Below are 55,794 nucleotides of genomic sequence, written 5' to 3' on the forward strand. Positions count from 1 at the left end.
GCAGCTATCTCGATGCGCGCACGCAGGGCGGCGAGTGGCTGCTGCGCATCGAGGATGTCGACACGCCGCGCAATGTGCCGGGAGCTGCCGAAAACATCATCGCGACGCTGGCCGCCTTCGGGTTCGAATGGGATGGCCCAGTCCTCTGGCAGAGCCGGCGCCGCGAGGCCTATGCCGCGGCACTGGCGCAACTGCAGGCGACCGGGCTGGCTTATGGCTGCACCTGCTCGCGCAAGGAAATTGCCGACTCGGCCAGCCGGCCGGCGATTGATGGCGGTCTGGCCTATCCGGGTACCTGTCGTCATGGTCTGCCGGCGGGGCGTTCGGCGCGCGCCTGGCGGCTGCGTGTCGGGGCCGCTGAAATCGCCTTCGACGACCGCCTGCAAGGCCATGTCGCGCAGCAACTGGAACGCGATGTCGGCGACTTCGTGCTGTTGCGCGCCGACGGTTTGTTCGCCTACCAGTTGGCGGTTGCGGTCGACGATCAATTTCAGGGCATTTCCGACATTGTGCGCGGGGCTGATCTGCTCGCTTCAACGCCGCGCCAGATCTGGCTGCAACAGTGCATGGGCTGGCCGACGCCGCGTTATGCCCATTTGCCGGTGGCGAGCAATGCGGCGGGGGAGAAGCTCTCCAAGCAGACGCTGGCTCCGGCGCTGCAGGTCGGGCAGGCGGCAGCGGCACTGGTCGGTGCCCTGCGTTTTCTCGGTCAGGCGGTGCCGGCCGAACTGGCCCGGGCCAGCGTTGCCGAAGTTTGGGCTTGGGCGCATGTCCACTGGTCGTTTGCCGCCATTCCGCGGCAAGCGGCTATTCCGTTGGCGACTCTGCCGTAAGGCCGGGGGTTTCCTCGTCGGCCTGCCAGTGCTTGGGGCCGTATCCGGTCAGGCCGACCAGGGCGCGAACCAGCCCGTAGCTGAGCCAGCGTAGCAGGCGGGAGTGGATGGGCTGGCGGGTGAAGGTTTCGGCGTGCATTTCGCGGGCGCCGTCGGCCATCGCGGTGTAGATGCTCTGGCGCAATTCGCCGGCAAAGGCGGTATCGCGGACGACGATGTTGGCCTCCTTGGCGAGCAGCAGGCTGAACGGATCGATGTTGGAGGAGCCGACCGTGGCCCACTCGCCGTCGATGACCGCCACCTTGGCGTGCATGAAGCTCTTTTCGTACTCGAAAATCCGGATCTTGCTTTCCAGCGCCGCCAGATAGAGGGCCTGGGTCGCGAAACGGAGCAGGGGGTGGTCGGTCTTGCCCTGCAGCATGACGGTGATCCTGACACCGCGCCGGGCCGCCGCCTGCAGCGCCCGGCCGAAGCGGACGCCGGGCAGGAAGTAGGCGTTGGCAATGAGGATTTCCTCCTGCGCCGCGTTGATCGCGGCGATGTAGGCGTGCAGGATGTCATTGCGGTGGCGGATGTTGTCGCGAATCAGGAAGGCTGCCGTCTGGGCGCCGGCCAGCGCGCAATGGGGGGCGACGACCGGGGCGTGGCGGAAACGGCGCTTGAAATTGACCCAGGCGACGATTTCCCAGATCCGCCGCACGGCGTGATGCACCTGCTGCAGGGCCGGGCCTTCGACGCGGACGGCGTAGTCGTAGCGCGGCCGCATGTCGTCCGGCGCATTGTTGTCGTCGATGATGTTGATGCCGCCGATAAAGGCGACGCGGGCGTCGATCACCACCAGCTTGCGGTGCAGGCGGCGCAGGCGATGGCGCTTGAAGTGAAAACGGCCGATTTCCGGGCGGTACTGCATGGCCTGCACCCCGGCGGCGGTGAGCAGCGGCATGAACTCGTTGCTGAAATTGCGGCTGCCGAAGCCGTCCACCGTGACATTGACTTGAACGCCGCGCCGGGCAGCCCGGCACAGCGCGCCGGTGACGGCGTGGCCGACTTCATCGTCGGCGAAAATGTAGCTTTCGAGATAGATTTCGCTTTGCGCCGCCTCGATCTCGGCGAGCAGGGCCGGGAAGTAATCCTGGCCGGAGTTGAGCAGGGTGAGCCGGTTACCCGGCAGGAATTCAGCGGCCATACCGGGCGAGATAGGCCGATAGCGCGGCGTGATCGGAAATCTTCGACCACGGCTGGCCGTGGTGCACCTCGGTGCGCTCGACGCGGAAGCCGCGGACGTAAATGCGGTCGAGCCGGAACATCGGCATCGCCGCCGGGAAGCTGCGCACCGGTACGCCCCTGCTGTTGCTGAACACTTCAAGCAGGCCGAGGCGTTTGGCGAGATGCTCGCCGGCCCGGTTGCGCCAGTCGTTGAAGTCGCCGGCAATGATCAGGGGCGCCTCCGGATCGGCCAGGCGGTCGAGATAATCGGCCAGGGCGCTCATCTGCCGGCGGCGCGAATGGCCGAATAGCGACAGGTGCACACAGACGCAATGGGCGGCCGGGCCTTCCGGTAATTCGATACGGCAATGCAGCAGGCCGCGCTTTTCGAACTGCATATGGGTGACGTCCTGGTTGTGTGCATGCAGGATCGGAAAGCGCGACAGGATGGCGTTGCCATGGTGGCCATGGTCGTAAATCATGTTGTGGCCGTAGGCCGACTGCCAGAAATCCTCGGCCAGAAACTCGTGCTGCGGTGAACTCGGCCAGTTGTCGTGGTTTTCGGCATGGCCGAGGTGGAGGCCCTGCACTTCCTGCAGGAAGACGATGTCCGGGTTGAGGTGGCGCAGGCGGTCGCGCAGTTCATGCACCATCATCTGGCGGTTGAACTGCGAAAACCCCTTGTGGATGTTGTAGGTGGTGATGTGTAGGCTGGGCGTGCTCACGGCGAGTGACTCCGGGACTGCGCTGGCCGCACCGGGGAGGGCGGCACCACCCGCTAAGCTTACCGCGCCTTGCCGGTTCCTGCTGCAGCAAGGTCTTGTCGTTCACCGGCTGGACGCTGAGTACGTTCGCCGTCCAGCCGGCGCCTGCATCTGCTTCAGGAAATCGCCAGCATGCGTTCCAGGGCCAGTTTGGCCAGCTTGGCTTCGTGCTCCGGCACCTTGATCTGATTGACGATCTTGCCGTCGACCAGGTTTTCCAGCGTCCATGCCAAGTGCTGCGGGTCGATGCGCTGCATCGTCGAACACATGCAGATGGTGGTCGCCATGAACTGGACGATCTTGTTCTGCGGCAGAACTTCTTTTGCCAGCCGGTCGACCAGGTTCAGTTCGGTGCCGACCAGCCAGCGCGTCCCTTCCGGCGCTTCCTTGATGGTCTTGACGATGTGCTCGGTCGAGCCGACATAGTCGGCCGCGGCGCAGACTTCGAAATTGCATTCCGGGTGGGCGATCACCTTGCCCTCGGGGTATTTGGCGCGGAAGGCATCGATCTGCGACTTCTGGAACATCTGGTGTACCGAGCAGTGGCCCTTCCAGAGCAGGATCCTGGCGTGCTTGATCTGGGCCGGCGTCAGACCGCCGAGTTCGAGATCCGGGTCCCAGACGACCATCTCGTCCATGGCAAAACCCAACTGGTGGCCGGTCCACCGGCCGAGATGCTGGTCCGGGAAGAACAGCACCTTGGGGCGACGCTCGAAGGCCCACTTGGCGATGGTGCCGGCGTTGGACGAGGTACAGACGATGCCGCCATGCTCGCCGCAGAAAGCTTTCAGGTCGGCCGCCGAGTTGATGTAGGTGACCGGCGTCACTTCTTCCTCAGCGTTCAGGACTTCATTCAGCTCGCGCCAGCAGCGCTCGACCTTGGCCAGATTGGCCATGTCGGCCATCGAACAGCCGGCCGCGAGGTCGGGCAGGATGGCGATCTGGTGCGGTGCGGTCATGATGTCGGCGACTTCGGCCATGAAATGCACGCCGCAGAAGATGACGTATTCGGAATCGGTCTGCGCCGCGAGTTTCGACAGCTTCAGCGAATCGCCGGTCAGATCGGCATGCTGATAGACGTCGGCGCGCTGGTAATGGTGGCCGAGAATGACCGCCTTCTTGCCGAGCTTGGCGCGAGCGACGCGAATGCGTTCCTGGCAGGCTTCATCGGACAGGTTGTTGAACGGGTCAAAGGAGATGGTTGCTGTTTGCATGCTGTTCTCTGAAAAATCGGCTTTTTCGATGGTCGACCGCAGGGGTCAGCCCTGGCTCCACGGCAGGCCGGCCTTGCGCCAGCCGCCGATATGGTTACGCTGGCCGTTGGCATCCTTGTCGCCCTCGAAGCCTTCGAGGATGTTGTAGCAGTTGTTGTAGCCGGCTTCGCTGGCCGCTGCGGCGGCAGCGATCGAGCGGGCGCCGCTGCGACAGAGGAACATGACCAGCGCTTCGGGATCGACCTGGCGCTTCAGTTCGGCCAGGAAGTTCGGGTTGCGGACGCCGCCCGGGTACTGGTTCCATTCGATTTCGACCGCGCCGGGAACGCGCCCGACCCAGTCCCACTCGGCCCGTGTCCGGACATCGACAATTTTCGCGCCGGGCGCCAGATGCAGCAGATCGCAGGCTTCCTGCGGCGTCAGCTCACCCTGGTAGGGGCGTTCCAGCGACTGGCCGCGCTGGCGGGCCAGATTGAGTATCTCGGTTAACTTTCCCATAATCTTTGGCTGCTAAAATCCAAGGTCGATAGTATAGGGCAGACCTCATGGGACAAGAGCAACAGCCGGTCGTTCCGACCGCGCTAACGGCCGCCGAGCGTGCCGAGCAGACGCAGCACGCCACCTGGGTCAGCGTCGTGATCAATCTGGTACTGACAGTGGTGCAGATTGTCGTCGGCTGGCTGGCTCATTCCCAGTCGCTGGTCGCGCACGGCCTGCATTCGTTTTCCGACCTGCTCTCCGACTTTCTGGTCATCTATGCCAGCCGGCAGAGCGCCCATCCGGCCGACCAGGCCCACCCCTACGGCCACGCCCGGGTCGAGACAGCGGCAACGCTGATCCTCGGCGCGTCGCTGACCCTGATTGGCGGCGGCATCCTGTGGGAATCCGGGATGCGCCTGCAGCACATCGAAAACCTGCCGAGCGTCGAAATGTCCGCCTTCTGGGTGGCTGTCGCCACCGTGATCACCAAGGAAGGTCTGTACCGCTACCTGATCCGGGTCGCCGAGCGCCTGCGCTCGCAACTGATGATCGCCAATGCCCTGCACACCCGGGCCGACGCCGCTTCGGCGCTGGTTGTCGTGGTCGGTATCGGCGGCGCCCTGCTCGGCTGGTCCTTCCTCGATCTGCTGGCAGCGGCCTTGATGGGTTTCATGATCCTGCGCATGGGCGCCGGCCTGGCCTGGGGGGCGCTCAAGGAGCTGATCGATACCGGTCTCGAGGAAACTCAGGTCGCCTCCATTCGCCAGACACTGGCGGCGACGCCCGGCGTGCTCGGCGTGCACAACCTACGGACGCGGCGCATGGCGCATCAGGCGCTGGTCGATGTGCATGTCCAGGTCGATTCGCGGATCAGCGTTTCCGAAGGCCACCGTATCGCCGAGTCGGCACGGGCCCGGGTGCTGCGCGAACATGCCGAGGTGCTCGATGTGCTGGTTCATATCGACCCCGAAGACGATCTGGACCCCGATATCGCCATCCGTCTGCCGGCCCGCGAAACCCTGCTGCAGGAATTGCTGCCGCTGCTTGCCGATCTACCCGAGCCGGAGAAGGTCGTGCTGCATTATCTCGGCGGCCGCATCGAGGCCGAGATTTTCTTCAGCCACGCCTTTTTCGAAAACGGCGACGCCATGCGCAAACTATCCCAGCAGCTGGCTGAGCGCCTGACAGCAACTTCGACCATCCGGCGCCTATCGGTGAATTGCATGGTTGCACCAAAATAGTGCGTTAATTAGCTGGTTTTGCACAGTTGTGGTGCGCAAAATCTTTGCTTAATCCGTGCATCTCATTGTGGCAAAATGCAAAGCTTAGCTGCGGTCCTTTGGCACACTTTCTGCTAAATCCTCCGCGTTGCGAATTTTTGATTGTCGCCGGATAAGCCGGCAACTTGTTTTCTAGGAGACTGACGTTTATGGCAACCCCGCAAGACGTGATCAAGCTGATTAAGGAAAATGACGCCAAGTTCGTCGATTTTCGTTTCACCGATACCCGTGGCAAAGAACAGCACGTAACCGTGCCGGTTTCCGCTTTTGACGAAGACAAGTTCGAAAACGGCCACGCTTTCGACGGCTCCTCGATCGCCGGCTGGAAGGGTATTCAGGCTTCCGACATGCTGCTGATGCCGGATCCGGACACCGCCTACGTCGACCCGTTCTTCGACGAAACCACCGTTGTCCTGTCCTGTGACGTCGTCGACCCGGCCGATGGCCGTGGCTACGACCGCGATCCGCGCTCCATCGCCAAGCGCGCTGAAGCCTACCTGAAGTCCTCCGGCATTGGCGACACCGCCTACTTCGGTCCGGAACCCGAATTCTTCATCTTCGACGGCGTCGAGTGGAATGTCGACATGTCCGGTTGCAACCTGAAGATCCATTCCGCCGAAGCGGCCTGGGGTTCGGGTGAAAAGAACGACGGCAATGGCGCCACCGGCCACCGTCCGACCGTCAAGGGCGGCTACTTCCCGGTTCCGCCGGTCGACAGCCTGCACGACATCCGTTCGGCCATGGTGCTGACCCTGGAAGCCCTCGGCTGCCCGGTTGAAGTTCACCACCACGAAGTCGCCACTGCCGGTCAGTGCGAAATCGGTACCGTCTTCAACACCCTGGTCAAGCGTGCCGACCAGACCCAGATCCTGAAGTACGTGGTGCACAACGTTGCTCACCAGTACGGCAAGACCGCTACCTTCATGCCGAAGCCCATCGTTGGCGACAACGGTTCCGGCATGCACGTTCACCAGTCGATCTGGAAGGATGGCAAGAACCTGTTCGCCGGCGACGGTTATGCCGGTCTGTCCGAACTGGCCCTGTTCTACATCGGCGGCATCATCAAGCACGCCAAGGCCCTGAACGCGATCACCAACCCGGGTACCAACTCCTACAAGCGTCTGGTCCCGCACTACGAAGCACCGGTCAAGCTGGCTTACTCGGCCAAGAACCGTTCCGCTTCGATCCGTATCCCGTTCGTTGCCTCGACCAAGGCCCGTCGTATCGAAACCCGCTTCCCGGATCCGATCGCCAATCCGTACCTGGCCTTCGCCGCGCTGCTGATGGCCGGTCTGGACGGTATCCAGAACAAGATCCACCCGGGCGATCCGGCTGACAAGAACCTGTACGATCTGCCGCCGGAAGAAGACGCGCTGATCCCGACCGTCTGCGCTTCCCTCGAAGAAGCCCTGCAGAACCTAGACAAGGACCGCGAGTTCCTGACCCGTGGCGGTGTGTTCTCCAACGACTGGATCGACGCCTTCATCTCCCTGAAGATGGACGAAGTCAATCGCGTTCGCATGACGACCCACCCGGTGGAATTCGATCTGTACTACTCCTGCTAAGCCAGCGAGCCGGTATGCAAAAAGGGCGGGTTTTCCCGCCCTTTTTTTGTCCACCGTTCGGCGGGATCAACGTTAAGTCCGCTACACTTGAGCGCTAACCTGGAATGATGACGATGACACGTAGCACGCTTGCAACCCTGCTCGCCATACTGGCGCTGCCGGCAACGGCCCAGACGATTTACAAATGCACCGACGCCAGTGGCGGCACGCTGATTTCCAATACCCGTATCGAGAAGAACTGCAAGGCCATCGTCAGCGGACCGGAGTCGACGCTGCCGGCGCCCAAGTCGCGCCCGGCCACTTCTGGAGCGGCGGCCAATCCGTCACCGGCGGGTTTTCCCAAGGTGCAGGAAGATACGCAGAAAGCGCGCGATGGCGACCGCCGTCACATCCTCGAGCAGGAACTGGCCGGCGAACAGCGCAACCTTGAGCAGGCGCGCAAGGAACTGGCCGAGCAGGAAGCCCTGCGCACCGCCGGCGACAATCGCCAGGATCGTATCCTGCCGTACAAGGATCGCGTCGGGCAGCACGAGCGCAACATCCAGGCGATCCAGAAAGAGCTCTCGAATCTGCGCTGATCAGGCAGTCGGCGATTTGACCTTGTACCAGGCGGCGTAAAGCGCCGGCAGGAAGAGCAGGGTGAGGGCGGTGGCGACGATCAGGCCACCCATGATGGCCACGGCCATCGGCCCGAAGAAGTCGTTGCGCGACAGCGGGATCATCGCAAGCACGGCGGCGGCCGCGGTCAGCACAATCGGCCGGAAGCGGCGCACCGTCGATTCGACGATCGCTTCCCAGCGCGCCTTGCCGGCGGCCAGATCCTGTTCGATCTGATCGACCAGGATCACCGAATTGCGCATGATCATGCCGAACAGCGCGATGGTGCCGAGCAGCGCCATGAAGCCGAACGGCTGGCGGAAAACGAGCAGGAACAGGGCGATGCCGATAATGCCGAGCGGCGCCGTGAGCAGCACCATGACGACGCGCGAGACGCTCTGCAACTGGATCATCAGGATGGTGACGACGGCCAGGATGAAGAGCGGGATGCCGGCCATCACCGAGGTTGAGCCCTTGGCCGACTCTTCGACCGAGCCGCCGGTGACGATGCTGTAGCCGGCCGGCAGGGCGGCGCGCAGGGCGTTGATTTCCGGATTGATGCGGTCGACGACCGTCGCCGGCTGCGTTTTGCCATAGAGGTTGGCGCGGACGGTGATGGTCGGCAGACGGTCGCGACGCCAGATCAGGCCCGGCTCGAAGCTGTGCTTGAGATGACCGATCTGGCTCAGCGGCACGCTCTTGCCGCTGCGGGTCGGTACAGAGAGGTCGGGCAGCACAGCAAGGTGGGTGCGTTCCTCGCGGTCGCCGCGCAGCACGACATCGATGGTCTTCTCGCCTTCGCGGTAGCTGGTCACCGTGTAGCCGTTCAGCGACATATTGAGCAAGGCGGCCAGATCCTGGCTGGAGACACCGAGCAGGCGGGCTTTGTCCTGGTCGATTTCGATCTCGATGGCCTTCGACAGTTCGCTCCAGTCGAAATTGACGTTCGACAGTTCCGGATTCTGGCGCATCACGTCGGCCACCTGGCCGGCCACTTTGCGCAGTGTCGCCATGTCCTCGCCGGAAACCCGGTACTGCACGGGATAGCCGACCGGCGGCCCATTTTCGATGCGGCTGATATTGCCCCGGGCGTTGAAGCCGTCCCGTTCGAACAGTTCGATCAGGCGCCCGCGCAAGGCTTCGCGGGCCTCGACGTTACGCGTGACGATGACGAACTGGCTGACGTTGCTGGCCGGCAATTGCTGGTCGAGACCAAGGTAATAGCGCGGCGACCCTGAGCCGACGTAGGTGATGTAGTGCTCGAACTGGTCAAATTTGGCCTTGTCCTGGTTGAGCCAATCTTCCAGGTGCTTGGCTTCGGCGTCGCTGGCGGCGATCGAAGCACCTTCCGGCAGGCGGAGTTCGACATTCAGTTCCAGGCGGGTCGAGTTCGGGAAAAACTGCTTCTGCACTTTGCCCATGCCGACGATGGCCAGGGCGAACAGGCCGACGGTGATGGCGATGACCAGCCAGCGCCGCTGGACGCACCAGGTAACCAGTTTCCGGAAGCGGCTGTAGAACGGCGTGCCGTACACATCGTGCTCGTCGCCGTGAGCCGGGCCGCTCAGGCCGAGGCGGGTGAGTAGGCGGGCCAGGGCCGGCAGCCGGCGTTCGATCAGGCTGGGTGGGCGCGGCGCATGCGGGTTGGGCAGCAGCTTGTAGCCGAGCCAGGGAATGGCGACGACCGCAGCCAGCCAGGAGATGAGCAGGGCGACGGCATTGATCTGAAAGAAGGCGAAGGCATATTCGCCGGTCGACGATTTGGCCAGCGCAATCGGGATGAAGCCAGCGACGGTGACCAGCGTGCCGGAGAGCATCGGCCCGGCCGTGCTGCTGTAGGCGAAAGAGGCGGCGCGGGTGCGTTCCCAGCCCTGTTCCATCTTCACCCACATCATCTCGACGGCGATGATCGCATCGTCCACGAGCAGGCCGAGGGCGAGGACGAGGGCGCCGAGCGAGACCTTGTGCAGGCCGACATTGAACCACTGCATGGTGAGGAAGGTGGCGGCGAGGACGAGCGGGATCGAAATGGCGACAACCAGGCCGGTGCGGATGCCGAGGCTGATGAAGGTAACCAGCAGGACAACGATCACCGCTTCGGCCAGCGATTGGACGAAAGCCTGCACCGAGCGCTTGACGGCATCCGGCTGGCTGGCCGATGGCGCGATCTCGACGCCGAGCGGCAGGGCTTGGTTGATTTTGGCGATGTGGGCGTCGAGTTCCTTGCCGAGGACGATGATGTCGCCGCCCTTGGCCATGGCAACGCCAATGGCCAGCGCCCGCTTGCCGCCAAAGCGGACCTGGGTGGCCGCCGGGTCGATGGTGCCGCGCTTGATGCTGGCGATGTCGCCGAGCCGGAAACTGCGGCTGCCGGCGCGGATTAGCGTGTCGGCCACGGCCTGCACGGTGTCGAAGGCGCCGCCCGGACGAATCTGGATGCGTTCGCTCTGCGTTTCGAAAAAGCCGGCCCCGGCGACGGCGTTCTGCTGGTTCAAGGCCTGGACGATGGTGGTTTGATCGATGCCGAGCGTCGCCAACTTGGCGTTCGACAGTTCGACAAAGATCTTTTCGTCCTGGATGCCGAAGATTTCGACCTTGCCGACGGTCGGCACGCGCAACAACTCGTCGCGAATGCGCTCGGCGGTGTCCTTCAGTTGCGGGTAGTCGAGGCCGTCTGCGGTCAACGCATAAATATTGCCAAAAACGTCGCCGAATTCGTCATTGAAGAACGGCCCCTGGATGCCGGCCGGCAGCGTGTGGCGGATATCGCCGATCTTCTTGCGGACCTGGTAATAGACATCAGGCACCATGGCCGGCGGCGTGCTGTCCTTGGCGAAGAACATCACCGTCGATTCGCCGGGGCGCGAGTAGCTCGATACCCGGTCGATGAACGGCGTTTCCTGCAGTTTCTTTTCGATCTTGTCGGTCAGCTGCTGTTCGACCTGGCGCGCCGTGGCGCCCGGCCACTGGGTGCGGATCACCATCAGCTTGAAGGTGAAGGGCGGATCTTCGGCCTGGCTCAGCTTGCCATAGGCGAACACCCCCATCAGGGCGAGGGCGAACAGGAAATAGCCGACCAGCGTCCGGTGATGCAGCGTCCAGTCGGAAAGGTTGAAGCGCTGGCTCACGATTCAGCGCTGCCCACTGGGCGGCGTCACCGGCTTGGCCTGGACGCTCTGGCCGGGCACCAGCTTGGCGGTGCCGGCGACGACGACCACTTCGCCGGCCTGCAGGCCGCCGCTGATCATCGCACCATCCTCGCGGAACTGTGCCACCTGGACCGGGCGCGGCGTTGCCTTGCCGTCGCTGACGACCCAGACCAGCGGCCCTTGCCCCTGGTCAATCACCGCATTGAGCGGCACGAGCAGCGGTGCGGCGCCGGCGCTGCCGACGACGACCCGGGCCGTCATGCCGAGGCGGACTTCGGCTGGCGGCTCGATCAGGCGGATGCGCGCGGCGTAGGTCCGGGTCGCCGGGTCGGCGGCCGGTGCCAGTTCGCGCAATTCGCCGCGGACAGTGATTTTGGGCTCGGCCCACAGGTTGACCGCCAGACTCTGTGCCGTCTTGATCTCGGCCAGCCGGTTTTCCGGGATGGCGATGGCGACTTCCTTTTCTTCCGGGCGGGCCAGCCGGAGGACGGCCTGGCCGGCGCCGACGACCTGGCCGGCCTCGGCCAGCACGGCGGTGACGACGGCCGGGTATTCGCTGCTCAGCGTGCTGTAGCTGGCCTGGTTGCCGCTGATCTGGTTTTGCGAGCGGGCCTGCTCGAGGCGGGCCTGGGCGCTGTTGAAGGCATTGTCCTTGGCGTCGAAGGCGGCCTGGCTGACAAATTTTTTGCCGAGCAGACCGGCGTAGCGTTCGCGCTCGGCCTTGGCGGTGGTCAATTCGCTTTCCGCCGCGCCAAGCTGGGCCCGGGCGGTAGCGGCAGCCAGTTGCAGGTCGGCCGGATCGAGCCGGGCCAATGGCTGGCCGGCCTTGATCTCGGCGCCGGCATCGACCAACCGGGCAGCCAGCTTGCCGCCGACGCGAAAGGCGAGGTCGATTTCATGTCGGGCGCGAATTTCGCCGGTGTAGATACTCATGCCGCTATCCGCCTGGGCCACCGTCTGGACGAGGACCGTGCGTACTGCGGCCGGTGGCGCATCGCCGGCCGAGCAGCCGGCCAGCAGAAGCAGGGCGGCCAAGATGGGCGCAACTCGGGGCGGATAGAAGGTGGCCATTGGCGGTGCGGGAAAAGGAGGTCTGCGAATGATAATGAACCATCGGTCAGTAACGCAAGATATGATTTTTTGCTGGCGCAGGGCAGCCGGCCGAGCGGCTACAATGACGCCATGAACTCATCCTTTGCTTCCTTCGCCGGCCTTGATCTGCTGGCTTCGGCGGTTCTGTTGATCGACGAGGATCTGCGTGTCCGCTACGTCAATCCGGCCGGTGAAAATCTGTTGGCGGTGAGCAGTCGCTCGGTCGAGAGCAAGCCGCTGCTGACCATTTGTACCTGTCCGCCCAGTCTGCAGTCGGCCTTCGATAACGGCCTGCACAACAACTGGGGCTATACCGGCCAGAACCTCGAACTCAAGCGTCACGACGGCGAGCTGCTGCACCTGAACTGTACGGTGACGCCGCTGCGTCCCGACATGGCGCCCGGGGTCCGCCTGCTGCTCGAATTGCAGCCGATTGAGCAGCAACTGGCGGCCACCCGCGAGGAGCAACTGATCCAGCAGCAGCAGGCCAATCGCGAACTGATCCGCAATCTGGCGCACGAAATCAAGAATCCGCTCGGCGGCATTCGCGGCGCGGCGCAATTGCTGGAACACGAACTGGCCAATCCGTCGCTCAAGGAATACACCCAGGTCATCATCAAGGAAGCGGACCGCTTGCAGGACCTGATGCAGCGCCTGCTGACGCCGCACCGGGCGATGCTGCCGACGACCGTCAATATCCACGAAATCCTCGAACGGGTGCGCAGCCTGCTGACTGCGGAGTTTCCCGGTTCGCTGGCGATGCGGCGCGATTACGACACCAGCCTGCCGGAACTGGTCGGCGACCGCGAGCAACTGATCCAGGCGGTGCTCAATATTGCCCGCAACGCCGCGCAGGCGATGGAGGGCGAGGGCGAGATCGTGCTTCGCACGCGCTCGCTGCGGCAGGTGACGCTGGCCAAGAAGCGCTATCGGCTGGCGATGGAGATCAAGGTCATCGACAACGGCCCGGGCATTCCGGAAGTCATCCGCGAACGCATGTTCTATCCGCTGGTTTCCGGGCGCGAGGGCGGCAGCGGCCTGGGGCTGACCATTGCCCAGAACTTCGTGCAGCATCATGGCGGCACGATCGATTGCTCCAGTCATCCGGGCAACACGGTGTTCACGCTGCGCCTGCCGGTCGAGCTTGCATGACGATGGCAAAATGGCCGGCCTGACTCTTGCTTGAAAGATATCTATTCTAATGAGCAGATGAGCCAAACATCTATGAAACCGGTCTGGATCGTTGACGACGATCGCTCCATTCGCTGGGTCCTGGAAAAGACCCTGTCCCGCGAGGGCATCCCTTTCAAGAGCTACGCCTCGGCGACCGAGGCCATTTCCCAGTTGGAACAGGGCATCGAGCCGCCGCAGGTGCTGATGTCCGATATCCGCATGCCAGGCCAGTCCGGGCTGGATTTGCTGCAGGAAGTGAAAACCCGATTCCCGTCGGTGCCGGTCATCATCATGACCGCCTACTCCGATCTGGAAAGCGCAGTCGCCGCCTTCCAGGGCGGGGCCTTCGAATACCTGCCCAAGCCGTTCGATGTCGATCAGGCGGTTGAACTGATTCGGCGCGCCATCGACGAGTCGATGCACCAAAGCGGTGCGGCTGAGGAAGAGGGGCTGGTTCCCGAGATTCTCGGCCAAGCCCCGGCCATGCAGGAAGTCTTCCGTGCCATCGGCCGTTTGGCCCTGTCGCATGCCACGGTTTTGATCACCGGCGAATCCGGTTCCGGCAAGGAGCTGGTGGCGCGGGCGCTGCATCGGCACAGCCCGCGCGCCGACAAGCCCTTCATCGCGATCAATACGGCAGCCATTCCGAAGGATCTGCTGGAGTCCGAACTGTTTGGCCACGAGCGCGGCGCCTTCACCGGCGCCCAGGCCCAACGCCGCGGCCGTTTCGAGCAGGCCGAGGCCGGCACGCTGTTCCTCGACGAAATCGGCGACATGCCGTCCGAACTGCAGACCCGCCTGCTGCGCGTGCTGTCGGACGGGCATTTCTACCGGGTCGGCGGTCACTCGCCGATCAAGGCCAATGTTCGGGTCATTGCCGCGACCCACCAGAATCTGGAAACCCGGGTCAAGGACGGCTTGTTCCGCGAAGACTTGTTCCATCGCCTGAACGTCATCCGGATTCGCCTGCCGTCGCTGCGCGAGCGGCGCGAGGACATTCCGCTGCTGACCCGCCACTTCCTGCAGAAAAGTGCGCGCGAACTCGGCGTCGAGACCAAGCGGCTGTCCGATCCGGCCCTGAAGTACCTGAGCGGCCTCGATTTTCAGGGCAACGTCCGCCAGCTGGAGAATCTCTGCCACTGGCTGACCGTGATGGCCCCCGGTCAACAGGTGGAAATCAGCGATTTGCCCGGCGAGTTGCGCGAGGCGATACCGATGGCCATTGCCACCGACTGGGAAAGTGCCCTCGAAGGCGAAGTCGACCGCATGCTGGCCCGTGGTCTGGGCGATGTGCATGGGGTGCTGGCCCAGACCTTCGAGCGCATCCTGATTTCGCGAGCGCTGGCCCATACCGGCGGCCGGCGGATCGAGGCGGCGCTGGCCCTTGGTATCGGCCGCAATACCATCACCCGGAAAATTGCCGAACTGGGTATCGACGGCGGCAAGGAAGCACTGGCCGAATAGGCTGCCGGAGCCGGGCGGGCGCTGCTTTTCGTCGGTGTTGCCCGGCAGCGAACTGGCATACAATCGGCCGCATGACGCTGATTGATCCTGTTTTGCTCAAATCCAGGCTCGGCTTGCTGGCCGGCCGTTTCGACGTTGATGCGCTGGCCGAGTGCGACTCCAGCAGCAGCGAGTTGATGCGTCGTGCCGATCGCGGTGCCCCGGCCGGCACGGTCGTCGTCACCGACCGGCAAAGTGCCGGGCGCGGGCGACGTGGCCGCAGCTGGTCGTCGGCACCCGAGGCCAGCCTGACCTTTTCTGTGCTGTGGCGGTTTTCCGGACCGCCCGGCCGTCTGGCCGGCCTCTCGCTGGTGGTTGGCGTCGCCCTGGCCGAAGCCCTGGAAATGTTGGGCGCCCAGGGCGTCTGCCTGAAATGGCCGAATGACGTTCTGTTGCGCCGGGACAACGCCTACGCCAAGCTGGCCGGCATTCTCGTCGAGCTTTCCACCGACCGGCGCGGCACCCAGGCCGTGATCGGCATCGGTCTCAATCTGCAGGCGCCGCCCGAGAGTCTGCCGCAGCCGGTGGCCGGTCTCGATCAGGCCTTGGCGGCGACGCCGGATCGTCATGTCGTACTGGCGGCCATTCTCGGTCATCTGGCCGCGGTGCTGGACCGCTTTGCGGTCGACGGCTTTGCTGGGCTGAAAATGGACTGGCAGCAGCGTCACGCCTGGCAAGGCGAGGCGGTGCAACTGCTCGGCGAAGCGGCCGAGCCCTTGCCCGGGCGCTGCCTCGGGGTCGATGACGACGGTGCCTTGCTGCTCGAAACGGCAAGCGGCGTGCAGCGTATCTTTTCAGGCGACGTCAGCTTGCGCCCGATAGGAAGTGCCCTTGGGGTACGCCGGGCATGATCGTCTGCCTCGACAGCGGCAATAGCCGCATCAAGTGGGGCGTCCATGACGGCAACGCCTGGCTGGCGCAAGGGGCGGTGGCGCACGCCGAGGTCGGTCAATTGGCGAGCTTGCCGGCGCGCTGGGGTCGCCCGGGGCGCGTCATGCTGGCCAATGTCGCCGGGGCCGAGGCGGCGCAGCGGATCCGCCAGCAACTGCAGGCCTGGGCGCCGCTTTTTTGCGACGTCCAGCCGGTGGCCGAGCGGGCCGGCGTCACCAACCTTTACCAGAACCCGGCGCGGCTCGGCGTTGACCGCTGGTGTGCGCTGATCGGCGCACGTGGCCTGTTTCAGCAGGCCAGCATCGTGGTCATGGCGGGCACCGCAACGACGATCGACAGTCTCGATGCGGCGGGTGTCTTTCTCGGTGGCATGATCCTGCCCGGCCTCGATCTGATGCGGCGGGCGCTGGTCCGCGAGACGGCCGGGCTGCCTTTCGCCGACGGCCAGTATGCCGAACAACCGCGCTGTACCGATGATGCCATTGTCACTGGTTGCATCGAGGCTCAGGCTGGCGCCATCGAGCGGGCCTGGACCCGGCTGAATGCTGGTGATGCCCTCTGCGTCATGTCCGGCGGCAATGCTGAGGTGATCAGCAAGCACCTCAGCATTGCACATGTACTGACGCCGAATCTGCCGCTTGAGGGTTTGCGCCTGCTCGCCGTCGAGCCCTAGTCCGAGCCGGGCGATACTTCCCGGCAAAAATGCCGTTTTGTCGAGGTCGACCGCAGCCATCAGTTGCTCGGCTCTATCTTCGGCAAAACAGTTTTATTGTCTGCTATCGGGCCTGCCGCACTTGAGTTAACCGCAGCCAGCGGGGACAATCCTCCGCTGTCGTTTCATGCCCGGGGGGTTCCATGTTCGATCCGGTAATCAGCAATCTGCTGGCCTTTGCCAGCTTCTTCGTGACCGCCGTGCTGATGCTCGCGGTGTTCTTCGTGCTTTACATTTTGATCACGCCGTACAGCGAAGTCACCTTGATCCGGGCCGGCAACGAGGCGGCGGCGGTCAGCCTGGGCGGTGCGGTGATCGGCTTTGCGCTGCCGATCGCGGTTGCGGTCGCGGTTACCCATAACCTCTATGCCATGATCGGCTGGGGCGTCGTCGCCGGCATGGTGCAATTGCTGACCTTCAGCGCAGTTCGCTTGATGATGCCTGTCATCAATCACAGCATTCCGCAGGGGCGCCTAGCCTCCGGCATTTTCCTCGCAGCGCTAGCGATCGGCGTCGGCATCCTGAACGCCGGTTGCATCGTTTGATTCCAAGGAGCAATTCATGGCACTGATGGACTTCATCAAGAAACAATTCATCGACATTCTGCAATGGACGGAGGATGCCGACGGCACGCTGGCCTGGCGTTTCCCGATGGCCGAAATGGAAATCCAGAACGGCGCCAGCCTGACCGTGCGCGATTCGCAACTCGCCCTCTTCGTCAACGAAGGCACGGTGGCCGATGTCTTCGGCCCCGGCATGTACAAGCTGACGACGCAGACGCTGCCGGTGCTGACCTACCTGAAGAACTGGGACAAGCTGTTCGAATCCCCGTTCAAGTCCGACCTCTACTTCTTCTCGACCCGCCTGCAGCTCGACCAGAAGTGGGGCACGCCGAACCCGATCACCATCCGCGACAAGGAATTCGGCATCGTCCGGATGCGCGCCTTCGGCATCTACAGCTACCACCTGAGCGACGCCAAGACCTTCTACCAGAAGATTTCCGGCACCCGCGACAGCTACTCCCGCGAAGAACTCGAAGGCCAGTTGCGCAATACCATGGTGGCCGGCCTGACCGACCTGTTCGGCGAATCCGGTGTCGCCTTCATCGACATGGCGGCCAGCCAGGACGAGTTCGGGAAGGCGATGTTCGCCAAGGCCCAGCCGATGTTCGCCGAATACGGCCTGACCCTCGATTCGCTGGTCGTTCAGAACGTCTCGCTGCCGGAAGAGTTGCAGAAGATCCTCGACCAGAAGATCGGCATGAACATGATCGGCGACATGCAGCGCTACACGCAGTACCAGGTCGCCAATGCCATCCCGGAAGCGGCGAAGAACGAAGGCGGCATGGCCGGCATGGGCGTCGGCCTCGGCGCCGGGGTCGGCTTCGGGCAGGTCATGGGGCAGGCGATGGCCTCGGCGGTGCAGCCGGCCGGCCAGGCCGCCCCTGCTGCCGGTACGGTGTCGGCCGACGAGGTGGTGGCGACGTTGGAAAAACTGCATGGACTGGTCGAAAAAGGCATCCTCAGCCAGGCCGAGTTCGACGCCAAGAAAGCGGAATTGCTCAAAAAACTGAGTTGACCGCAGCCCTGTGGCCGTAACTGCTTCCTGTCCCTCCTGCGGCGCGCCGGTTGTCTTCAAATCGGCGGCGTCGATCTTTGCTGTCTGTGAATACTGCCAGAGCACGCTGGTTCGCCACGACCAGGCGCTGGAAGATATCGGCAAGATGGCGGCGCTGGTCGAGGACCGTTCGCCGCTGCGGTTGGGGGCGGAAGGTAGCTACAAAGGCGTCCATTTCGCGCTGATCGGGCGCATCCAGATCAAGTACAGCCAGGGCTTGTGGAACGAGTGGCACCTGTTGTTCGACGACATGCGGACCGGCTGGTTGTCGGAGGCTGGTGGTGAGTATGTGCTCACTTTTGCGCAGTTCGTGCCGGACGCGCTGCCGCCATTCGACGATCTGAAGATCGGCCAGCGCTTCGTGCTGGCCAGCCAGACGTGGACGGTGAGCAATATCGAAAATGCCGAGTGCGTCGCCGGCCAGGGCGAGTTGCCGTTCAAGGTCGGGGCCGGTTACCCGGTGCCTGCGGTCGACCTCCGGAATGGGGCAAATTTCGCTACCCTCGACTATTCGGAAACGCCGCCGCTGCTGTTCATCGGCGAGGCAGTCGATTTCAAGTCGCTGAAAATGGCCAACCTGCGTGACGGGATGGCCTTGCCGGACAAGGCGGTCGAGGCAAGGGTTTTCCGTTGCCCGAGTTGCGGTTCGCCGATGGCAGCGCGCTCCAAGGATATTCTGGCGGTGGGCTGCGCTTCCTGCGGGGCGGTGGTCGATACGGCTGACCAGAACTACAAGATCCTGTCGAAGGCGCTGGGCAGCCGCGACGAAAAATACGTGCCGCGTCTGCCGCTGGGCAGCAAGGGGCGGCTGGAGGACAAGCCGGTCGAGGTCATCGGCTTCCTGGTCAAGCAGTGCAGGATCGAAGGCATCGAGTACGACTGGCGTGAATACCTGCTGGCGGCTGAAAACGGCACTTACCGCTGGCTGACCGAATACAACGGCCACTGGAACATCGCCGACGTACTGTCCAAGCCACCGGCGCAAAGTGGTTCGATGGAACTGGCCGATGTTCGCTGGGGCGGCGAGACGTTCAAGCATTTCTCGACGACGCCGACGGCGCAGGTGATCCAGGTCGCCGGCGAATTCACCTGGCGGGTCCGCCGGGCCGAGAGCAACCGGGTGGTCGACTATGTGGCGCCACCGCTGATGCTGTCGCGCGAATCGAGCAATAAGGAGCTGAGCTGGTCGCAAGGCAGCTATGTCGCGCCGGCTGTCATCGAAACGGCGTTCCAGCTGCCCGGCAAGCTGCCCGAGCCGCTCGGTGTTTTCGCCAACCAGCCCAACCCGTGGGGCGACACCCATCAACGCATCTGCCGCCTGTTCTGGAAGCTGGCGCTGCTCGCCATCGCGCTGCAGGCCTTCTTCGCCTTCATTTCCGGCGGCAAGCTGCTGCTCCGTCAGGAACTGCATTTCGCGCCGCAGATGCTGGAAGAAAGCGTCAATACCCGCGACTTCGAAGTCCGCGACAAGCCGCGCAAGATCACCGTCCGCAACACCGCCGGCCTCGACAACAACTGGATCGGCCTCGACCTGACTCTGGTCAACAAGACGACCGGCGAAGCCTGGCCGGCCAGTCGCGAACTGTCTTACTACTACGGCAACGACGGTGGCGAAAGCTGGTCCGAGGGCAGCCGCGACGACGAAGTCGTTTTCCTCGCCATTCCGCCCGGTACCTACTATCTGGCGGTCGACCCCGAGCTGGCCCCGGAAAAGCCGGTCGCGGTACGCGACACCATCGAGGTGTTCACCGGCGGTGCCGGCTGGTCGAATTTCGTGATGGTGATGATTTTCCTGGTCGCCTTCCCGATCTTTACCCGGCTGCGCCATGCCGCCTTCGAAGCCCGGCGCTGGGCCGAAAGCGACCACGCGCCGGTGAGCAGCGACGATTCGGACGACGACTGATGTTCAAACATTTCAACCTCGCCGCCGGCCTGCTCGCCCTTGCGCTGTTCGGCTATGCCCAGAACCAGGGCTGGAACATGTTCGACAACGTCGCCAATAGCGGCCATGGCGGCTCCAGCGGCAGCAGTCGCACCTATCACAAGTAAATCTGCACGGGATGGGGCGCTGTTGCGATAATACGGTCATGCGGTTTTTGATCTGTTTTCTGCTTCTTTTGGTGCTTTCGCCGGCGTACGCGCTGGAAAAGGTTGTCCTGCAACTCAACTGGAAACACCAGTTCCAATTTGCCGGCTATTACGCGGCCATTGAGAAGGGCTATTTCCGTGAGGCGGGTTTCGACGTCAGTCTGCGCGAACTGGCCGAAGGAATCGATCCGGTCGACATGGTACTCAAGGGCGAGGCCGATTACGGTATTGCCGCCTCCGAACTGGCGTTGCGCCGTGGTCGCGGTCAACCGGTGGTTGCCCTGGCCGCCATTATTCAGCATTCGCCGCTCGTGCTGCTGGTCAATCGCCGGCATGTGCCCAATGTCGATGCGCTGAACGATAAACGCATCATGCTGGCGCCGCACGAGAGCGAGTTGTACGCCTACCTGAAGCGGGAAGGCGTTGAAAAATTCGAGGCGCAGCCCCACTCCTTCGATCCGGCCGACCTGATTGCCGGCAAGGTCGATGCGATTTCCGGCTACTCGACCGACGAGCCTTTCCTGCTGCGGGAAGCCCACTTTCCCTATCGGCAGTTCAGCCCCGACTCGGTCGGCATCGATTTTTACGGTGACGTCCTGTTCACCACCGAAAAGAAAATCAAACAGTCGCCCGCCGCCGTTCGCGCCTTCCGCGCAGCGGTATTGCGCGGCTGGCGCTATGCGATGGCCAACCCGGAAGAGATTGTCGATCTGATCGGCGAGCGTTATTCACCGCGCCATAGCCGCGCCCATCTGCTCTTCGAGGCCAGCGAGATGACGCGGCTGATGCAGCCGGAATTGGTCGAAATCGGCCACATGTCGGCAACGCGCTGGCAGCATATCGCCCAGACCTACACCGAGCTCGGCATGTTGCCGGTCAATGCCTCGCTCAACGGCCTGCTCTATCACGCCGAGCCCGATGTGCTGCCGCCCTGGGTCTGGCCGGCTTTTCTGGCCGGGGCCAGCATCATTCTGCTGGCTGCCTTGATGGCCGCCTACTTTGCCCGTTTGAACCAGCGCTTGCGGCGCGAAATCGCCACCCGGCTCAGCACCGAGGCCGCCCTGCGCAATAGCGAGGAGCGTTACCGGACGCTGGCCGAGCACAGCAAGGACGTCATCTGGACGCTCGATCTGGCGAGCCTGCGCTTTACCTATGTCAGCCCGGCGATCCAGCGGGTGCGCGGCTTTACGGCCGAGGAGGTGATGGCGGAGCCGCTGGCCGAGGCGATGACGCCCGATTCGTACGCCCATGTCAGCCAGTTGCTGCAGGAGCATCTGGCCCGGCTGGCACGCGGTGATCGGAGTGCGCTGTCGGCGACTGTCGAAATCGATCAGCCGCACAAGAACGGCGGCACCATCTCCTCCGAAGTGGTCGCCAGTTTCCTGCTCGACGAGGCGGGGCAGCCGGTTTCCATTCTCGGCATCGCCCGCGATATTTCCGAACGCCGCACCGCCGAGCAGCAGTTGCGCTTGGTCAACGACACCCTGCGCCAGCAACTCGACGAAATCCAGCGCCTGCAGGCTGCCTTGCAGGAGCAGGCGATCCGCGACAGTCTGACCGGCTGCTTCAACCGCCGCTATCTCGATGAAACGCTGGAACGCGAATTGTCGCGGGCGCAGCGTGAGGGCTACCCGCTGTCGCTGCTGATCCTCGATCTCGACCACTTCAAGCAGATCAACGACAGCTACGGTCACCAGGCCGGTGACCAAGCCCTGAAGGAACTGGCCAGCATGCTGACGGCCGACATCCGGCACGAAGATGTGCTGTGCCGCTACGGTGGCGAGGAATTCGTCATCCTGCTGCCGCGCATGCCGCTCAAGGTCGCCGAGAAACGGGCCGAACGCTGGCGCCTGATGATCAGCCAGCTTCGCCTCCCGATTGGTGACATCGAACTGGGCTTTACTGCCTCGGTCGGCCTGGCCTGCTATCCCGATCATGGCAAGACGGCTGATGAGCTGACCCAGTTGGCTGATCTGGCGCTCTATATCGCCAAGCATGAAGGCCGCAACCGGGTGGTCGTCTATTCGCCGCCGGAGCCGCCCGTCCGGAGCTAGTCGCCGCCACAGCTTCCGCCGCAGCCCCCGCCGCCATCGCTGCCACTGTCGCCGTTCGACGAGCTGCCGCTATCACCCGAACAGCCGCTGCTGCAGCCAATATGGCTGGCGCAGAAGCCGCTGCCGGTCGCCCCTTGGGCCTGGGCCAGACAGTCCAGCTGGTAAATGAAACCGCCGCTGATCGCCAGCGCCGCATCCAGTGCAAAGAGCCGGGGCAGGCGCTGCGGATTTTTCGGGTCGATCTCTTCCCGGGCGCAGGCCAGCCGCCAGGCGCGCCGGATGCCATCACTGGCCTGGGTCGGCGAGTTCATCGCCGCGGCCGGCGTATGGTGCAGAAAACGGCCAAAGGCACGGCGGCAGAATTTGTCGTAGTGCCGGGTAAACAGGATGAATTCATGCCAAGCATCGTCGACCGCCTGCGAGGGCATCGCCACCATCCGGCGGCCGGCTGTTCGGCAAAGCTGGAAGTAGTCCTGCAGCCCGGCGAAAACCTCGCTGCGCTGCGCCTCGCTCAATTCCGGCCGGCGGGCGGCCAGCCGCTGGTCGAGAAAGCGCTGGTAGGGAAAGCTGTCGATATAGGCAGCTTGCCGCCGCTTGCCCCAATTGCGCCAGAGGAGGACGGCGAGCAACGCGAGCAGGCCGACGATGATCAGTTTCGCCATGCCGCAGCCCTAGCTAGCCGTTGATATCGAAGCACATGTATTTCACTTCGAGATAATCCTCTATCCCGTACTTCGAGCCTTCGCGGCCGATGCCGGACTGCTTGATGCCGCCAAACGGAGCCACTTCATTCGAGATCAGGCCGGTATTGATGCCGACCATGCCGTACTCCAGGGCTTCGCCGACCCGCCAGCAGCGGCTGACGCTCGCCGTGAAAAAGTAGGCGGCCAGGCCGAATTCGGTATCGTTGGCCAGCGCGATGGCTTCGGTTTCCGTTTCGAAACGGAACAGCGGGGCGACCGGGCCGAAGGTTTCCTCGCGGGCCACCTGCATCGCCGTCGTTACATCGGCCAGCACCGTCGGCTGGTAAAAGTTGCCGCCGCGTTGATGGCGGGCGCCGCCGCACAGCACGCGCGCTCCCTTGCCAAGCGCGTCGGCGACGTGGCTTTCGACCTTGGCCAGCGCCGCGGCATTGATCAGCGGCCCCTGGGCGACCCCTTCTTCAATGCCGGCGCCAACCTTCATGGCACTCGCCTTGGCGGCAAACTTACGGGCGAATTCCTCGTAAACGCCGGATTGCACCAGGAAGCGGTTGGCGCAGACGCAGGTCTGGCCGGTGTTGCGGTATTTTGCCGTGATCGCGTTGTCGACCGCAGCATCGATGTCGGCATCGTCGAAAACGATGAAGGGTGCGTTGCCGCCCAGTTCAAGCGACACCTTCTTGACGGTTGGCGCGCATTGCGCCATCAGCAGCCGGCCGACGCCGGTCGAGCCGGTAAATGACAGCTTGCGGACGCTGGGATTGGCGGTCAGCTCGCCGCCGATTTCCGCCGGCTGGCCGGTCACCACGTTGAATACACCGGCCGGGAAGCCGGCCTGCTCGGCCAGCACGGCCAGTGCCAAAGCGGTGAGCGGCGTCTGTTCGGCTGGTTTGACGACGACCGGGCAACCGGCGGCCAGTGCCGGTGCAACTTTGCGGGTGATCATGGCGAGCGGGAAATTCCAGGGCGTGATGGCCGCACAAACGCCAATCGGCTGCTTGATCACCACCAGTCGCTTGTCGGCTGCCGGGCTGGGAATCGTTTCGCCGTAGGCGCGCTTGCCTTCTTCGGCAAACCATTCGACGAACGAGGCACCGTAAATCACTTCACCCCGGGCTTCGCTGAGCGGCTTGCCGCACTCGGCGGTCACCAGTTGCGCTAGGTCGTCAGCGTTTTCAATGATCAGCTTGAACCAGACCTGCATCAGTTGGGCGCGCCGCTTGGCGGTCAGGGCCCGCCAGGCCGGCCAGGCCGCCTCGGCCGCCACGATGGCGCGGCGGGTTTCGGCACTGCCGCAACGCGGCACCTCGGCCAGCAATTCGCCATTGGCCGGGTTCAAGACGGCAAAGCTGATGCCGCTGTCGGCCGCAGTCCATTTTCCGTCAATAAAGTTGGTTGACCGCAGCAATGCCCTGTTTTGTAGATTCATGGTCTTGAAAAATCCTGTAAAAACGGTAAGTTATGCACTGTTCCCGGAAAGAGCTTTAACTCGATGCGCGTTCCTGCCCTGATTTTCGTCTCGCTCGCCTGCCTGCTGCTGGCTGCCTGTAGCGGCCCGGCGCCGCGCCCGGTTGCCACGACGGGAACTATAGCGCAACCGTCTTTGCCGATCAGCGAGCTGGGCAACGAGGTGGCCTTGTATGCGCTTGGCCTGATCGATACCGGCTATCGCTTTGGCGGCAAGAACCCCGAGGCTGGCCTCGACTGCAGCGGCATGGTCAGCTATATCTACGCTCAGGCGACCAATCTGAAAGTCCGCGGCAGTGCCTTTGATATTGCCCGCAATGCCAAACCGATCGAGCGCGGCGCCTTGCGCCCCGGCGATCTCGTCTTCTTCAACACCAGCAACCGGCCGTTTTCGCATGTCGGCATCTATATCGGTGATGCCCGTTTCGTCCATGCCCCGTCGACCAACGGCAAGGTCCGCATCGATCGCCTCAACGATCGCTACTACGCCCAGCGTTTCGAGGCCGCCCGCACCTTCTTCGACTAAACCTACCCATTAAATAGCGTAACTGGCGCTCTTATTGGTTCGATGGCATGGACGCCAGCGCCGGCTGAAGGTAGAATCCATCCTCCCAAGCGCCCGTAGCTCAGCTGGATAGAGTATTGCCCTCCGAAGGCAGTGGTCGGACGTTCGAATCGTCTCGGGCGCGCCAGAATGTATAAAAAGCTGATTCCGCAAGGAATCAGCTTTTTTATTTGGTGCATCCCGTTGCTGCTGGGGGTCAGGCCTGATCGCTCTGTTGCTGGTTGGCAAGCGCCTTTTCGGTGATTTCCCGGTAAAGCGAGGTGACCTTGCCGGCCAGTAGCTGATATTCGGGGTGGCGTTCGATCATTGGCTTGATGTTGGTCGAGTCGGTGAACACCTCTTCCAGGAAGGAAATGTCGTAATCGCTCAGGGTTTCGCCCCGGTCGACTTTTTCCTTCAAGGCCAGGGCGCGGGGCAGGCGTTGCTTTTCCAGGCGTTCGACGAGGACGGTAAGCATTCCTTGGTCGGCGGAAGTTGAATCCATGATGATCTCCTTCGGGTTGGGGTCTAGTTTCAGATATAGCCGAGAAATTTCCACCAGGTAAGGGCAAAGACGAGCAAGAGGATATAGCCGATGCCGGTCAGCCACAGGCCGATTTTGGTGAACTGCTTGCTGGTGAAGGTTTCGGTGCCGAGACAGACCATGTTCTGCGGTGCATTGATCGGCAGAATGAAGCCGAAGCTGACGACAAAGCCGAGCAGCATGGTCATGCCCATCACATTGATATCGCCGCCGAGGCGTTGCAGTACGGCGATCATGATCGGCAACAGGGCGGAGGTCAGCGACGTGGCGCTGGCAAAACCGATGTGGATGAGCACGAGAAAGAGCGATAGCCCGGCAAAGATGCCGAAGCTGCCCAGGGTTTCGAGATGCAACGCCCGGACGACGATGTCGGCCAGCCAGGTGGCTGCCTTGGTGTCGAGCAGCGCCGTACCGAGACTGATGCCGACGCCGAAGACAACGATCGTGCCCCACGGTACCTGTTTTTGCACCTGTGGCCAGGTCATCACGCCGATTCTGGGCAGGAACAGGAAGGCCAGGCCGACAATGGTCACGGTGGTCGTATCGATGTCGTGCAATTCCTTTTCGGTGACCCAGAAGCTGATCAGCAGGGCGATGGTGATCAAAACCCGCCATTCGGCCGAGCTCATCGGCCCCATGTCGCTCAGTGCCTGGCGCACGGCTTCCTTGCCTCCCTCAATGCTTTCTTTTTCCGGTGGCATCAGCCGGCGGACCAGAATGAACAGGGCCGCGGACATGATGGCCGCGTAGGGTGCGCCGGCCATCAGCCAGTCGGCCCAGCTTGGCGTCTCGCCGATGCTTTTCTGCAGGAAGCCGATGGTCAGCATGTTTTGTGCGGCCGAGGTCATGATCCCCATGTTCCAGATGCTGGTCGCCTGGGCGACGACGATCATCAGCGAGGCAGCGAAGAGAGAGCGCTTGTCGACCCCGAAGGCGGCAATGATGCCGCTCATGATCGGTACGACGCAGGCGACGCGGGCGGTGGCCGACGGCACCATCAGCGAGAGGATGATGGTGACTGCGATGCCGCCGAGGAGAACGCCCTTGGCGGTGGTGCCGACCCGGTTCAGGGTGCGGTAGGCGATACGCCGGTCGAGTCCGGTGGCGGTCATTGCCACCGAGAGGAAGAGTGCGGCAGCAACGAGTGCCAGTGCCGTGTTGGAAAATCCGGAGAGGGCCTTGCCCAAGGCCTTGCCGGTGCCCAGCAGTTCGCCAGCGGCACCGACCGGGGCGGTGCCGAGCGCCAGTGCCATCAAGGCGACGATCAGCACCGAAGAGACCGCGTAATCGAGTGCTTCGGTCAACCAGACAATGACGGCAAAAACCAGGATGGCGAGAATGCGCTGGCCGGCGATAGTCAGTCCGCTCGGCGTTGGCATCAGCGCAATCGCCAAGGCCGCGATCAGCGCGAAGATGATGGCGACTGGAAAGGCTTTGCCGGGTGCAGCGGAAACAGGTGATGAAGCAGTGCTCATCAGTGGCCTCCAGTTTTCTATTTGACTGACGGCTTCGTTGGGCAGCCGGTTTTTCGGATTGCCCTGTCTGCTCAGTGTGTTCGAACAGTTTATGCTCAATCATGACGCTGGTGTTGTACGCTGCAATTGTTTACAAACTTTGCCGATCTGTAGTGTTAGGGTCGCGGGCAGTAGGTGGGGCGACTTTCTTCGGTCACAGTCGACAGGCATTCTTCCGGGCGATTGGTGTCCGGAATGGCAGGGGCAGTCCATTTTTTGTGCGGGCAGATGAGCAGAGGCCAGTGATGCATGTCGATCAATATTTCCTTACGCTGGGTATGGCGCTTCTTCAATTGGCGGGAATGCTGGTTGCCTAAGCGTTAGGTGGTATATATTTCATTCCGCATATGCGTCTTTTGTTGCTTCGATCAAATAATTTTTTTCTCTTACAGAAAGATGATCATGAACATAATTTCCACGTTGTTTGCTGTGACCATGCTCTCGATGCCGTTGCTTGCCGCCGCACAAAATGCTCCGCAAGCCGCTGTCATTGCCGCCACGGCGCCTGGCCAGGCTTCAATCGGTGAAGCGGTTCAAGTCCAAGGCAAGATCAAGTCGATCGACAAGAAAAGCCGCAGTGTCGTCGTTGTTGGCGCCCAGGGAAATGAAATATTCATGGCGCTGGGTGAGGGGGCGCGCAACTTCGATCAGATTCGCGTCGGCGACCTGGTTACCCTGAGCTACGTCCAGGCGCTGGCCCTCAAGCTGCGCAAGGTCGAGAACAGCGGCATCCGCGAGCGCACCGAGTCTACGCAGGCCGTCCGGGCCAAAGAGGGCGACAAGCCGGCGGGTGCCGTCGAGCATACTGTTCGTGTTGTCGCCAATGTGGTGGCGGTCAATCCGAAGGCTGGCACGGTGACCCTGCGTGGTCCGAAGCGTACCGTCGAACTGGCAGTCAATGATCCGGCCCAGTTCAAGGAAATCAAGGTCGGTAACCAGGTCGAGGCAGAATACGTCGAGGCCGTTGCGCTGGAAGTGACCGCGGCTCCGCGCAAGTAAGCCTGATCGAAACAGGGGTGGATGCTCGGCATCCCCCCGACCTGCCGAGAATTGGGTTTGTCTATGTCGTCAGTCCTTCGTCCCCTGATCAAGCCACTGGCCCTCAGCGCCGTGCTCGGCCTGGCTGGTTGTTCCGTTATCTGGCCGGCCTACGAGACCCCGAGCATCGATGTGCCGCCGGCTGCCCTCAAACCGCTGAGTGTTGACCGCCAATGGTGGAAAGCCTTTGCCGATCCGGTCCTTGACCAGTTGGTCGAGCAGGCGCTGGCCAATAACCTCGACCTCGCCAAAGCCGCCGCCAATATCGAAGAAGCACGGGCCAACGCCGGTGCCGCCCGCGCCCTGCTCTCGCCACGCGTAGACGGCATCGCCAAGGCCGGCATCAGCCAGCGTCAGCTCAACCTGACGATGACCGAAGACGAGTTGAACAAGACCAACGCCATGGGCGCGGTCGGTGCCGCCGTCAATTGGGAAATCGACCTCTGGGGCCGCATTCGCCAGACCAACGACGCTGCCCTGGCCCGGCTCGCCGCCTCCGAGCACACCCGCAACGCCACCACTTTGTCGGTCTCCTCCGCCGTTGTCGACACCTACCTGCAGTTGCGGACGCTCGATGCCAAGCTGGTCATGACCCGCGACGCGGCCAAAGACCTTAAATACGCCTCCAACCTCGAATATCGCCGCTGGAAAGCCGAAGCGGGGACCGAACTCGCCTACCGGCAAAGCCTGGCCGAATGGTCGGCGACCGAAGCCCGCATCCCGAACATCGAAGCCGCCATCGCCAAGACCGAACTCGCGCTGCAACTGCTGGTCGGGAGCAGCCCACGGCAGATGGCCGGCCATCTGCCGCGCGGCGCCCAGCCCCGCGTGCCTGATACGCCGCGCGAATTCGACTCCGCCCTGCTGCTGCGGCGGCCAGACGTTGCCTCGGCCGAACAGATGCTGATTGCCGCCCACGCCGACCTGAACGCCACCCGGGCCGAACGCTACCCGCGTCTCAATCTGGCCCTGCTGGCCGGCCTGATCGCCAGCACCACCGGCGCCATCACCGGTTTCCCTTTCTTCTGGGATGCCAGCGCCACCTTGAGCGGCCCGATCTACGATGCCGGCCTCGTCCAGTCGAAGAGCGAAGGCGCCGAAGCCCGCCGCGAAAAAGCCGTCGCCCACTATCGCTACACCGTCGCGGTCGCTTTCCGCGACACCTACGAGGCGATGCTGCTGCGCGACACCAGCGACAGTCAGGTAGCCTCCTCGGAAGCCGAAGTGGCGACCCGCAAGAAATCGCTGGCCCTCACCCAGAAGAGCTACGACGCCGGTCGTTCCAGCAAGTTCGAAGTCCTCGCTGAATCCATCAAGGTGCTCAATGCCGAGCTTTCGCTGGCTGATGCACGACAAAATCAACTGTTGGCCCGCAGCCAATACTACAAGGCACTGGGGGGAGGTTTCTGATGATTTTCCACGTTTATAGCGAGCCGAAGCCGGAGGGTTATTTTGTCAATGAACCCTTCGGTATTTACCGCACCATTCTCGATGCCGACTGGCTGCTTTACCTGCTGCTGCCGCTGTTGCTGCTTATCGTCGTCGGCTTGCTGATGCTTGCCTGGCGGGTGCATGAGATCCCGGCGCACAAGGCAGATCACAAGAAAATGCGCCAGGCCGAACTGGTCAGCGCCCTGACCCTGCTTGGTTTGCTCGAACACTGGGTGTGGGCGGTGGCCCTGTTCCTGGCTTATGTGGACTGGCAGGCTTTCGAGGACTTCATGGTCAATATCCTGCGTCGCTCCCGTACACCGGCTGAGGCCGACGGCAAATCCATTCACGTCGCTCCGGTCGAGGCGGCTTCGGCCGAAGCTGCCTCCGTGCCGGCCAGCCAGGCCATTGAGGAGCGCCAGGCATGAAACTCACTCTCGTTCCTTATCTGCTGATCTGCTGGCTGCTCGTCAAGTTCGGCATCGTCAAGAAGACGCCCGGCAATTTTGTCGCCATGGGCTTGGGGGCGGTTTTCGTGCTCTTCATGCTGCTCACTTTCACCCGCTTCTATGCTTTTCTCGACCTGACCGCGACGACCACGGTCAAGGCGCCGCATATCGTACTCAACAGCCCGGCTGGCGGCGAGATCGAAAAGATCTACGTGACCCATAACCAGAAGCTCAAGGCCGGCGACCCGGTGTACAGCTTCAAGACCGATCGTTACGAAATTCAGATGGCGGCCAAGAGGGCTGAGAAGGCCAGACTGCAGACGCAACTGGGGAAACTGGAGAATGATCTCAAGCGCCTCGGCAAGTTGCGCGGCGAAGTCATTCCGCAGGCCGAGTACGACGCGAAAGTGGCTGAAGTCGAAACCCAGCGTGATCTGGTGATCAAGGCCGAACAGGATATGGCCGACCTGCAATGGAAGATCGACAAGGCCATGGTGCTCGCGCCGGTCGACGGCCAGGTGGCGGTGCAGTATTCGTCCGAAGGGCAATATTTCGGTGAAATCCGGCCGGCGGCGATCCATATGTTCACGACCAAGAAATTCATCGAACTGCGCATTCCGGACCAAGTGTACGAGTACATCAAGCCGCATGCTTTCGCGGAATTTTTTGTCGATGCCTACCCGGGCAAGATCTTCCGGGCGCGGGTGCATAGCATCACGGAGTCGACCGGCGAGGCGCAGGGTTCGCTGTTCGGCACACCGCAGAGCGTCACCCAGCATGTGGTGAAAAACCAAAACGAAATCGGGCGGACGCTGATTCTCGAATTCGAGGAACCGGAAGGCGTGCATATCCCGGTCGGCGCCACCGGCAAAGCCTGGGTTGCCGCCGAGAAGCCGATCCATCTGCTCGGTTTCCTCGATCTGGTGATCGGCTCGCTGCTTCGTTTTGCCGCGGCCGAAGCTTATTTGAAGGCAATGTAGGCAGCCGCAGGCCCCATTGGGATTCGATGCATTGAATAAAAGCTTCTTCAGCATCGGCCGGATGGCAGGTCTGCTGTTGCTCGGCGTTTTTTGCCAGGTCGCAGCGGCCCAGAGCAATTTGAAGTTGCGTGACGTCAATGTGCGCAAGCAGGCGAACGATGTCCTGACCCTGATGACCTTTACCGTCGTGCCCGACGTGACGACCAGTACCTTGTCGATCAATGCGGCAAGCACCGGCAATCCGGCGCTGACCATGTTCACTCTGGGGGGCGGGGCGACGATGAGCCGTGATATCCCGGTTTATCTGGAAGGTGTTTTTGGCTATAGCCGCTACGACCCGAAATACGTCGTGTCCGATGGTACGACGCAGAGCACGCTGCCCCTCAAGTGGAACAGCGTCTCGGTTTCCGGCGGCATCGGCTGGGATTTCCGCCTGAACGACGAACTGGTGATTCGGCCGATCTTCAATATCTCGCTCGGCCAGGTGGCCAGCGACCTGAAGGTTGGGGAGTTTCTGCTGGGCCGGATTGTCGATCGCGAGATCAATTTCATCAATAATGGCTCGCTGACCGCCTATGGCCTTGGCGGATCCCTGATGCTCGATTGGGAACGGGTTCGCCCCGAGTACGAGTTCGATCTCGAGGCGCGCTATTCGAATATCACCTTGCAAACCTTCGGTAACACCGATAGTTCGGTCGAGGGCAGCTCGAAGGCAGAATCGGTGAATATATGGACGCGTTATCGGGCACCAACCGGGCTGACCGCCATGCAACGCCCCATCCGCTATGTGCTGGAGGCCGCCCACACGCGCTTTCTGAGTAGTGATCAGGCGGCACTCGGCATCGAGAACCTGAACTCGCTTGGCATCGGTCTCGAACTGGATTCCAGCGCCTACGACCTGTTTGTCTCGCGGATTCGTCTGGTTGCCCGGCGGATCTATGGCCAAACCGCAACCGGCTCCTCGCTGGGCCTGGCAGTCAGTTTCTGATGCATCGTTTTCCATTCGCCACCGTCAGCGTTCGCGCACTACAACAGGCGGTGCAGGAAACGCCGTCACCGTAAGGCCAAACCCAGCCGGAGCAAGCACCGTGATACCTGAAGCCGGATCTGCCAAAACGCCTGCCGCCCAGCCTCCAGGAATTCGCCTCGATCTGGTCGCCGGATTGACGGCGGCGGCCGTGGTGCTGCCCAAGGCAATGGCCTATGCGACGGTTGCCGGCCTCCCGGTCGCCGTCGGGCTGTATACGGCTTTCCTGCCGATGCTGATTTACGCCTTGCTCGGCACCTCGCGCGTTCTCAGTTTCAGTTCGACGACGACGCTGGCCATCCTGGCTGGGACGCAACTCGGCCTGGTCGTGCCGGATGGCGATCCGGCCAGGCTGATTGTCGCGGTGGCGACCCTGAGCGCGCTGACCGGGGCAATCCTGATCCTGGCTTCGTTGCTCCGTCTCGGCTTTGTCGCCAGCTTCATTTCCAGCCCGGTGCTGACCGGCTTCAAGGCCGGGATCGGTCTGGTCATCGTGCTTGACCAAGTGCCCAAGCTGCTCGGCGTGCACATCACCAAACAGGGCTTTTTCCATGACCTGCTCAGTTTGGCCCAGCATCTCCCCGATACCTCGCTGCTGACGCTCGCCGTTGCCGCGGGAACCCTGCTCGTGCTGCTCGGCATGGAGCGCTTGTGGCCGCATTCGCCGGCGCCGCTGGTCGCCGTTGGCGGTGGCATTGCCGCCTCCTGGTTCCTCGGTCTGGAGGGACAGGGCGTCGCCATCGTCGGCCTGATTCCGCAGGGCCTGCCCTCGCTGATGTTGCCCGATCTGGCGCTCGTTGAGCAACTGCTGCCGGGCGCGATCGGTATCGCCCTGATGAGCTTTACCGAGTCGATTGCTGCCGGGCGTGCCTTTGCCGACAGTTCCGAACCGCCGATCAAGGCCAATCGCGAACTGCTGGCCAGCGGTGTCGCCAATCTGGGCGGCGCGCTGTTTGGCGCCATGCCGTCCGGGGGCGGTACCTCGCAGACGGCGGTGGTGCGGGCGGCCGGGGGGCGTTCGCAAAAGGCCGGCCTGGTCACGGCCGGGGCGGCTGCCGCTACCATGCTCTTCCTGGCGCCGCTGCTCGGCCTGCTGCCTTACGCGACGCTGGCCGCCGTGGTCATCGTCTATTCGGTGGGGCTGATCCAGCCGGGTGAATTCCGGGCCATCCGCCAGGTTCGGACGATGGAATTTCGCTGGGCGATCGCCGCCTTTTTGGGTGTCCTGGTCTTCGGCACGCTGCAGGGTATCGTCGTCGCCATCATCATTTCGCTGATCGCCCTCTCCAGCCAGTCGGCCAATCCCCGGGTCTATGTCATCGGCCGCAAGCGTGGGGCGGATGTGCTGCGCCCCTTGTCGCCGGAGCATCCGGATGATGAGACCTTCCCCGGTTTGCTGATCCTGCGTCCGGAGGGGCGCTTGTTCTTCGTCAATGCGCCAATGGTCGCCGAGCAGATGCGGGCCTTGGTCGACCAGCATCAGCCCCGGGTCGTGGTCCTCGATCTGAGCCGGGTGCCGGATATCGAATACTCCGCGCTGCAGATGCTGATCGAAGGCGAGCGGCTGATCGCCGAGCGCAACATCACGCTCTGGCTGGCCGGTCTGAATCCGCGGGTACTGGAGGTGGTCCGCCATGCTGGCCTGGCCGACCACCTCGGGCGCGAGCGCATGCTGTTCAATGCCCGCGCCGCCATCGAGTGCTACCAGGCCATGCCTGCCGCCTGAGGCGCTTCAGTTCTCGCCGGCTTCGTAGGACGACAGCGTCACCCCGGCGTGGGCCAGCACTTCGCGCAAGGCCTTGATGTCGGTCCTGCTGCAGGTGCTGCTGTTGTGCGGGTGGTGCAGGAAGGCTTCGACCTTGTTCAGCGTGATCTTGAAGCGAGCGCCGTGCGAGGGCTCGATTTCGGCGCCGAGATGGTTGAGCAGCGATTCGACTTCGCGCCAGTGAATATTGGCCGAGGGCGGGTCCTGGAAGATGCTGCGCATCAGGTGGGCGTGCTTGTGACTCATGATGAATCTCCGGACGGTTTGCGCCCGTTCATTCTATGCCTGCGGCACGCTGTCGTCAGGCGAAAACGATCTTCAGCAGGGCCAGTGAGAGCAATGTGTAGCCGGCAGCAACAAGGTCGTCGGCCATCACGCCGAAGCCGTTCTTGACGTGCTGGTCGAAGTAGCGGGCCGGTTGCGGCTTGGTGATGTCGAAATAGCGGAAGAGCGCGAAGGCGGTCAGTTGCCAGAAGAAGGTGGCTGGCGTCAGCAGCAGGATCAACCAGAAAGGGACGATTTCATCCCAGACGATGCTGCCGTGGTCCGGGTCGCCGATGGCGCGGCCGGTGACGTCGATGACCCAGATGCCGAGCAGGTAGGCGGCGGTGAACACCGCCAAAAGGGCAAAATCCGAAAAGTAGGGGTGAAAGAGCAGGAAGCTGCCCCAGGCGAACAGCGTACCGAAAGTGCCGGGCGCCTTCGGGGCAAGGCCGCTGCCGCAGCCGAGGGCCAGGAAATGGGCCGGGCTGGCGAGCAGGAATTTCAGGCTGGGCGTGGTGCGCGCTTGTTCAGGCAAAGTGGTCGAAGCCCTTGCAGTCGAATTCGACCAGCTTGCCGTCCGGGTCGAAAACGGTGACCTCGCCGGCCGGGCCGGCAGTCATTTCGCCGATGCACCACAGCGGCAGTTCCAGTTCGGCGGCGATGCGGCTGATGGCGAGGCTCTGTGGGCCGGGGGCGGTGAAGCACAATTCGTAGTCGTCGCCGCCGGTCAACTGGCATTCAAGGGCCATTTTGCGCAGCACGGCGTCGTAGCTGTCGCCCTTCGGCAGGTGCGGCAACTGGACGAGCTTGACGGCAGCGGCGCAGCCCGAACGTTCGGCAATGTGGCCGAGGTCGGCGAGCAGGCCGTCGGAAACGTCGATCGCCGCACTGGCGATGCCGTTCAGTGCGAGACCGAGGGCGATGCGCGGCCGCGGCTTTTCGAGGGCGCCGACGCACAGCCGCGGCCATGGCTCGGGCAGCTTGATCTTGCCCTGCAGATGGGCGAGGCCGAGGCTGGCCAGACCGGGGCGGCCGGAGACCCAGATCTGGTCGCCCGGCTTGGCGCCATCGCGACGCAGCGCCTGGCCGGGCTCGACTTCACCGAGGGCGGTGATGCACAGGTTGAGCGGGCCGCGCGTCGTGTCGCCGCCAACGACATCGACGCAGTATTCGGCGGCGCAGGCGAAGAAGCCTTCGGCGAATTTTGCTATCCACGCCTCGTCGACCGCCGGCATGGCGCCGGCCAGCGTCACCCAGCGCGGCTGGGCGCCCATCGCGGCGAGGTCGGACAGATTGACGGCGAGGGCCTTCCAGCCGAGGTTCCTGGGATCGGTGTCGGGCAGGAAATGGGTGCCGGCGACCAGCATGTCGGTGGTGACGGCGAGTTGCTTGCCGGGCGACGGCTGGAGCAGGGCGCAGTCGTCGCCGGGGCCGAGCACGGCCGATGGGGTGGGCCGGGCGAAGTACTTGTCGATCAGCGCAAACTCACCGGCCATCGTTTCAGCGGGCCTTCTTCTTGGCGGCGACTTCGTCGGCGCGGACGCTGGCGGCGACCTTGTCGAGCACGCCATTGACGTACTTGTGGCCGTCGGTGCCACCGAAGGCCTTGGCCAGTTCGATCGCCTCGTTGATGATGACGCGGTACGGCGTTTCGGGATGATGGTTCATCTCGAAGCAGCCCATCATCAGCACGCAGGCTTCGATCGGCGACAGTTCGCTGAACGGCCGGTCGAGGTGGGCGGTGATCTGCGAAACGAGCGCTTCGCGCTGGGCGATGACGCCGCGCAGCGTGCCGACGAAGAATTCGCGGTCGGCCTTGGCGAAGCCTTCCATTTCCGGGGCGTAGGCTTCGATGGCGGCTTCATCGGCACCGCCGACGCGCCACTGGTAGAGGCCCTGCAGGATGAATTCGCGGGAACGGCGGCGGGCCGACTTGGGCGGCGCCTTCGGTTCTTCCGGATGTTCGGTGTCGCTGAGGAATGTGGTCATTGGAGCAGGGCTTTCTGAAGATTGGCCATCTCGACGGCGGCCTGGGCGCAGTCGGCGCCCTTGGGTTGCATGCGGACTTCGGCCTGCTCGTCGGTGTCGCAGGTCAGGATGCCGTTGGCGATCGGCACGCCGGTATCGAGCTGGACTTCCATGATGGCGCGGCAGGCGTCGTTGGAGACGACTTCGAAGTGGTAGGTGTCGCCGCGAATGACCGCGCCGAGGGCGACCAGCGCATCGAAGCTGCCGCTCTGCGCCATCGTCTGCAGCACCAGCGGCACTTCCAGCGCGCCGGGCACGTTGGCGATGGTCATGTCGGCATCGGCGACGCCGAGGCGTTTCAGTTCGGCGACGCACGACGAGAGCAGGCCTTCGCAGACCGGCAGGTTGAAGCGGGCCATCACGATGCCGACTTTGAGGCCGGCGCCGTTCAGGTTGTTGTCGTATTCAAAGATATTGTCGAAACGGGCCATGGTTTAGAGCTCGGAAGGGGAGGTGACGAAACCGGTGACTTCGAGATCGAAGCCGGTCATGGAAGGCATCTTGCGCGGGCTGGAAAGCAGGCGCATCTTGCTGACGCCGAGGTCGCGCAGGATCTGGGCGCCGATGCCGTAGGTACGCGGATCCCACTTGAGCGGCGCGCTCGGCGCCGTGCCGGTCAGCCGGGAGAGCAGGGCTTCGCCGTCTTCCGGGCGGTGCATGAGGACGATGACGCCGTGGCCGTGCTTGGCCAGCGCCGCCTGGGCCTGGTCGATGGAAAAGGCCTGGCGCTTGCTGGCCGGGTCGAGGAAATCGAGCACCGAGAGCGGCTCATGGACGCGGACCAGGGTTTCGCAGCCGGCCGGGATCGTGCCCTTGACCAGGGCGAGGTGAGTGGCACCGCTGGCGCGGTCGACATAGGCGTGTAGCGTGAATTCGCCGTGGGCGGTCTGCACCGGCTTGCTGGTGACGCGCTCGACCAGGGTTTCGGAGGCGGCGCGGTAGTGGATCAGGTCGGCGATGGTGCCGATCTTCAGGCCGTGTTCCTTGGCAAACTCGATCAGTTCCGGCAGGCGGGCCATCGTGCCGTCGTCGTTCATGATTTCGCAGATCACCGAGGACGGTTCCAGACCGGCCATGCCGGCCAGGTCGCAGCCGGCTTCGGTGTGGCCGGCACGGACCAGGACGCCGCCTTCGCGGGCAGTGATCGGGAAGACGTGGCCGGGCTGCACGATGTCATCGATGGTCGTGGCCTTGGCGACGGCGACCTGGATGGTGCGGGCGCGGTCGGCGGCCGAGATGCCGGTGGTGACGCCTTCGGCGGCCTCGATCGAGACGGTGAAGGCGGTGCCGTACTGGGTCTTGTTGTTGCGCGCCATCTGGGTCAGGCCGAGCTTCTTGCAGCGCGCTTCGGTCAGCGTCAGGCAGATCAGGCCACGGCCGTGCTTGGCCATGAAATTGATCGCTTCCGGCGTGATGTGCTCGGCGGCCATGACGAGGTCGCCCTCGTTTTCGCGGTCTTCTTCATCGACCAGGATGACCATGCGGCCGGCCTTCAGTTCGGTGACGATTTCGGCAGTGCAGGCAATGGCGGGATGGGGGGGCATGAGGTTCATGGAAGAGCAAAAAGGGGGCTGCTATTTTCGCAGAAACAGCCAGCTAGCACATGACTTTAACGAGGTGCCGGGCCGCTGCCGGCTGGGCGGCGGATCAGGGTTGGTAGGCCTCGACCTGAATGCGCAGGCGGACTTCGTCGCCGATGAAGGGCAGGCCGTTGTTCAGGCCGAATTCGGAACGGCGCAATACGCCGCTGGCGTCGGCGCCGCAGCCATACTTGCGGTTGGCGAGATTGAGGCCGCATTTGAAGCGGCTGATGTCGAGGCGCATCGGCCGAATCTGGCCGAGCATGGCGAGCGTGCCTTCGACGGCGACCGGGCGCTCCTGTTCGAAGATGAAGCGCTGGCTGCGGAAGAGCAGGTTGGGGAAGGCCTGCGTGTTGAACCAGTCTTCACCGCGCAGCACTTCGTCGCGCAGCGCGAAGCCGGTATCGAGCGAACTGGCGTCGATGGTGATATCGATGCTGCCGCTGCGGCTTTCCGGATCGAAGCGGATGCTGCCCGAACTGCGGTTGAACTGGCCGCGCTGGGTCGAAAAGCCGAGGTGGTCGATTTCGAAGCCGGCATAGGTATGGGCCGGGTCAATTTCGTAGTCGGCGGCCAGTGCCGGCCAACTCAGGCCGAGCAGCAACGCGGCGCAGGGCAGTCCGGCGGTCGACGGGCGAAAAAGGCCAAAAAGGGCGGGCATGCTGCTCTGACCTGCGGGCGGGGCGCGCCGTTCCCGATGTTTTTCGGTAGCATGCCTGCCCATGCGGCATGCCCTCCTCTTTTCCGTCTTCGTCATTGCCTCCTGCGGCCTGGCCTACGAGCTGATCGCCGGCGCGCTGTCGTCCTACCTGCTCGGCGACTCGGTGACGCAGTTCTCGACGGTGATTGGCACCTACCTGTTCGCGATGGGCGCCGGCTCCTGGCTGTCGAAATACGTGACGCGCGACCTGATCGGCCGCTTCATCCAGATCGAGCTGATGGTCGGCTTGCTCGGCGGCTTTTCGGCGGCCGGGCTATTCCTCGTCTTCACCTGGCTGGCCGGGCCGTTCAAGCTGATCCTCTATCTCGCGGTGTTCGGGGTCGGCGTCCTGGTCGGCCTGGAAATCCCGCTGGTCATGCGTATCCTGAAGCGCGACCTCGATTTCAAGGACCTGGTGTCACAGGTGCTGACCTTTGACTACCTCGGCGCGCTGGTCGTCTCCATCCTCTTTCCGCTGATCCTGGCGCCGCATCTCGGCATGGTGCGGACCGGCCTGTTGTTCGGTATTTTGAACGTGGCGGTGGCGCTGTGGGCGCTGCACCTGTTCCGCGACCAGTTGCCGGGCCGGCGCTGGCTGGCGGTGCAAAGCTGGACGGTGTTCGGCCTGCTCGTCGCCGGTTTTGCCGGGGCCGGCCAACTGACGACACTGGCCGAGGCTCATCTCTATGCCGATGAAATCGTCTACGCCGAAACGACGCCTTACCAGCGTATCGTCGTCACCCGCTGGCGCGACGACCTGCGGCTGTTCCTGAACAACAACCTGCAGTTTTCGGCGCACGATGAGTACCGCTACCACGAAGCACTGGTCCATCCCGGCCTGGCCAGCCTGCCGGGGGCGCGCAACGTGCTGGTGCTGGGCGGCGGCGACGGCCTGGCGGTGCGCGAAATCCTGAAATACCCGCAGGTCGAGACGGTGACGCTGGTCGATCTCGATCCGGCGATGACCGAACTGTTCGCCACGGCGCCGCCGCTGGTGGCCCTGAACCAGGGCGCGTTGAAGTCGCCGAAGGTCAAGGTGGTCAATGCCGATGCCGTGCAATGGCTGGAGCAGAGTCGCGACTATTTCGACTTCGTCGTCATCGACTTTCCTGATCCGGCCAATTTCGCCCTCGGCAAGCTCTACACCTCGGCTTTCTACCGCCTGCTGGAAAAGCGCCTGTCGGCACACGGCCGGCTGGTCGTCCAGTCCACGTCGCCGCTCTACGCCCGGCAGTCCTTCTGGTGCGTCGTGACGACGCTGGAGGATGTCGGTTTCAAGACGGCGCCCTATCATGCGCTGGTGCCGTCCTTCGGCGAGTGGGGCTTCATCATCGCCGGCCGGCAGGATTTCACGATGCTGGCGGTCGACCCGCAAAAAACCCGGTTTTTGACGCCGGAGACGCTGCCCGGCCTGTTCGCCTTCCCGGCCGATATGGCCCGCCTGCCGGCTGAGGTGAACCGGCTGAACAACCAGGTGCTGGTTCGCTACTTCGAGGCCGAGTGGCGCAAGGTTATTCGCTGACGCCCTGCTGCGCCTGCAGGTAGGCGATGATTTCGGCGAAGGGGAGCGGCTTGCTGTACAGGTAGCCCTGCAGGTAATCGCAGCCCAGGCGCGACAGGAACTCGCTCTGCATCGCCGTCTCGACGCCTTCGGCGACCAGTTCCAGGCCGAGGTTGTGGCCGAGGGCGATGATCGCGGCGCAGATCGAGGCATCGTTGGCATCGGTCTCGATGTCGAGCACGAAGGAACGGTCGAGCTTCAGGCGCTTGATCGGCAGGTGCTTCAGGTAGGCGAGCGACGAGTGGCCGGTGCCGAAATCGTCGATCGCCAGCTCGATGCCCATGCCGGCCAACTGATCGAGAATATCGAGCGTCACTTCCGGGTTCTGCATCGCCGTGCTTTCGGTGATTTCCAGCTCGATCGCATCCGGCGTCAGTTCGTAGCAGGCCAGCGCGCCGCGGACCAGTAGCAGCAGGTTTTCGTGGCGCAGTTGCTGGGCCGAGATGTTGATCGCGACGCGGACGCCGGCGATGCCGCGCTGTCGCATGTCGTGGATCAAGCGGCAGCTTTCCCAGATCACCCAGTCGCCGAGCGGCTGGATCAGGCCGGTTTCCTCGGCGATCGGGATGAAACGGAGCGGCGAGACCGCGCCAAAAACTGGCGAAGTCCAGCGCAACAGCGCCTCCAGCCCGACGACCCTGCCGTTCTTGGTCGAGATTTGCGGCTGAAAATGCAGCGCGAACTGACAGGTCTCTGGCAGGCCGATCGAGGCGATCGCCTGGCGCAGTGCGTTTTCCATCTGCAGCCGCTCGCCGGCCGACTCGTTCATCCGGCTGGCGTAGAACTGGTGATTGTTGCGGCCGGCATCCTTGGCGTGATACATCGCCGAGTCGGCATTGCGCAGCAGCATGCCGGCATCGACGCCGTCAGTCGGATAGAGGCTGATGCCGATACTCGGCGTCGTGTATAGCAGATGCTCGTTGACCCGGTAGTTCTCGCCCAGCGCGGTCTGGATCTTGCCGGCGACGCGGGCCGCGGTCAGCGACCCTTCGATTTCGGGCAGCACGACGACGAACTCGTCGCCGCCGAGACGGGCGACCAGGTCGCTCGAGCGCACCGATTCGCGCAGACGGCCGGCGACCTGCTGCAGCAGGGTGTCGCCGATATGGTGGCCGAGCGTGTCGTTGATGTTCTTGAAATTGTCGAGGTCGATCAGCATCAGCGCCAACTGCCGATTTTCCCGGGCGCAGATGCGCAGCGCGTGCGCCAGTTGCGACTCGAAGGCCAGCCGGTTGGGCAGATGGGTCAGTGCGTCGTGGTAGGCCAGTTGGGCGAGGCGGTCGGCGGCCTGCTTGCTGGCGCTGATGTCGGTAAAGTTGGCGACGTAATGGCGGACCTGGCCACTCTCGTCGCGCAGCACGGAAATGCACAGCCACTTCGGGTAGAGGCTGCCATCCTTGCGCTTGTCCCAGATTTCGCCTTCCCAGAAATCGTACTGGGAGAGGCCTTCCCACATCGCTGCGTAGAACTCCGGCCCGGCATTGCCTGAGGACAGGATCTTCGGGTTCTGGCCGAGGACTTCGTCGGCGCCATAGCCGGTCAACCGGGTAAAGGCGGCATTGACGGCGATGATCCGGTTTTCGCCGTCGGAGACCAGCACCGCCTCGTGGCTTTGCTCGTAGGCTCGCCACAGGATCTCCATCGACAGCTTGACGCTGCCGAGGGGAGATTCCGGCGGATCGGCCGGGGTGCTGTCCTGTGTCATGCCCGAAAAGCTTGGCTAGACGTTGAACAGGAAGTTGAGGACATCGCCGTCCTTGACGACATATTCCTTGCCTTCGGCGCGCATCTTGCCGGCTTCCTTGGCACCGGCTTCGCCCTTGTAGGTGATGAAGTCGTCGAAAGCGATGGTCTGGGCGCGGATGAAGCCGCGTTCGAAGTCGGTGTGGATGACGCCGGCCGCCTGCGGCGCGGTGTCGCCCTGGTGGATGGTCCAGGCGCGCACTTCCTTGACGCCAGCGGTGAAGTAGGTGGCCAGGCCGAGCAGCTTGTAGCCGGCATGGATCAGGCGGTCGAGGCCGGGTTCTTCGAGGCCGAGGTCGGCCAGGAACATCTGCTTTTCCTCGTCGTCGAGGTCGGCGATTTCAGCTTCGATGGCGGCGCAGACCGAGACGACTTCGGCCTTCTCGGTGGCGGCATGGGCGCGCACGGCGTCGAGCAGCGGGTTGTTCTCGAAGCCGTTCTCGGCGACGTTGGCGACGTACAGCACCGGCTTGCCGGTGATCAGGCAGAAAGGCTTGAGCAGGGCCAATTCTTCCTTGGAGAGGTCGAGGCCACGCACGGCCTTGGCCTGGTCGAGCTGGGCAAAGCACTTTTCGAGGACGGCGACCAGCGCCTTGGCATCCTTGTCGCCGGAGTTGGCCGGGCGACGGTAACGGTTGAGCGCCTTTTCGACGGAGGCCATGTCGGCCAGCGCCAGTTCGGTATCGATGACTTCGATGTCGCGGATCGGATCGACGCCGCCGGCGACGTGGATCACGTTGTCGTCGGAGAAACAGCGCACGACATGCACGATGGCATCGGTTTCGCGGATGTTGGCCAGGAACTGGTTGCCCAGGCCTTCGCCCTTCGAGGCGCCGGCGACCAGGCCGGCGATGTCGACGAATTCGACGATGGCTGGCTGCATTTTCTGCGGCTTGACGATTTCAGCCAACTGGGCCATCCGCTTGTCCGGCACTTCGACGATGCCGACGTTCGGCTCGATGGTGCAGAACGGGTAGTTTTCCGCCGCGATGCCCGACTTGGTCAGGGCGTTGAACAGGGTGGATTTGCCGACGTTGGGCAGGCCGACGATGCCGCATTTGAGAGACATGGATTTTTTCCTAGGGTTTTGCCAACTAAACGGCTTTGCCGTGCAACTGTTGTTGGGCGCCGGTGAAGTCGCCGGCAGCAAGTTTCGGCCAGGCCAGCAGGCAGCGGGCGAGGGCGTGTTCGATATCCGGCAACTCTTCCTTGCGCGGCTGGTGCAGCACGAAATCGACGACCTGTTGGGACAGGCCGAGCGTCCGCGGGTGGCCGATGCCGAGGCGCAGGCGCCAGAAATCCGGTGTGCCGAGCTTGGCCTGGATATCCTTCAGGCCGTTGTGGCCACCATTGCCGCCGCCCTGCTTGAGGCGGATGCCGCCGGGTGGCAGGTCGAGTTCGTCGTGAATGACGAGGATCTCCTCGGCCGGAATCTTGTAGAAATTGGCCAGGGCCGCGACCGCCTGCCCGGAACGGTTCATGAAGGTAGTCGGTTCGAGCAGCCAGGTTTCGCCGGCGCGCGCCGCCTTGCCAAAAAACTTGGCCTGCGGGGCGAGCGAGGTCTTCAGCTTGTCGGCCAGCTGGTCGACGAACCAGAAGCCGACATTGTGCCGGGTGGTTTCGTATTCGGGGCCGGGGTTGCCGAGGCCGACGATGAGGCGGGGTGGGTTCATGGCGATAAGTGCGAAAAGGCCGCCGGCGGCAAAATGCCAGCGGCGGCCAATGCAGCGGAGTGCCCGAAATTACTCGGCGGCAGCTTCGCCTTCGGAAGAACCACCCTTGCCGACGATGCCGACGACGACGTCGTCAGAGGTGTGGGCAACCAGCTTGACGCCGGCCGGCAGCTTGAGCTGGGACAGGTGAATGCTGTCGCCAACCTTGAGGGCGCTCAGGTCGACTTCGATGAAAGCCGGCAGGTCCTTGGCCAGGCAGAGGACTTCGACTTCGGTCACGACGTGGTTGACCAGACCGCCGCTGAGCTTGACGCCCGGGGCAACTTCTTCGTTGACGAAGTGGAGCGGCACCTTGATGTGCAGTTCGTGGGTTGCATCAACGCGCTGGAAGTCGATGTGCAGAACCAGCGGCTTGTAGGCGTGTGTCTGGTAGTCGCGCAGCAGCACGGCTTCCTTCTTGCCATCGACGACGAGGCTGATGATGGAAGAATGGAAGGCTTCCTTCTTCAGCTTCAGTAGCAGGTCGTTATGGGCAACTTCGATAGCCTGGGCGGCGGCTTCGCCACCATAAACGATGCCCGGGACGGTGCCGGCACGACGCAGGCGGCGGCTCGCACCCGTTCCCTGCAGCGTACGCGCTTGCGCGATCAGTTCAAAAGTCATTGTGATACTCCAGTAGATTTCCCCGACCGCGACCAGTCCGGGAAGGTTTAAAAAACTTAGTCGATGAACAGCGACGAGACAGAGTCGTCGTTGCTGATCCGGCGAATGGTTTCGGCCATGATGTCGGCCACCGACAGTTGGCGGATGCGCGGGCAGGCAGCGGCATCGTCGCGTAGCGGAATGGTGTCGGTGACGACCAGGGCATCGAGGTCGGAGTCGTTGACGCGCTCGACGGCCGGGCCGGATAGCACCGGGTGCGTGCAGTAGGCGACGACCTTCTTGGCGCCGTGCTGCTTGAGTGCGGTGGCGGCCTTGCACAGCGTGCCGGCGGTGTCGACCATGTCGTCCATGATGATGCAGGTGCGGCCGTCGACTTCACCGATGATGTTCATCACTTCGGAGACGTTGGCCTTTGGGCGGCGCTTGTCGATGATCGCCAGGTCGCATTCGAGGCGCTTGGCCAGCGAACGGGCGCGGACAACGCCGCCGTGGTCGGGCGAAACGACCAGCGGGTTCTCGTAATTCTGTTTCTTGATGTCTTCGAGCAGGATCGGCAGGGCGTAGATGTTGTCGACCGGAATGTCGAAGAAGCCCTGGATCTGTTCGGCGTGCAGGTCCATGGTCAGCACGCGGTCGACGCCGGAGGCGACGAGCATGTTGGCGACCAGCTTGGCGGCGATTGGCACACGTGAGGAACGCGAGCGGCGATCCTGGCGGGCATAGCCGAAGTAAGGGATGGCGGCGGTGATCCGGCCGGCCGAGGCGCGCTTCAACGAATCGACGACGACCAGCAGTTCCATCAGGTTGTCGTTGCAGGGGGCGCAGGTCGATTGCAGCACGAAGATGTCACGGCCGCGCACGTGTTCCTGCAGTTCGACGGAGACTTCGCCGTCGGAGAAACGACCGACGTTGGCACGCCCGAGATCGACGTTGAGTTGTTTCGCGACTTCGACAGCCAGTTTCGGGTTGGCGTTGCCGGTGAAGACCATCAAGCTGTTGTAGGCCATTTCAACATCCCTCAGGGCAATTGCATACTTTTGCTTGCCGCAATAGAAATCGGGCAGGTTGAAACCTGCCCGAGGAAAGCTTGGCTGGGGAAGAAGGATTCGAACCTTCGAATGCCGGAATCAAAATCCGGTGCCTTGACCAACTTGGCGACTCCCCAGCGGATCGTCTGTTCGGCGTTGCGTTCAAACGAGGCGCGCATATTACCGGGCGATTTGCAGGATGTCTACTGTTTCGTTAAATTTTTGCCAGCGGATGTTCGGCAAGGCCGTCGGCCAGCCAGCCGTCGAACCCGGCCGGCAGGGCCCGGAAGACTGCTTCCGCCGCGCTGCGCCGGGCAAAGCCGGCAAAAACGCAGGCGCCGGAGCCGGTCATCATCGCCTCTGGTGCATGCTGCTTGAGCCAGGCCAGATGCGTGGCAACTTCCGGAAATTTGCTGCAGGCGACGGCTTCGAGATCGTTGTGGCCTTGGCCGGGGCGCCATTTAGCGGTTTCTATCGGTGGCGTGTCGCGGCGCAGCTCCGGGGCGCCGAAAATGGCCGCGGTCGGCACGTTGACCGCCGGATGCAGGACCAGATAGCTCGCTGCCGGCAGTTCGAGGTCGGTAAAGGCTTCGCCGACGCCTTCGGCAAAGGTGTTGCGGCCATGCACGAAGACCGGCACGTCGGCGCCGAGGCCGAGGCCGAGTTTTTCCAGGGCGGGGCGCGACAGTCCGGTTTGCCACAGGTGATTGAGGGCGAGCAGCACGGTGGCGGCGTCGGAGCTGCCGCCACCGAGGCCGCCGCCCATCGGCAGGCGCTTGTCGAGGCTGATGGTGGCGCCCTGCGTGCAGCCCGTGGCCTGTTGCAGCAGGCGGGCGGCGCGCACGGTCAGGTCGCTGTCGGGCGGCACGCCGGGGATCGGCGTGGCGAGGACGATCCGGTCGTCGGCGCGTGGCGCGAAGCGTAGCGTGTCGGCGCGGTCGATGAAACGGAAGACGGTTTGCAGCAGATGGTAGCCATCGGCCCGGCGGCCGACGACGTGCAGGAAGAGGTTGAGCTTGGCCGGTGCCGGCCAGTCGCTGTCCCAGGTCCAGGATTTCATGGGGCTTCTTTCCATTCTTCGATGCGCAGGCGCAGTTCGATTTCTTGATTGCGGTTCAGGGTCAGGCGGCTGGGCAGCGCGGCGGGGGCAAAGTCTTCGTAGTCGTAATCGATCCGCCACTCGCCTTCCTGCAGGTGGCTCGGGCGACCCAGCGGGTCGATGCTGAGCGCGGCGTTCGGGCCGGGGCGGCCGAGCAGCCAGGCCGGCAGGCGGGTGACCGGCAGGCGCTGGCCGGTGACTTCTTCCATCAGCGCATCGGCGTCTGGCGATTCAAGGCGCTTGCCGTCGGCGGTTTGCAAGCGGGAGAGGGCAGGGGTGGTTTCGATTTCAGCCAGGGCGATGCCGAGCGGGTTGGCGATCAGGATACGATTGGCGTCGTTTTTGTGCTCCCAGGACAGTCGACCGCCGGCACTTTGCGGCGCGCTGTCGGGCAGCGTGACACGTAGCGCAAAACGGGCTTCAAGGGCGAAGTCGCCGACCTGGTCGCGACCGGGCAGCGCACCCGGTGGCAGGCTGGCGCAGCCGGCGAGCAGGACGCAGCCGGCGAGCAGGGTGCTGCAGTGAGCCCTCAAGGCAGCAGTTTCTTGATCGTGCCGGAGAGGACGTCGTTGTCCGGGTGCTGCTTGGCGGCCTCCTGCAGCAGGCGGCGGGCGCCATCCTTGCGGTCGAGCTGCCACAGCACTTCGCCGAGGTGGGCGGCGATTTCCGGGTCGGCCTTGATGGCGTAGGCGGCTTCCAGGGTTTTCAGCGCTTCGCTCAGCTTGCCCTGGCGATACTGGACCCAGCCCATGCTGTCCATGATGAAGGGGTCTTCCGGGGCCAGGCGCAGGGCCTTGGCGATCAGGCTTTCGGCTTCGTCGAGGCGGATGTTGCGTTCGGCCAGCGAGTAGCCGAGCGCGTTGAGGGCGTGGGCGTGATCGGGTTTCAGTTTGATCAGGTGCTTGAGATGGCTTTCGAGCAACTCCGGCTTGCCGACGCGTTCGGCGAGCAGAGCGGCTTCGTAGAGTAGTTCCGGGCTGTCCGGCTGACGGGCGAGGGCACTCTCGAGCAGGGTGAGCGCCTCGTCGTTGCGGCCGGCTTCGCGCAGCAACTGGGCTTCGGCGAGCAGCAATTGGGTTTTCTCGGCACTGTTGCCGCTGCTGTCGTGCAGCAAGGCGCGTGCTTCCTCGATCCGGCCTTGTCGCTGGAGGATCTGGGCGGCCCGGGCGCGCGCCGGAATGTACTGATCGCCACTGTTGACCTGGCGGTAATGGACAAGGGCGGCGTCCGGTTTCTTCTGCTCTTCGTCGAGCTGGCCGAGGAAGAAATGAATGGTGCTTTTATCCGGGAAGTCGGTTTGCAACAGTTTTTCCAGTTGCTGGCGACCGGTCGTCGCGTCGCCCTGCTGCAGGGCGAGCATGGCAACCGGATAGATGACCTCCGGATTATCCGGGTTGTCCTTGATCAGACGGTCGAAATGGACGCGTGCCTCGTTGTAGTGCTTTTCGCTGATCAACAGTCGGGCCAGGGTCAGGCGGGCGTCGCGCGCATTTTCGTTGCGGCTGACGAAGCCGCTCAGGCTGTCGATGGCGGTCGTCGTCGATTGGCGGGCCTGCAACTGGGCGCGGGCCAGTGCGGCGACTTCCCAGTCCGGCCGCAGGATCAGCGCTTTCTCGGTTTCGTTCAGGGCGCGCAGGTTGTCGCCGGCATTGGCGGCGGCCTGGGCCATCGCGAAATGGGCCTCGGGGATGCCGTCGTAAGGGCTGGCGACGCGGTCGACCAGCCGTTGCACGGCTTTCTTGTCGGTGTGGCGGGCCAGGATGCGATTCAGGTGGAGCAGGTTGCTAGGCAGGTTGGCCGGGTCTTTTTCGAGCAGGGTCGCCAGTTGCGGCGCCAGTTCGTCGATGCGGTTGGCCATGACGAGCAGCGAGGACTCGGTCTGGCGGGCCTTGGCCGAATCCGGTTCGACCTCCAGCCAGAGCTTGGTCAGTTCGAGCGCCTTGTCGTACTGGCGGGCGAAACCGGCGACCTCGACGGCGCGGGCGATGGCCTGAGGGTCGCGGGTGCGCAGAGCGAGATCGCTCCAGGCATCGAGTCCGAGTTTGACGTCGCCCCGCTGTAGCGCAAAGTCGCCGAGCAGTGACTGAAAGACCGTGCGCGCCAGCAAGTCCTCCGAGGCGGAGCGCATCGCGCCCTGCGCGAGCGAGCGCTTGGCGGCCGGCTTCGGCGGGGTCTCGCCGGCGGCCTGGCTGAATGGGCCGTGGGATATCCCCAGGGCCAGCATGAGGGCGGCGACGATGGACTTCGGTTGCATGGTGCGGCTTTCTGTCGAGGGGGATGCGGGATTTGGCTGTTGGAGCGCATAGAATCGAATTAGTTTGCGATGTTATTTGGGTTTTGACGGAGGAACAAGCGATGCCGGAGTTGCCGGAGGTAGAAGTTTGTCGGCGCGGGATAGAGCCGGAATTGCTGGGTCGAGTGATCGAAGGGGCGGTGATCCGTGCGCCCAAGCTGCGCCAGGTCATTCCGCCGGCCCTGGTCGAACTGCTGCCGGGCTGCCAAATCGTCGCCGTTCGCCGGCGTGGTAAATATTTGTTACTGGACTGTTTGGGCGAAGGCGTCGAGGGTTGCCTGATCATTCATCTCGGCATGTCGGGCAAGCTGCGCTTCGTGTCGCATAGCCAGTCGCCGGCCAAGCACGACCATTTCGACCTGGTGCTGGCCGAGCAGGTTCTGCGCTTCACCGATCCCCGGCGCTTTGGCGTCGTGCTCTGGCAGCCTGGGCCGCCCGCGGCCGCGGAAAGCCATCCCTTGCTGGCGACGCAGGGTATTGAGCCGTTGTCCGACATCTTTGCCGCTGACTGGCTGCATGCCGCCTGCGCCCGGCGCAGTGGGCCGATCAAGCCGATCCTGATGGACAGCCATCTGGTGGTCGGCATCGGCAATATCTACGCTTCGGAAAGCCTTTTCCGGGCCGGTATTTCGCCGCTGCGGGCGGCCAACCGGATCAGCCGGGCGCGCTACGACCTGCTCGTGCCGGCCATTCGCGAGACGCTCTCGGCGGCGATTGCAGCCGGCGGCAGCAGTATTCGCGATTACGTGCACAGCGATGGTGGGAGCGGTTGGTTCCAGATCCAGGCCGGGGTATACGACCGTGACGGGCAGCCCTGCCTGCGTTGCGGTGGGGTCGTCAAACAGGTCCGGCAAGCCGGGCGCAGCACCTATTACTGTCCTTCCTGCCAGCATTAAATTGCGGGGGCAAGCCCCTGTTTTTATGCTAAATTGAGGCTTCCGATCGTATTTACGGTGCATGACATGTCACTAGCCAATCAATTCGCGGCCTACACCAACTGGCGGGCTGGGCTTTCCAGTTATATCGGCGAGTTCCAGGACTGGTTGTCGCAGAACGAGCTCTCCGATGCGCAGACCGACCTGCGCCTGACGCAGTTGCTCGAGCGCCTGCGCGAGGACCGCCTGAACGTGGCCTTTGTCGCCGAGTTTTCGCGTGGCAAGTCGGAACTGATCAACGCCATCTTCTTTGCCGATTTCGGCAACCGGATGCTGCCTTCCTCGGCCGGACGGACGACGATGTGCCCGACCGAACTGCTCTTCGACGGCAACAAGTTGCCCTGCATCGAACTACTGCCGATCCAGACGCGGGCGTCGAATTCCGGAGTCAGCGAATACAAGGGTTTCCCCGACGAGTGGACGAGCGTCGGCCTCGATGTCGAGTCGCCGGATGCGATGCAGGATGCGCTGCGCCATGTCAGCGAAACGACGCGGGTGACGCCGGAAGAAGCGGCCCGTCTCGGTTTCGAAGTCGGCCAGGGCGAAGTCGAGTTGTACCGCGTCGGCGACGACGGGCTGGTCGAAGTCCCCCGCTGGCGCCACGCGATGATCAATTTCCCGCACCCGCTGCTCAAGCAGGGCTTGGTCATTCTCGATACGCCGGGCCTCAACGCCATCGGTGCCGAACCCGAACTGACCCTGTCGCTGCTGCCCAATGCCCACGCCGTGCTGTTCATCCTGGCTGCCGATACCGGCGTTACGCAGTCCGATCTGGCAATCTGGAAAGAGCATATCTGCGGCGGTGGCATGGCCAAGCGCGGCCGCATGGTCGTGCTGAACAAGATCGACGGCCAGTGGGACGAGCTGAAGAGCGAAGTGGAGATCGATGCCGAAATCCGGCGTCAGGTCGAAACCAGCGCCGAGATTCTGGATTTGCCGGCCGCTCAGGTCTTCCCGGTTTCGGCCCAGAAGGGGCTGGTCGCCAAAATCAACGACGATGCCGCCTTGCTCGAACGCAGCCGCCTGCCGCTGCTCGAAGCCGCACTGTCCGACGAACTGATTCCGGCCAAGCGCGAGATCGTCTGCGACAGCACCGACAGCGAGTTCGGCGATGTCAGCCGGCGCGTCCGTGGCTTGCTCGACTCGCGGCTCGTAGGCTTGCGCGAGCAGCTGACCGAATTGACCGAGTTGCGCGGCAAGAACAAGGGCGTCGTCGAGTACATGATGGGCAAGGTCCGCGCCGAGAAGGACGAGTTCGAGTCCGGCCTGCAGCGCTATTACGCGGTGCGCAGCGTCTTTTCGACGCTGACCAACAACCTGTTCGGCCACCTCGGCCTCGACGTTCTGCGCCAGATGACGCAAAAGACGCGCGATGCGATGCTCGAAGCCAGTTTCTCGAAGACGCTGTCGGATTCCATGGCGGCGTTTTTCAGCAACTCGCGCGAGGCGCTGACCAAGTCGAATCACGAGATCAACGAAATCCTGTCGATGATGGAAGCGGTGTACAAGCGCTTTGCTGTCGAGCATGGCCTGAAGCTCGGTTCGCCGACCGCTTTCTCGCTGCTCCGCTACGAGAAGGAGCTGGATCGCCTGGAAGCCTGGTGCGACAGCCATCTGAACACCATGGTCAGCCTGCTGACGCACGACAAGAAAAACATCACGCAGAAGTTTTTCGAGGAAGTCGCGGTCCAAGTCCGGCGTGCCTTCGAGCATGCCAACCGTGATGCCGAAACCTGGCTGCGGGCGATCATGGCGCCGATGGAAACCCAGGTCCGCGAACATCAAATTCAGTTGAAGCGGCGCCTGGAAAGCATCAAGCGCATCCATCAGGCGACCGACACGCTGGAAGACCGGATTGCCGAACTGGAAAGCGTCGAGAAGAACCTGCAGCAGCAGATTCAGTCGCTGGAAGCGATCGTCGGCCGGGTTCGCGAAATGTTGTTGCCGCTGCCGGTCAGCGAACTGAAGGCGGCCTGAGCCTTAAGTCCGGCGGTCGACAATAAAAAACCCGCGATTTTCGCGGGTTTTTTATTGGGGCCGGCCAGGCTCAGGGGCGCTTGTTGCCGGTCAGCTTTTCGTACTTGACCCACAGCATGTCTTCGCTTTCGACATGGTTGGCGTCCTTGGGGATGCAGTCCACCGGGCAGACCTGCACGCACTGCGGTTCGTCGTAGTGGCCAACGCACTCGGTGCACTTGTTGGGGTCGATTTGATAAATTTCCTCGCCTTGGGAAATTGCTTCATTCGGGCACTCGGGTTCGCAGACGTCGCAGTTGATGCACTCGTCGGTGATGATCAGAGACATGGCCGTTCTTCCTCTCTCGGTTAACTTAAGTTTTCGCCCGCAGGCGCTTTTCTACACAAGGTTGTACAAATTTGCTGACATCGCCGCCCAGACGTGCGATTTCGCGCACCATCGTGGCGGAGATGAACATGTGTTGCTCGCCCGGCGTCAGGAAGACCGTCTCCACCTCCGGGTACAGGCTGCGGTTCATGCCCGCCATCTGAAACTCATACTCAAAGTCTGAAACCGCGCGCAATCCCCGGACGATGACTTTGGCACCCTGCTCATGCACAAAGTTCATCAGCAGGGTGTTGAAGCCGACGATTTCGACATTCGGGATGCCGCCCAAAATTTCCCGGGCCATGTCGACCCGGTCGGCCAGCGCAAAGCGGGGCTGTTTCGACGGGCTTTCGGCGATCGCCAGGATCAGCTTGTCGAACAGGCTCGCCGCACGATGCACGAGGTCTTCGTGGCCGCGGGTGATCGGGTCGAAGGTGCCCGGGTAGATCGCTACGCGATGATTGAGTTTGGTCAAGCTGCTTCCCGCCGCATCAGTTGAAAGTGAACTTCGCCTGCCTTGCCGTGCCGCACCGTGCGCCAGTCGCCCAATGCGTCGATTTCATGCTCCGCCTCGACATAAATGGCCGCATCTTCATTCAGCACGCCGGGCAAGAGTGGCTCCAGGCGCGGAATCCAGCCTTTTTTGTAAGGCGGATCGAGGAAGATCAGGTCAAATCTGCTTTTTGACGAAGCCAAATATTGTAGCGCATCCCCGCGAATGATCTCCAGCGCCGCCGGTTTATCGAGCAATTCGCGATTTTCATGCAGCGCGGCCAGCACGCGCGGGGTCTGTTCGACCATGACGACTTTGGCGGCGCCACGCGACACCGCTTCGAAGCCGAGGGCGCCGCTGCCGGCGAAGAGGTCGAGGCAGTGCCAGCCGTCCAGTTCCTGGCCGAGCCAGTTGAACAGCGTTTCGCGGACTCGGTCCGGCGTCGGGCGCAGGCCTTCGCTGTCCGGAAATTTGAGGAGGCGGCGGCGAAACTCGCCGCCGATGATGCGTACCGAGTTCAATCTGCGGCAACCGTCACGGTAATCAGTTCGGTCGGGCGGACATGGCGGGCAAAGGCCTGCTTGATCTGGTCGGCCGTCACCGCCTGTACCTTGGCCTGGTATTGGTCGAGGTAGTCGAGCGGCAGGCCGTAGAAGCCGATCGCCGCTACGTTGTCGAGCAGTTTCTTGTTGCTGTCCAGGCGCAGCGGGAAGCTGCCGGTCAGGTTGGCTTTGGCGGCGGTCAGTTCGTCCGGGCTCGGGCCGTCCTTGAGGAAACCGTCAAGGACGTCGCGGGCCACCTTGATCGCATCCTGGGCTTGCGAGCGCTTGGTCTGCAGGCCAATCTGGAACGGGCCGCGCTGCTTGAGCGGGGCAAAGTAGCTGTACACACTGTAGGCATAGCCGCGCTGGTCGCGGACTTCCTTCATCAGGCGGGAGACGAAGCCGCCGCCGCCCAGCGTGTAGTTGCCGACGAGCAGCGGGAAGTAGTCCGGATTGCCGCGCTCGATGGCCGGCAGGCCGATGTAGATGTGGGCCTGGCTGGCCGGGTGGGGTAATTTGGTCAGGCCGCCTTGCGCCGCCGCCGGGGCGGCCGGCAAGGTTGCGGCCCCTCCCTTGGGTAGGCCGGCGGCGAGCGATTCGGCGATCCGCTCGGCATCGCTGCGCGAAATGTCGCCGACCAGCGTGATGCTGGCGTTTGCGGCGGTGTAGTAGCGGGCATGGAAGGCGGCCAGGTCGTCGCGGTTGAGCGTGGCGACGCTTTCCGGGCTGGCCTGCTTGCCGTAAGGGTGGTTCGGATACATCGCCGCCCAGAAGGCCTTGCCGGCGATGCTGTCGGGGCGGGTCAGCGCTTCCTTCAGGCTGGCGATGGTGCGGGCCTTTTCGCGTTCGAAAATGGCGGCATCGAAGCGCGGGCTTTGCAAAACGCTACGCAGGATGTCGAGTGCCGGTTCGCGCTTGTCCTTGGCCGACAGTGTGCGCAGGGCGATGCTGGCGCGGTCGGTGTCGGCACCGCCACCAAGGTTGGCGCCGATGTCGGCCATCTGTTCGGCGATCGCGGTTTCATCGAGCTTGCCGGCGCCGAGGTCGAGCCCGGCGCGGGTCAGCGCGGCGAGGCCGGACTTGCCGGCCGGGTCGAACATTGAGCCGGCGGCGAAATCGACCTGGACGTCGAGCATCGGCAGGACGCGGCTTTCGACGAAATAGACGCGGGCGCCGGAGGGCGAGACCCAGTGCTCGATCTTGACGCCGGCCAGGGCGACCTGGGTGACGAGCAGGGCGATTGCTGCGGTCAACAGTTTTTTCATGGTCATTTTCTGTGCTGCCTCAGTGGCGGATGGCGACGGCCGGGCGGCGGGGCTTGCCGTCCAGCGGCTGCGGCTCGAGGATGCCGACGGTCAGCGTGTCGTCGGTGAAGTATTTTTTTGCGACGGCCTGGACGTCGGCGGCGCTGACCTTCTGCAGCTTTTCCAGCATCCGGTTGAGTTGCTGGTAGGGGATGCCGGCCGATTCGGTCTGGCCGATTTCCATCGCCTGGCCGAACATCGAATCCAGCTTGTACACTTGGCTGGCCAGCAGTTGCGCCTTGGCCCGCTTCAGTTCCTGTTCGCTGATGCCATCCTTTTGCAGGCGGGCGATTTCGGCGCGCAGCGCGGCTTCGAGGTCGGCCACGCCATGCCCTTCGGAGGGCGTGCCGTGCAGGTAGATCATGCCCGGGCCGCGGGCGGTGGCGTCGTACTCGACGCCGATCGACTGGGCGACCTTGTCTTCGCGGACCAGTTTCTTGTTGAAGCGGGCGGCGTCGTGGCCGTCGAGAATGGCGCTCAGCATGTCCAGTGCATAAGGCTCGCTGTCCTTGTCGGCGTCGCGCAGGATCGGTGCCTTGTAGCCCATGATCAGTACCGGCAGTTCGGCCGGCGCCTTGACGCTGACCCGGCGGGCACCTTCCTGGGCTGGTTCGATCTGCTGCTTGCGGACGGGTAGGGCGCGCCCTTCGAGCGGGCCGTAGTGTTTTTCGGCCAGTGCGAACACCGCCTGGTGGTCGACGTCGCCGGTGATCACGACGTAGGCGTTGTTCGGCACGTACCAGGTGTCATACCAGGCCTTGGCGTCGGCCGCCGTCATCGTTTCGAGGTCGTTCATCCAGCCGATGATCGGCCGGCGATAGGGGTGGGCCTGGAAGGCGGTGGCGTTCATCTGCTCGAACAGCTTGGCCTGCGGGTTGTCGTCGGTGCGCATGCGGCGCTCTTCCATGACGACCTTGATCTCCTGCGCGAATTCCTTGGCATCGACATTCAGATGGCGCATGCGGTCGGCTTCGAGCTGCATCATCTCGTCCAGCTTTTCCTTCGGTACCTGCTGGAAGTAGGCGGTGTAGTCGCGGCTGGTGAAGGCGTTGTCGCGACCGCCGGCGGCGGCGACGCGCTTGTTGAACTCGCCGGGACCGACGCTCGGCGTGCCCTTGAACATCATGTGCTCGAGAACGTGGGCGACGCCGGAGGCGCCATCGACCTCGTCCATGCTGCCGATGCGGTACCAGACCATCTGGACGGCGGTCGGGGCGCGCCGGTCTTCCTTGACGATGATCCGCAGGCCGTTCTTCAGCGTGGTTTCGTAAGGGTTGGCGAGCGCGGCGGTGAACAGCCAGGGGGCGAGCAAAACGGGAAGGACGTGTCGTATGCGCATGGGGAAACGGGTCTTTCTGCTAGAATTCGAGCCTGATTTTGCATCAATCCGGGCGGCATCTTAACGGCTTGCCGCTTGCCTGTCAGCAAGGCCTGAGACCCCATTCCCCATGTTCAGTTTCCTGAAAAAATCCAAGTCCACGCCGGAGACGGCCGAGGCTGTGCCGGCAACGCCCGTTGCCACACCCGCAGCGGACGCGCCCGCCGCCGAGACGCCCAAGCTTTCCTGGCGCGAACGCCTGTTCAAGGGCCTGGCCAAGACCCGCGCCCAATGGGGCGGCAAGCTCAAGACCATCTTCTCGCGCGGCAAGGTCGACGACGAACTGCTCGAAGAGCTGGAAACCCTGCTGCTGACCAGCGATTGCGGCATCGAGGCGACCCAGCATCTGCTCGATGAACTGAAAAAAGCAGCCAAGCGCGACAAGCTCGATACGCCGGAAGCCATTCAGCAGGCGCTGCACGATGCGCTGCTCGAAACCCTGCAGCCGCTTGAGCAGCCGCTCGACATCGGCGGCCACAAGCCCTACG

Annotated in this window: 54 protein-coding genes and 2 tRNA genes (2 of these 56 only partly in view); 25 read left to right on the top strand and 31 right to left on the bottom strand. The window is 63.3% G+C overall.

From position 1 onward, the window contains the following. On the top strand, window positions 1-833 hold the 3' portion of the coding sequence (gene gluQRS / locus AT959_RS19770) for a tRNA glutamyl-Q(34) synthetase GluQRS (RefSeq protein ID WP_066887298.1). The gene continues 79 nt to the left of window position 1, outside the view; 833 of the gene's 912 nt are visible here — the last part of the coding sequence; its start codon lies off the left edge, out of view; it ends in the stop codon at window positions 831-833. On the opposite strand, the gene clsB is transcribed toward gluQRS, so the two are convergent. The 4 genes from clsB to AT959_RS19790 form a co-directional block, all read right to left on the bottom strand. Further along, window positions 808-2,019, bottom strand: coding sequence for a cardiolipin synthase ClsB (gene clsB / locus AT959_RS19775; protein ID WP_066887302.1), 1,212 nt, complete (start codon window positions 2,017-2,019; stop codon window positions 808-810). The genes gluQRS and clsB overlap by 26 nt on opposite strands. Continuing rightward, on the bottom strand, window positions 2,009-2,764 hold the full coding sequence (locus AT959_RS19780) for an endonuclease/exonuclease/phosphatase family protein (RefSeq protein WP_083518522.1): 756 nt from the start codon (window positions 2,762-2,764) through the stop codon (window positions 2,009-2,011). The genes clsB and AT959_RS19780 overlap by 11 nt, the downstream gene beginning before the upstream one ends. 155 nt (window positions 2,765-2,919) lie before the next feature. Further along, a complete protein-coding gene (nadA, locus tag AT959_RS19785; RefSeq protein ID WP_066887305.1) occupies window positions 2,920-4,017 on the bottom strand; it encodes a quinolinate synthase NadA in 1,098 nt (365 codons plus the stop codon). 45 nt (window positions 4,018-4,062) lie between these two features. Next, window positions 4,063-4,515: a rhodanese-like domain-containing protein gene (locus AT959_RS19790; RefSeq protein ID WP_066887308.1), complete on the bottom strand. Its 453-nt coding sequence runs from the start codon at window positions 4,513-4,515 to the stop codon at window positions 4,063-4,065. A gap of 47 nt (window positions 4,516-4,562) precedes the next feature. Here AT959_RS19790 and AT959_RS19795 point away from each other — a divergent pair, with 47 nt between their 5' ends. The 3 genes from AT959_RS19795 (at window position 4,563) to AT959_RS19805 (ending at window position 7,920) form a co-directional block, all read left to right on the top strand. Continuing rightward, window positions 4,563-5,738: a cation diffusion facilitator family transporter gene (locus AT959_RS19795; RefSeq protein ID WP_066887311.1), complete on the top strand. Its 1,176-nt coding sequence runs from the start codon at window positions 4,563-4,565 to the stop codon at window positions 5,736-5,738. A gap of 188 nt (window positions 5,739-5,926) precedes the next feature. Next, the gene (gene glnA / locus AT959_RS19800) at window positions 5,927-7,342 is read left to right on the top strand and encodes a type I glutamate--ammonia ligase (protein ID WP_066887314.1); all 1,416 of its coding nucleotides are present in this window, start codon (window positions 5,927-5,929) and stop codon (window positions 7,340-7,342) included. A 113-nt stretch (window positions 7,343-7,455) separates the two neighbouring features. Continuing rightward, window positions 7,456-7,920 (top strand): DUF4124 domain-containing protein, encoded by a 465-nt coding sequence (locus tag AT959_RS19805; protein ID WP_083518532.1) that lies wholly within the window; start codon window positions 7,456-7,458, stop codon window positions 7,918-7,920. Here the strand turns inward: AT959_RS19805 and AT959_RS19810 are convergent, their stop codons facing one another. After that, the gene (locus tag AT959_RS19810; RefSeq protein ID WP_066887317.1) at window positions 7,921-11,067 is read right to left on the bottom strand and encodes an efflux RND transporter permease subunit; all 3,147 of its coding nucleotides are present in this window, start codon (window positions 11,065-11,067) and stop codon (window positions 7,921-7,923) included. It lies immediately after the preceding gene. 3 nt (window positions 11,068-11,070) lie between these two features. Then, window positions 11,071-12,123, bottom strand: coding sequence for an efflux RND transporter periplasmic adaptor subunit (locus tag AT959_RS21335; RefSeq protein ID WP_157651369.1), 1,053 nt, complete (start codon window positions 12,121-12,123; stop codon window positions 11,071-11,073). A 147-nt stretch (window positions 12,124-12,270) separates the two neighbouring features. On the opposite strand from AT959_RS21335, the gene glnL reads away from it, so the two are divergent. The 9 genes from glnL (at window position 12,271) to AT959_RS19855 (ending at window position 22,218) form a co-directional block, all read left to right on the top strand. Continuing rightward, window positions 12,271-13,332, top strand: coding sequence for a nitrogen regulation protein NR(II) (gene glnL / locus AT959_RS19820; protein WP_066887554.1), 1,062 nt, complete (start codon window positions 12,271-12,273; stop codon window positions 13,330-13,332). Between the two features lie 72 nt (window positions 13,333-13,404). Next, complete coding sequence (ntrC, locus tag AT959_RS19825; RefSeq protein ID WP_066887323.1) at window positions 13,405-14,817, top strand: nitrogen regulation protein NR(I); 1,413 nt, start codon at window positions 13,405-13,407, stop codon at window positions 14,815-14,817. Window positions 14,818-14,888: 71 nt separating this feature from the next. Next, complete coding sequence (locus tag AT959_RS19830; protein ID WP_066887326.1) at window positions 14,889-15,707, top strand: biotin--[acetyl-CoA-carboxylase] ligase; 819 nt, start codon at window positions 14,889-14,891, stop codon at window positions 15,705-15,707. Beyond that, window positions 15,704-16,420 (top strand): type III pantothenate kinase, encoded by a 717-nt coding sequence (locus tag AT959_RS19835; RefSeq protein WP_066887329.1) that lies wholly within the window; start codon window positions 15,704-15,706, stop codon window positions 16,418-16,420. The genes AT959_RS19830 and AT959_RS19835 overlap by 4 nt, the downstream gene beginning before the upstream one ends. A 182-nt stretch (window positions 16,421-16,602) precedes the next feature. Beyond that, window positions 16,603-17,004 (top strand): DUF350 domain-containing protein, encoded by a 402-nt coding sequence (locus tag AT959_RS19840; RefSeq protein WP_066887331.1) that lies wholly within the window; start codon window positions 16,603-16,605, stop codon window positions 17,002-17,004. A 16-nt stretch (window positions 17,005-17,020) separates the two neighbouring features. Next, window positions 17,021-18,037, top strand: a complete 1,017-nt coding sequence (locus AT959_RS19845) for an SPFH domain-containing protein (RefSeq protein WP_066887334.1) — start codon at window positions 17,021-17,023, stop codon at window positions 18,035-18,037. 10 nt (window positions 18,038-18,047) lie between these two features. Further along, complete coding sequence (locus tag AT959_RS19850; protein ID WP_066887337.1) at window positions 18,048-19,979, top strand: DUF4178 domain-containing protein; 1,932 nt, start codon at window positions 18,048-18,050, stop codon at window positions 19,977-19,979. After that, window positions 19,979-20,125 carry a hypothetical protein gene (locus tag AT959_RS21340; RefSeq protein WP_157651370.1) on the top strand — a complete coding sequence of 49 codons (147 nt, stop codon included), beginning with the start codon at window positions 19,979-19,981 and terminating at the stop codon, window positions 20,123-20,125. The genes AT959_RS19850 and AT959_RS21340 overlap by 1 nt, the downstream gene beginning before the upstream one ends. A gap of 71 nt (window positions 20,126-20,196) precedes the next feature. After that, a complete protein-coding gene (locus AT959_RS19855) occupies window positions 20,197-22,218 on the top strand; it encodes a diguanylate cyclase (protein ID WP_169795487.1) in 2,022 nt (673 codons plus the stop codon). Here the strand turns inward: AT959_RS19855 and AT959_RS19860 are convergent. Both AT959_RS19860 and AT959_RS19865 read right to left on the bottom strand, forming a co-directional pair. After that, a complete protein-coding gene (locus AT959_RS19860) occupies window positions 22,215-22,880 on the bottom strand; it encodes a glycine-rich domain-containing protein (protein WP_066887343.1) in 666 nt (221 codons plus the stop codon). The genes AT959_RS19855 and AT959_RS19860 overlap by 4 nt on opposite strands. Window positions 22,881-22,893: 13 nt before the next feature. After that, window positions 22,894-24,348 carry an NAD-dependent succinate-semialdehyde dehydrogenase gene (locus AT959_RS19865; RefSeq protein WP_066887346.1) on the bottom strand — a complete coding sequence of 485 codons (1,455 nt, stop codon included), beginning with the start codon at window positions 24,346-24,348 and terminating at the stop codon, window positions 22,894-22,896. 63 nt (window positions 24,349-24,411) lie between these two features. Between AT959_RS19865 and AT959_RS19870 the strand changes: the two genes are divergently transcribed. Then, on the top strand, window positions 24,412-24,912 hold the full coding sequence (locus AT959_RS19870; RefSeq protein ID WP_066887349.1) for a C40 family peptidase: 501 nt from the start codon (window positions 24,412-24,414) through the stop codon (window positions 24,910-24,912). 89 nt (window positions 24,913-25,001) lie between these two features. Beyond that, window positions 25,002-25,078 (top strand) — tRNA-Arg (locus AT959_RS19875). A 69-nt stretch (window positions 25,079-25,147) separates the two neighbouring features. Here the strand turns inward: AT959_RS19875 and AT959_RS19880 are convergent. Both AT959_RS19880 and AT959_RS19885 read right to left on the bottom strand, forming a co-directional pair. After that, the gene (locus AT959_RS19880; RefSeq protein WP_066887352.1) at window positions 25,148-25,435 is read right to left on the bottom strand and encodes a hypothetical protein; all 288 of its coding nucleotides are present in this window, start codon (window positions 25,433-25,435) and stop codon (window positions 25,148-25,150) included. Window positions 25,436-25,464: 29 nt separating this feature from the next. Continuing rightward, a complete protein-coding gene (locus AT959_RS19885) occupies window positions 25,465-26,949 on the bottom strand; it encodes a DASS family sodium-coupled anion symporter (RefSeq protein ID WP_088179015.1) in 1,485 nt (494 codons plus the stop codon). A gap of 441 nt (window positions 26,950-27,390) precedes the next feature. Here AT959_RS19885 and AT959_RS19890 point away from each other — a divergent pair, with 441 nt between their 5' ends. From AT959_RS19890 to AT959_RS19915, 6 genes are all read left to right on the top strand, one after another. Beyond that, on the top strand, window positions 27,391-27,987 hold the full coding sequence (locus AT959_RS19890) for a hypothetical protein (RefSeq protein ID WP_157651371.1): 597 nt from the start codon (window positions 27,391-27,393) through the stop codon (window positions 27,985-27,987). 63 nt (window positions 27,988-28,050) lie between these two features. After that, window positions 28,051-29,436 (top strand): efflux transporter outer membrane subunit, encoded by a 1,386-nt coding sequence (locus AT959_RS19895; RefSeq protein WP_066887358.1) that lies wholly within the window; start codon window positions 28,051-28,053, stop codon window positions 29,434-29,436. Next, on the top strand, window positions 29,436-29,885 hold the full coding sequence (locus AT959_RS19900) for a hypothetical protein (protein ID WP_066887361.1): 450 nt from the start codon (window positions 29,436-29,438) through the stop codon (window positions 29,883-29,885). Before AT959_RS19895 ends, AT959_RS19900 begins: the two co-directional genes overlap by 1 nt. Beyond that, entirely contained in the window at window positions 29,882-30,886 is a 1,005-nt protein-coding gene (locus AT959_RS19905) for an HlyD family secretion protein (RefSeq protein WP_066887364.1), read from the top strand. Before AT959_RS19900 ends, AT959_RS19905 begins: the two co-directional genes overlap by 4 nt. 31 nt (window positions 30,887-30,917) lie before the next feature. Further along, window positions 30,918-31,874 (top strand): autotransporter domain-containing protein, encoded by a 957-nt coding sequence (locus AT959_RS19910; protein WP_205629975.1) that lies wholly within the window; start codon window positions 30,918-30,920, stop codon window positions 31,872-31,874. A gap of 100 nt (window positions 31,875-31,974) precedes the next feature. Next, window positions 31,975-33,639: a SulP family inorganic anion transporter gene (locus AT959_RS19915; protein WP_066887367.1), complete on the top strand. Its 1,665-nt coding sequence runs from the start codon at window positions 31,975-31,977 to the stop codon at window positions 33,637-33,639. Window positions 33,640-33,645: 6 nt separating this feature from the next. Here AT959_RS19915 and AT959_RS19920 read toward each other — a convergent pair whose 3' ends face one another. The 7 genes from AT959_RS19920 to AT959_RS19950 form a co-directional block, all read right to left on the bottom strand. Next, the gene (locus tag AT959_RS19920; RefSeq protein WP_066887370.1) at window positions 33,646-33,924 is read right to left on the bottom strand and encodes a type II toxin-antitoxin system HicA family toxin; all 279 of its coding nucleotides are present in this window, start codon (window positions 33,922-33,924) and stop codon (window positions 33,646-33,648) included. Window positions 33,925-33,979: 55 nt separating this feature from the next. Then, a complete protein-coding gene (locus AT959_RS19925; RefSeq protein ID WP_066887373.1) occupies window positions 33,980-34,477 on the bottom strand; it encodes a phosphatidylglycerophosphatase A family protein in 498 nt (165 codons plus the stop codon). Further along, window positions 34,470-35,438 carry a thiamine-phosphate kinase gene (gene thiL, locus AT959_RS19930; protein WP_066887376.1) on the bottom strand — a complete coding sequence of 323 codons (969 nt, stop codon included), beginning with the start codon at window positions 35,436-35,438 and terminating at the stop codon, window positions 34,470-34,472. Before thiL ends, AT959_RS19925 begins: the two co-directional genes overlap by 8 nt. A gap of 4 nt (window positions 35,439-35,442) precedes the next feature. Beyond that, window positions 35,443-35,931, bottom strand: coding sequence for a transcription antitermination factor NusB (gene nusB / locus AT959_RS19935; RefSeq protein ID WP_066887379.1), 489 nt, complete (start codon window positions 35,929-35,931; stop codon window positions 35,443-35,445). Beyond that, on the bottom strand, window positions 35,928-36,401 hold the full coding sequence (gene ribH, locus AT959_RS20795) for a 6,7-dimethyl-8-ribityllumazine synthase (RefSeq protein WP_066887382.1): 474 nt from the start codon (window positions 36,399-36,401) through the stop codon (window positions 35,928-35,930). Before ribH ends, nusB begins: the two co-directional genes overlap by 4 nt. Before the next feature lie 3 nt (window positions 36,402-36,404). Next, window positions 36,405-37,514, bottom strand: a complete 1,110-nt coding sequence (gene ribBA / locus AT959_RS19945; RefSeq protein ID WP_066887562.1) for a bifunctional 3,4-dihydroxy-2-butanone-4-phosphate synthase/GTP cyclohydrolase II — start codon at window positions 37,512-37,514, stop codon at window positions 36,405-36,407. Between the two features lie 103 nt (window positions 37,515-37,617). Beyond that, window positions 37,618-38,211, bottom strand: coding sequence for a YceI family protein (locus AT959_RS19950; protein ID WP_157651372.1), 594 nt, complete (start codon window positions 38,209-38,211; stop codon window positions 37,618-37,620). A 61-nt stretch (window positions 38,212-38,272) separates the two neighbouring features. On the opposite strand from AT959_RS19950, the gene AT959_RS19955 reads away from it, so the two are divergent. Further along, entirely contained in the window at window positions 38,273-39,772 is a 1,500-nt protein-coding gene (locus AT959_RS19955) for a polyamine aminopropyltransferase (RefSeq protein WP_066887387.1), read from the top strand. On the opposite strand, the gene AT959_RS19960 is transcribed toward AT959_RS19955, so the two are convergent. From AT959_RS19960 to AT959_RS20000, 9 genes are all read right to left on the bottom strand, one after another. Beyond that, window positions 39,762-41,516, bottom strand: coding sequence for a putative bifunctional diguanylate cyclase/phosphodiesterase (locus AT959_RS19960; protein WP_066887390.1), 1,755 nt, complete (start codon window positions 41,514-41,516; stop codon window positions 39,762-39,764). The two genes, AT959_RS19955 and AT959_RS19960, sit on opposite strands and share 11 nt — an antisense overlap. Window positions 41,517-41,531: 15 nt before the next feature. Then, window positions 41,532-42,623 (bottom strand): redox-regulated ATPase YchF, encoded by a 1,092-nt coding sequence (gene ychF / locus AT959_RS19965; RefSeq protein WP_066887393.1) that lies wholly within the window; start codon window positions 42,621-42,623, stop codon window positions 41,532-41,534. Between the two features lie 25 nt (window positions 42,624-42,648). Next, window positions 42,649-43,227 carry an aminoacyl-tRNA hydrolase gene (gene pth / locus AT959_RS19970; RefSeq protein ID WP_066887397.1) on the bottom strand — a complete coding sequence of 193 codons (579 nt, stop codon included), beginning with the start codon at window positions 43,225-43,227 and terminating at the stop codon, window positions 42,649-42,651. A 69-nt stretch (window positions 43,228-43,296) separates the two neighbouring features. Then, the gene (locus AT959_RS19975; protein ID WP_066887400.1) at window positions 43,297-43,890 is read right to left on the bottom strand and encodes a 50S ribosomal protein L25/general stress protein Ctc; all 594 of its coding nucleotides are present in this window, start codon (window positions 43,888-43,890) and stop codon (window positions 43,297-43,299) included. A gap of 56 nt (window positions 43,891-43,946) precedes the next feature. Beyond that, entirely contained in the window at window positions 43,947-44,897 is a 951-nt protein-coding gene (locus tag AT959_RS19980; RefSeq protein ID WP_066887402.1) for a ribose-phosphate pyrophosphokinase, read from the bottom strand. Window positions 44,898-44,978: 81 nt separating this feature from the next. Continuing rightward, window positions 44,979-45,055, bottom strand: a tRNA-Gln gene (locus AT959_RS19985). Window positions 45,056-45,132: 77 nt separating this feature from the next. After that, a complete protein-coding gene (gene ispE, locus AT959_RS19990) occupies window positions 45,133-45,978 on the bottom strand; it encodes a 4-(cytidine 5'-diphospho)-2-C-methyl-D-erythritol kinase (protein ID WP_066887405.1) in 846 nt (281 codons plus the stop codon). After that, window positions 45,975-46,550, bottom strand: a complete 576-nt coding sequence (gene lolB, locus AT959_RS19995) for a lipoprotein insertase outer membrane protein LolB (protein ID WP_066887408.1) — start codon at window positions 46,548-46,550, stop codon at window positions 45,975-45,977. The genes ispE and lolB overlap by 4 nt, the downstream gene beginning before the upstream one ends. Beyond that, entirely contained in the window at window positions 46,547-48,271 is a 1,725-nt protein-coding gene (locus AT959_RS20000) for a tetratricopeptide repeat protein (RefSeq protein ID WP_066887411.1), read from the bottom strand. Before AT959_RS20000 ends, lolB begins: the two co-directional genes overlap by 4 nt. A gap of 101 nt (window positions 48,272-48,372) precedes the next feature. Here AT959_RS20000 and mutM point away from each other — a divergent pair, with 101 nt between their 5' ends. Further along, window positions 48,373-49,206, top strand: a complete 834-nt coding sequence (gene mutM / locus AT959_RS20005) for a bifunctional DNA-formamidopyrimidine glycosylase/DNA-(apurinic or apyrimidinic site) lyase (RefSeq protein WP_066887413.1) — start codon at window positions 48,373-48,375, stop codon at window positions 49,204-49,206. A gap of 66 nt (window positions 49,207-49,272) precedes the next feature. Then, window positions 49,273-51,222: a dynamin family protein gene (locus tag AT959_RS20010; protein WP_066887416.1), complete on the top strand. Its 1,950-nt coding sequence runs from the start codon at window positions 49,273-49,275 to the stop codon at window positions 51,220-51,222. Between the two features lie 70 nt (window positions 51,223-51,292). On the opposite strand, the gene AT959_RS20015 is transcribed toward AT959_RS20010, so the two are convergent. The 5 genes from AT959_RS20015 to AT959_RS20035 are packed head-to-tail and all read right to left on the bottom strand — an operon-like array spanning window position 51,293 to window position 55,267. Further along, window positions 51,293-51,550 (bottom strand): YfhL family 4Fe-4S dicluster ferredoxin, encoded by a 258-nt coding sequence (locus AT959_RS20015; protein ID WP_066887419.1) that lies wholly within the window; start codon window positions 51,548-51,550, stop codon window positions 51,293-51,295. A gap of 25 nt (window positions 51,551-51,575) precedes the next feature. Next, window positions 51,576-52,064, bottom strand: coding sequence for a pantetheine-phosphate adenylyltransferase (gene coaD, locus AT959_RS20020; RefSeq protein WP_066887422.1), 489 nt, complete (start codon window positions 52,062-52,064; stop codon window positions 51,576-51,578). After that, window positions 52,061-52,603 (bottom strand): 16S rRNA (guanine(966)-N(2))-methyltransferase RsmD, encoded by a 543-nt coding sequence (rsmD, locus tag AT959_RS20025; RefSeq protein WP_066887425.1) that lies wholly within the window; start codon window positions 52,601-52,603, stop codon window positions 52,061-52,063. The genes coaD and rsmD overlap by 4 nt, the downstream gene beginning before the upstream one ends. Continuing rightward, window positions 52,600-53,889, bottom strand: a complete 1,290-nt coding sequence (locus AT959_RS20030; protein WP_205629977.1) for a M16 family metallopeptidase — start codon at window positions 53,887-53,889, stop codon at window positions 52,600-52,602. Before AT959_RS20030 ends, rsmD begins: the two co-directional genes overlap by 4 nt. Before the next feature lie 19 nt (window positions 53,890-53,908). After that, window positions 53,909-55,267 carry a M16 family metallopeptidase gene (locus tag AT959_RS20035; RefSeq protein WP_066887431.1) on the bottom strand — a complete coding sequence of 453 codons (1,359 nt, stop codon included), beginning with the start codon at window positions 55,265-55,267 and terminating at the stop codon, window positions 53,909-53,911. 109 nt (window positions 55,268-55,376) lie between these two features. On the opposite strand from AT959_RS20035, the gene ftsY reads away from it, so the two are divergent. Next, a protein-coding gene (gene ftsY, locus AT959_RS20040; protein WP_066887434.1) for a signal recognition particle-docking protein FtsY crosses the window boundary here: on the top strand, window positions 55,377-55,794 show its 5' end (the start). 599 nt of this gene lie beyond the right edge of the window; 418 of the gene's 1,017 nt are visible here — the first part of the coding sequence; it begins with the start codon at window positions 55,377-55,379; its stop codon lies beyond the right edge, outside the window.

This window comes from Dechloromonas denitrificans, assembly GCF_001551835.1.
GTDB classification, from domain to species: Bacteria; Pseudomonadota; Gammaproteobacteria; order Burkholderiales; family Rhodocyclaceae; genus Azonexus; species Azonexus denitrificans.

What these genes read in the sequence shown, in the direction of transcription:
- clsB (WP_066887302.1), bottom strand. Translation starts at nt 2,019, where the DNA reads ATGGCCGCTGAATTCCTGCCGGGTAACCGGCTCACCCTGCTCAACTCC.
- nadA (WP_066887305.1), bottom strand. Translation starts at nt 4,017, where the DNA reads ATGCAAACAGCAACCATCTCCTTTGACCCGTTCAACAACCTGTCCGAT.
- AT959_RS19790 (WP_066887308.1), bottom strand. Translation starts at nt 4,515, where the DNA reads ATGGGAAAGTTAACCGAGATACTCAATCTGGCCCGCCAGCGCGGCCAG.
- AT959_RS19795 (WP_066887311.1), top strand. Translation starts at nt 4,563, where the DNA reads ATGGGACAAGAGCAACAGCCGGTCGTTCCGACCGCGCTAACGGCCGCC.
- glnA (WP_066887314.1), top strand. Translation starts at nt 5,927, where the DNA reads ATGGCAACCCCGCAAGACGTGATCAAGCTGATTAAGGAAAATGACGCC.
- AT959_RS19805 (WP_083518532.1), top strand. Translation starts at nt 7,456, where the DNA reads ATGACACGTAGCACGCTTGCAACCCTGCTCGCCATACTGGCGCTGCCG.
- glnL (WP_066887554.1), top strand. Translation starts at nt 12,271, where the DNA reads ATGAACTCATCCTTTGCTTCCTTCGCCGGCCTTGATCTGCTGGCTTCG.
- ntrC (WP_066887323.1), top strand. Translation starts at nt 13,405, where the DNA reads ATGAAACCGGTCTGGATCGTTGACGACGATCGCTCCATTCGCTGGGTC.
- AT959_RS19830 (WP_066887326.1), top strand. Translation starts at nt 14,889, where the DNA reads ATGACGCTGATTGATCCTGTTTTGCTCAAATCCAGGCTCGGCTTGCTG.
- AT959_RS19835 (WP_066887329.1), top strand. Translation starts at nt 15,704, where the DNA reads ATGATCGTCTGCCTCGACAGCGGCAATAGCCGCATCAAGTGGGGCGTC.
- AT959_RS19840 (WP_066887331.1), top strand. Translation starts at nt 16,603, where the DNA reads ATGTTCGATCCGGTAATCAGCAATCTGCTGGCCTTTGCCAGCTTCTTC.
- AT959_RS19845 (WP_066887334.1), top strand. Translation starts at nt 17,021, where the DNA reads ATGGCACTGATGGACTTCATCAAGAAACAATTCATCGACATTCTGCAA.
- AT959_RS21340 (WP_157651370.1), top strand. Translation starts at nt 19,979, where the DNA reads ATGTTCAAACATTTCAACCTCGCCGCCGGCCTGCTCGCCCTTGCGCTG.
- AT959_RS19860 (WP_066887343.1), bottom strand. Translation starts at nt 22,880, where the DNA reads ATGGCGAAACTGATCATCGTCGGCCTGCTCGCGTTGCTCGCCGTCCTC.
- AT959_RS19865 (WP_066887346.1), bottom strand. Translation starts at nt 24,348, where the DNA reads ATGAATCTACAAAACAGGGCATTGCTGCGGTCAACCAACTTTATTGAC.
- AT959_RS19870 (WP_066887349.1), top strand. Translation starts at nt 24,412, where the DNA reads ATGCGCGTTCCTGCCCTGATTTTCGTCTCGCTCGCCTGCCTGCTGCTG.
- AT959_RS19880 (WP_066887352.1), bottom strand. Translation starts at nt 25,435, where the DNA reads ATGGATTCAACTTCCGCCGACCAAGGAATGCTTACCGTCCTCGTCGAA.
- AT959_RS19885 (WP_088179015.1), bottom strand. Translation starts at nt 26,949, where the DNA reads ATGAGCACTGCTTCATCACCTGTTTCCGCTGCACCCGGCAAAGCCTTT.
- AT959_RS19890 (WP_157651371.1), top strand. Translation starts at nt 27,391, where the DNA reads ATGAACATAATTTCCACGTTGTTTGCTGTGACCATGCTCTCGATGCCG.
- AT959_RS19895 (WP_066887358.1), top strand. Translation starts at nt 28,051, where the DNA reads ATGTCGTCAGTCCTTCGTCCCCTGATCAAGCCACTGGCCCTCAGCGCC.
- AT959_RS19900 (WP_066887361.1), top strand. Translation starts at nt 29,436, where the DNA reads ATGATTTTCCACGTTTATAGCGAGCCGAAGCCGGAGGGTTATTTTGTC.
- AT959_RS19905 (WP_066887364.1), top strand. Translation starts at nt 29,882, where the DNA reads ATGAAACTCACTCTCGTTCCTTATCTGCTGATCTGCTGGCTGCTCGTC.
- AT959_RS19920 (WP_066887370.1), bottom strand. Translation starts at nt 33,924, where the DNA reads ATGAGTCACAAGCACGCCCACCTGATGCGCAGCATCTTCCAGGACCCG.
- thiL (WP_066887376.1), bottom strand. Translation starts at nt 35,438, where the DNA reads ATGGCCGGTGAGTTTGCGCTGATCGACAAGTACTTCGCCCGGCCCACC.
- nusB (WP_066887379.1), bottom strand. Translation starts at nt 35,931, where the DNA reads ATGACCACATTCCTCAGCGACACCGAACATCCGGAAGAACCGAAGGCG.
- ribH (WP_066887382.1), bottom strand. Translation starts at nt 36,401, where the DNA reads ATGGCCCGTTTCGACAATATCTTTGAATACGACAACAACCTGAACGGC.
- ribBA (WP_066887562.1), bottom strand. Translation starts at nt 37,514, where the DNA reads ATGCCCCCCCATCCCGCCATTGCCTGCACTGCCGAAATCGTCACCGAA.
- AT959_RS19950 (WP_157651372.1), bottom strand. Translation starts at nt 38,211, where the DNA reads ATGCCCGCCCTTTTTGGCCTTTTTCGCCCGTCGACCGCCGGACTGCCC.
- AT959_RS19955 (WP_066887387.1), top strand. Translation starts at nt 38,273, where the DNA reads ATGCGGCATGCCCTCCTCTTTTCCGTCTTCGTCATTGCCTCCTGCGGC.
- AT959_RS19960 (WP_066887390.1), bottom strand. Translation starts at nt 41,516, where the DNA reads ATGACACAGGACAGCACCCCGGCCGATCCGCCGGAATCTCCCCTCGGC.
- ychF (WP_066887393.1), bottom strand. Translation starts at nt 42,623, where the DNA reads ATGTCTCTCAAATGCGGCATCGTCGGCCTGCCCAACGTCGGCAAATCC.
- pth (WP_066887397.1), bottom strand. Translation starts at nt 43,227, where the DNA reads ATGAACCCACCCCGCCTCATCGTCGGCCTCGGCAACCCCGGCCCCGAA.
- AT959_RS19975 (WP_066887400.1), bottom strand. Translation starts at nt 43,890, where the DNA reads ATGACTTTTGAACTGATCGCGCAAGCGCGTACGCTGCAGGGAACGGGT.
- AT959_RS19980 (WP_066887402.1), bottom strand. Translation starts at nt 44,897, where the DNA reads ATGGCCTACAACAGCTTGATGGTCTTCACCGGCAACGCCAACCCGAAA.
- ispE (WP_066887405.1), bottom strand. Translation starts at nt 45,978, where the DNA reads ATGAAATCCTGGACCTGGGACAGCGACTGGCCGGCACCGGCCAAGCTC.
- AT959_RS20000 (WP_066887411.1), bottom strand. Translation starts at nt 48,271, where the DNA reads ATGCAACCGAAGTCCATCGTCGCCGCCCTCATGCTGGCCCTGGGGATA.
- mutM (WP_066887413.1), top strand. Translation starts at nt 48,373, where the DNA reads ATGCCGGAGTTGCCGGAGGTAGAAGTTTGTCGGCGCGGGATAGAGCCG.
- AT959_RS20010 (WP_066887416.1), top strand. Translation starts at nt 49,273, where the DNA reads ATGTCACTAGCCAATCAATTCGCGGCCTACACCAACTGGCGGGCTGGG.
- AT959_RS20015 (WP_066887419.1), bottom strand. Translation starts at nt 51,550, where the DNA reads ATGTCTCTGATCATCACCGACGAGTGCATCAACTGCGACGTCTGCGAA.
- AT959_RS20030 (WP_205629977.1), bottom strand. Translation starts at nt 53,889, where the DNA reads ATGAAAAAACTGTTGACCGCAGCAATCGCCCTGCTCGTCACCCAGGTC.
- AT959_RS20035 (WP_066887431.1), bottom strand. Translation starts at nt 55,267, where the DNA reads ATGCGCATACGACACGTCCTTCCCGTTTTGCTCGCCCCCTGGCTGTTC.